58 protein-coding genes (2 of these 58 running past the window's edge) are annotated in these 54,477 nt (G+C 71.4%); 27 read left to right on the forward strand and 31 right to left on the reverse strand.

Features of this window, described 5'->3' with window-relative positions; translation table 11 throughout:
* Nucleotides 1-268 carry the 5' portion of a D-inositol-3-phosphate glycosyltransferase gene (gene mshA / locus ACIP5M_RS24365; protein ID WP_401200481.1) on the reverse strand. It extends 1,115 nt beyond the left edge of the window, so only the first 268 of its 1,383 coding nucleotides appear in the window; it begins with the start codon at nucleotides 266-268; its stop codon lies beyond the left edge, outside the window.
* A gap of 242 nt (nucleotides 269-510) precedes the next feature.
* Between mshA and ACIP5M_RS24370 the strand changes: the two genes are divergently transcribed.
* The 3 genes from ACIP5M_RS24370 to ACIP5M_RS24380 all read left to right on the forward strand — a co-directional run bounded on the left by ACIP5M_RS24370 (nucleotide 511) and on the right by ACIP5M_RS24380 (nucleotide 4,716).
* Nucleotides 511-1,332 carry a class I SAM-dependent methyltransferase gene (locus ACIP5M_RS24370; protein WP_401200484.1) on the forward strand — a complete coding sequence of 274 codons (822 nt, stop codon included), beginning with the start codon at nucleotides 511-513 and terminating at the stop codon, nucleotides 1,330-1,332.
* Between the two features lie 305 nt (nucleotides 1,333-1,637).
* Nucleotides 1,638-2,687, forward strand: a complete 1,050-nt coding sequence (locus ACIP5M_RS24375; RefSeq protein WP_401200487.1) for an NlpC/P60 family protein — start codon at nucleotides 1,638-1,640, stop codon at nucleotides 2,685-2,687.
* A 586-nt stretch (nucleotides 2,688-3,273) separates the two neighbouring features.
* Nucleotides 3,274-4,716 carry a PP2C family protein-serine/threonine phosphatase gene (locus ACIP5M_RS24380; RefSeq protein WP_401200490.1) on the forward strand — a complete coding sequence of 481 codons (1,443 nt, stop codon included), beginning with the start codon at nucleotides 3,274-3,276 and terminating at the stop codon, nucleotides 4,714-4,716.
* Nucleotides 4,717-4,755: 39 nt separating this feature from the next.
* On the opposite strand, the gene ACIP5M_RS24385 is transcribed toward ACIP5M_RS24380, so the two are convergent.
* From ACIP5M_RS24385 to ACIP5M_RS24410, 6 genes are all read right to left on the reverse strand, one after another.
* Complete coding sequence (locus tag ACIP5M_RS24385) at nucleotides 4,756-5,094, reverse strand: DUF2516 family protein (RefSeq protein WP_401200492.1); 339 nt, start codon at nucleotides 5,092-5,094, stop codon at nucleotides 4,756-4,758.
* Nucleotides 5,095-5,184: 90 nt separating this feature from the next.
* Nucleotides 5,185-5,781, reverse strand: coding sequence for a hypothetical protein (locus ACIP5M_RS24390; protein WP_401200494.1), 597 nt, complete (start codon nucleotides 5,779-5,781; stop codon nucleotides 5,185-5,187).
* A gap of 76 nt (nucleotides 5,782-5,857) precedes the next feature.
* Nucleotides 5,858-6,289 carry a helix-turn-helix domain-containing protein gene (locus ACIP5M_RS24395; RefSeq protein ID WP_401200497.1) on the reverse strand — a complete coding sequence of 144 codons (432 nt, stop codon included), beginning with the start codon at nucleotides 6,287-6,289 and terminating at the stop codon, nucleotides 5,858-5,860.
* A 91-nt stretch (nucleotides 6,290-6,380) separates the two neighbouring features.
* Entirely contained in the window at nucleotides 6,381-7,190 is an 810-nt protein-coding gene (locus ACIP5M_RS24400; RefSeq protein ID WP_401200499.1) for a putative protein N(5)-glutamine methyltransferase, read from the reverse strand.
* Between the two features lie 43 nt (nucleotides 7,191-7,233).
* On the reverse strand, nucleotides 7,234-8,478 hold the full coding sequence (locus ACIP5M_RS24405; RefSeq protein WP_401200502.1) for a GNAT family N-acetyltransferase: 1,245 nt from the start codon (nucleotides 8,476-8,478) through the stop codon (nucleotides 7,234-7,236).
* 89 nt (nucleotides 8,479-8,567) lie between these two features.
* The gene (locus tag ACIP5M_RS24410; protein ID WP_401200505.1) at nucleotides 8,568-9,143 is read right to left on the reverse strand and encodes an AmfC protein; all 576 of its coding nucleotides are present in this window, start codon (nucleotides 9,141-9,143) and stop codon (nucleotides 8,568-8,570) included.
* 136 nt (nucleotides 9,144-9,279) lie between these two features.
* Between ACIP5M_RS24410 and dtd the strand changes: the two genes are divergently transcribed.
* Nucleotides 9,280-9,705, forward strand: coding sequence for a D-aminoacyl-tRNA deacylase (dtd, locus tag ACIP5M_RS24415; RefSeq protein WP_401200508.1), 426 nt, complete (start codon nucleotides 9,280-9,282; stop codon nucleotides 9,703-9,705).
* An 8-nt stretch (nucleotides 9,706-9,713) separates the two neighbouring features.
* Here dtd and ACIP5M_RS24420 read toward each other — a convergent pair whose 3' ends face one another.
* The 13 genes from ACIP5M_RS24420 to ACIP5M_RS24480 form a co-directional block, all read right to left on the reverse strand.
* Nucleotides 9,714-10,682: a YgfZ/GcvT domain-containing protein gene (locus ACIP5M_RS24420; protein WP_401200511.1), complete on the reverse strand. Its 969-nt coding sequence runs from the start codon at nucleotides 10,680-10,682 to the stop codon at nucleotides 9,714-9,716.
* Nucleotides 10,683-10,703: 21 nt separating this feature from the next.
* Entirely contained in the window at nucleotides 10,704-11,159 is a 456-nt protein-coding gene (locus ACIP5M_RS24425) for a Fur family transcriptional regulator (protein ID WP_401200514.1), read from the reverse strand.
* Between the two features lie 73 nt (nucleotides 11,160-11,232).
* On the reverse strand, nucleotides 11,233-11,805 hold the full coding sequence (locus ACIP5M_RS24430) for an FABP family protein (RefSeq protein WP_401200516.1): 573 nt from the start codon (nucleotides 11,803-11,805) through the stop codon (nucleotides 11,233-11,235).
* A 258-nt stretch (nucleotides 11,806-12,063) separates the two neighbouring features.
* A complete protein-coding gene (locus ACIP5M_RS24435) occupies nucleotides 12,064-12,909 on the reverse strand; it encodes a hypothetical protein (RefSeq protein ID WP_401200518.1) in 846 nt (281 codons plus the stop codon).
* Nucleotides 12,906-13,748 carry a hypothetical protein gene (locus ACIP5M_RS24440; protein WP_401200520.1) on the reverse strand — a complete coding sequence of 281 codons (843 nt, stop codon included), beginning with the start codon at nucleotides 13,746-13,748 and terminating at the stop codon, nucleotides 12,906-12,908. The genes ACIP5M_RS24435 and ACIP5M_RS24440 overlap by 4 nt, the downstream gene beginning before the upstream one ends.
* Nucleotides 13,745-14,590 carry a hypothetical protein gene (locus ACIP5M_RS24445; protein WP_401200523.1) on the reverse strand — a complete coding sequence of 282 codons (846 nt, stop codon included), beginning with the start codon at nucleotides 14,588-14,590 and terminating at the stop codon, nucleotides 13,745-13,747. The genes ACIP5M_RS24440 and ACIP5M_RS24445 overlap by 4 nt, the downstream gene beginning before the upstream one ends.
* A gap of 113 nt (nucleotides 14,591-14,703) precedes the next feature.
* Nucleotides 14,704-14,967 carry a DUF3099 domain-containing protein gene (locus tag ACIP5M_RS24450; protein WP_401200526.1) on the reverse strand — a complete coding sequence of 88 codons (264 nt, stop codon included), beginning with the start codon at nucleotides 14,965-14,967 and terminating at the stop codon, nucleotides 14,704-14,706.
* A 167-nt stretch (nucleotides 14,968-15,134) separates the two neighbouring features.
* A complete protein-coding gene (locus ACIP5M_RS24455; RefSeq protein ID WP_030011783.1) occupies nucleotides 15,135-15,425 on the reverse strand; it encodes a DUF1416 domain-containing protein in 291 nt (96 codons plus the stop codon).
* Between the two features lie 57 nt (nucleotides 15,426-15,482).
* Nucleotides 15,483-16,328, reverse strand: coding sequence for a sulfurtransferase (locus ACIP5M_RS24460; protein WP_215016762.1), 846 nt, complete (start codon nucleotides 16,326-16,328; stop codon nucleotides 15,483-15,485).
* A gap of 195 nt (nucleotides 16,329-16,523) precedes the next feature.
* The gene (locus ACIP5M_RS24465) at nucleotides 16,524-16,613 is read right to left on the reverse strand and encodes an Ms5788A family Cys-rich leader peptide (protein ID WP_353962230.1); all 90 of its coding nucleotides are present in this window, start codon (nucleotides 16,611-16,613) and stop codon (nucleotides 16,524-16,526) included.
* Nucleotides 16,614-16,768: 155 nt separating this feature from the next.
* Nucleotides 16,769-17,485 (reverse strand): DUF2993 domain-containing protein, encoded by a 717-nt coding sequence (locus ACIP5M_RS24470; protein WP_401200529.1) that lies wholly within the window; start codon nucleotides 17,483-17,485, stop codon nucleotides 16,769-16,771.
* A 110-nt stretch (nucleotides 17,486-17,595) separates the two neighbouring features.
* Nucleotides 17,596-18,969, reverse strand: coding sequence for a hypothetical protein (locus tag ACIP5M_RS24475; protein WP_401200532.1), 1,374 nt, complete (start codon nucleotides 18,967-18,969; stop codon nucleotides 17,596-17,598).
* Between the two features lie 10 nt (nucleotides 18,970-18,979).
* Nucleotides 18,980-19,234 (reverse strand): MoaD/ThiS family protein, encoded by a 255-nt coding sequence (locus tag ACIP5M_RS24480; protein WP_401200534.1) that lies wholly within the window; start codon nucleotides 19,232-19,234, stop codon nucleotides 18,980-18,982.
* Nucleotides 19,235-19,707: 473 nt separating this feature from the next.
* Between ACIP5M_RS24480 and ACIP5M_RS24485 the strand changes: the two genes are divergently transcribed.
* The 5 genes from ACIP5M_RS24485 (at nucleotide 19,708) to ACIP5M_RS24505 (ending at nucleotide 25,138) form a co-directional block, all read left to right on the forward strand.
* Entirely contained in the window at nucleotides 19,708-20,499 is a 792-nt protein-coding gene (locus ACIP5M_RS24485) for a response regulator transcription factor (RefSeq protein WP_401200537.1), read from the forward strand.
* Between the two features lie 24 nt (nucleotides 20,500-20,523).
* Nucleotides 20,524-21,546 carry a LacI family DNA-binding transcriptional regulator gene (locus ACIP5M_RS24490; protein ID WP_401200540.1) on the forward strand — a complete coding sequence of 341 codons (1,023 nt, stop codon included), beginning with the start codon at nucleotides 20,524-20,526 and terminating at the stop codon, nucleotides 21,544-21,546.
* Between the two features lie 133 nt (nucleotides 21,547-21,679).
* Nucleotides 21,680-22,912 (forward strand): S1C family serine protease, encoded by a 1,233-nt coding sequence (locus tag ACIP5M_RS24495; protein WP_401200543.1) that lies wholly within the window; start codon nucleotides 21,680-21,682, stop codon nucleotides 22,910-22,912.
* A gap of 55 nt (nucleotides 22,913-22,967) precedes the next feature.
* Nucleotides 22,968-23,702: a response regulator transcription factor gene (locus tag ACIP5M_RS24500; protein ID WP_401200545.1), complete on the forward strand. Its 735-nt coding sequence runs from the start codon at nucleotides 22,968-22,970 to the stop codon at nucleotides 23,700-23,702.
* Entirely contained in the window at nucleotides 23,699-25,138 is a 1,440-nt protein-coding gene (locus ACIP5M_RS24505) for a sensor histidine kinase (RefSeq protein WP_401200548.1), read from the forward strand. Before ACIP5M_RS24500 ends, ACIP5M_RS24505 begins: the two co-directional genes overlap by 4 nt.
* Here the strand turns inward: ACIP5M_RS24505 and ACIP5M_RS24510 are convergent.
* Both ACIP5M_RS24510 and ACIP5M_RS24515 read right to left on the reverse strand, forming a co-directional pair.
* A complete protein-coding gene (locus ACIP5M_RS24510; protein WP_401200551.1) occupies nucleotides 25,118-26,071 on the reverse strand; it encodes a phosphatidylinositol-specific phospholipase C in 954 nt (317 codons plus the stop codon). The two genes, ACIP5M_RS24505 and ACIP5M_RS24510, sit on opposite strands and share 21 nt — an antisense overlap.
* A gap of 77 nt (nucleotides 26,072-26,148) precedes the next feature.
* Nucleotides 26,149-26,718 carry a TetR/AcrR family transcriptional regulator gene (locus ACIP5M_RS24515; RefSeq protein WP_401200554.1) on the reverse strand — a complete coding sequence of 190 codons (570 nt, stop codon included), beginning with the start codon at nucleotides 26,716-26,718 and terminating at the stop codon, nucleotides 26,149-26,151.
* A 117-nt stretch (nucleotides 26,719-26,835) separates the two neighbouring features.
* Here ACIP5M_RS24515 and ACIP5M_RS24520 point away from each other — a divergent pair, with 117 nt between their 5' ends.
* Nucleotides 26,836-27,639, forward strand: coding sequence for an alpha/beta fold hydrolase (locus tag ACIP5M_RS24520; RefSeq protein ID WP_401200557.1), 804 nt, complete (start codon nucleotides 26,836-26,838; stop codon nucleotides 27,637-27,639).
* A gap of 89 nt (nucleotides 27,640-27,728) precedes the next feature.
* Here the strand turns inward: ACIP5M_RS24520 and ACIP5M_RS24525 are convergent, their stop codons facing one another.
* Nucleotides 27,729-29,543: a bifunctional metallophosphatase/5'-nucleotidase gene (locus ACIP5M_RS24525; RefSeq protein ID WP_401200560.1), complete on the reverse strand. Its 1,815-nt coding sequence runs from the start codon at nucleotides 29,541-29,543 to the stop codon at nucleotides 27,729-27,731.
* A 168-nt stretch (nucleotides 29,544-29,711) separates the two neighbouring features.
* Between ACIP5M_RS24525 and mshD the strand changes: the two genes are divergently transcribed.
* From mshD to pstB, 7 genes are all read left to right on the forward strand, one after another.
* The gene (gene mshD, locus ACIP5M_RS24530) at nucleotides 29,712-30,638 is read left to right on the forward strand and encodes a mycothiol synthase (RefSeq protein ID WP_401200562.1); all 927 of its coding nucleotides are present in this window, start codon (nucleotides 29,712-29,714) and stop codon (nucleotides 30,636-30,638) included.
* 466 nt (nucleotides 30,639-31,104) lie between these two features.
* A complete protein-coding gene (locus tag ACIP5M_RS24535) occupies nucleotides 31,105-33,369 on the forward strand; it encodes an RNA degradosome polyphosphate kinase (RefSeq protein ID WP_401200563.1) in 2,265 nt (754 codons plus the stop codon).
* 4 nt (nucleotides 33,370-33,373) lie between these two features.
* Nucleotides 33,374-34,312 carry a CHAD domain-containing protein gene (locus ACIP5M_RS24540; protein WP_401200566.1) on the forward strand — a complete coding sequence of 313 codons (939 nt, stop codon included), beginning with the start codon at nucleotides 33,374-33,376 and terminating at the stop codon, nucleotides 34,310-34,312.
* 245 nt (nucleotides 34,313-34,557) lie between these two features.
* Nucleotides 34,558-35,694, forward strand: a complete 1,137-nt coding sequence (pstS, locus tag ACIP5M_RS24545) for a phosphate ABC transporter substrate-binding protein PstS (protein ID WP_401200568.1) — start codon at nucleotides 34,558-34,560, stop codon at nucleotides 35,692-35,694.
* Between the two features lie 129 nt (nucleotides 35,695-35,823).
* The gene (gene pstC / locus ACIP5M_RS24550) at nucleotides 35,824-36,813 is read left to right on the forward strand and encodes a phosphate ABC transporter permease subunit PstC (protein WP_401200571.1); all 990 of its coding nucleotides are present in this window, start codon (nucleotides 35,824-35,826) and stop codon (nucleotides 36,811-36,813) included.
* The gene (pstA, locus tag ACIP5M_RS24555; RefSeq protein WP_401200573.1) at nucleotides 36,813-37,895 is read left to right on the forward strand and encodes a phosphate ABC transporter permease PstA; all 1,083 of its coding nucleotides are present in this window, start codon (nucleotides 36,813-36,815) and stop codon (nucleotides 37,893-37,895) included. The genes pstC and pstA overlap by 1 nt, the downstream gene beginning before the upstream one ends.
* A gap of 29 nt (nucleotides 37,896-37,924) precedes the next feature.
* The gene (gene pstB, locus ACIP5M_RS24560) at nucleotides 37,925-38,701 is read left to right on the forward strand and encodes a phosphate ABC transporter ATP-binding protein PstB (RefSeq protein ID WP_401200575.1); all 777 of its coding nucleotides are present in this window, start codon (nucleotides 37,925-37,927) and stop codon (nucleotides 38,699-38,701) included.
* Between the two features lie 136 nt (nucleotides 38,702-38,837).
* Here the strand turns inward: pstB and ACIP5M_RS24565 are convergent, their stop codons facing one another.
* Both ACIP5M_RS24565 and ACIP5M_RS24570 read right to left on the reverse strand, forming a co-directional pair.
* A complete protein-coding gene (locus ACIP5M_RS24565; RefSeq protein ID WP_401200578.1) occupies nucleotides 38,838-39,836 on the reverse strand; it encodes an anion permease in 999 nt (332 codons plus the stop codon).
* A 5-nt stretch (nucleotides 39,837-39,841) separates the two neighbouring features.
* Entirely contained in the window at nucleotides 39,842-40,462 is a 621-nt protein-coding gene (locus ACIP5M_RS24570) for a DUF47 family protein (protein WP_362598496.1), read from the reverse strand.
* A 211-nt stretch (nucleotides 40,463-40,673) separates the two neighbouring features.
* Here ACIP5M_RS24570 and ACIP5M_RS24575 point away from each other — a divergent pair, with 211 nt between their 5' ends.
* Nucleotides 40,674-40,988: a metal-sensitive transcriptional regulator gene (locus ACIP5M_RS24575; RefSeq protein ID WP_401200581.1), complete on the forward strand. Its 315-nt coding sequence runs from the start codon at nucleotides 40,674-40,676 to the stop codon at nucleotides 40,986-40,988.
* Nucleotides 40,989-41,113: 125 nt separating this feature from the next.
* Here ACIP5M_RS24575 and ACIP5M_RS24580 read toward each other — a convergent pair whose 3' ends face one another.
* A complete protein-coding gene (locus ACIP5M_RS24580) occupies nucleotides 41,114-41,269 on the reverse strand; it encodes a hypothetical protein (RefSeq protein ID WP_401200659.1) in 156 nt (51 codons plus the stop codon).
* Nucleotides 41,270-41,414: 145 nt separating this feature from the next.
* On the reverse strand, nucleotides 41,415-42,200 hold the full coding sequence (locus tag ACIP5M_RS24585; protein WP_401200583.1) for a hypothetical protein: 786 nt from the start codon (nucleotides 42,198-42,200) through the stop codon (nucleotides 41,415-41,417).
* 180 nt (nucleotides 42,201-42,380) lie between these two features.
* On the opposite strand from ACIP5M_RS24585, the gene ACIP5M_RS24590 reads away from it, so the two are divergent.
* Nucleotides 42,381-42,596 carry a hypothetical protein gene (locus ACIP5M_RS24590; protein ID WP_401200586.1) on the forward strand — a complete coding sequence of 72 codons (216 nt, stop codon included), beginning with the start codon at nucleotides 42,381-42,383 and terminating at the stop codon, nucleotides 42,594-42,596.
* Between the two features lie 398 nt (nucleotides 42,597-42,994).
* On the opposite strand, the gene ACIP5M_RS24595 is transcribed toward ACIP5M_RS24590, so the two are convergent.
* The 4 genes from ACIP5M_RS24595 to ACIP5M_RS24610 form a co-directional block, all read right to left on the reverse strand.
* Nucleotides 42,995-43,723, reverse strand: a complete 729-nt coding sequence (locus ACIP5M_RS24595; RefSeq protein WP_401200589.1) for a phosphatase PAP2 family protein — start codon at nucleotides 43,721-43,723, stop codon at nucleotides 42,995-42,997.
* Between the two features lie 154 nt (nucleotides 43,724-43,877).
* On the reverse strand, nucleotides 43,878-44,885 hold the full coding sequence (locus ACIP5M_RS24600; RefSeq protein ID WP_401200655.1) for an NlpC/P60 family protein: 1,008 nt from the start codon (nucleotides 44,883-44,885) through the stop codon (nucleotides 43,878-43,880).
* 389 nt (nucleotides 44,886-45,274) lie between these two features.
* A complete protein-coding gene (locus tag ACIP5M_RS24605; protein WP_401200592.1) occupies nucleotides 45,275-46,069 on the reverse strand; it encodes a thioesterase family protein in 795 nt (264 codons plus the stop codon).
* Between the two features lie 85 nt (nucleotides 46,070-46,154).
* Entirely contained in the window at nucleotides 46,155-46,763 is a 609-nt protein-coding gene (locus ACIP5M_RS24610; protein WP_401200594.1) for a LysE family translocator, read from the reverse strand.
* Nucleotides 46,764-46,871: 108 nt separating this feature from the next.
* On the opposite strand from ACIP5M_RS24610, the gene ACIP5M_RS24615 reads away from it, so the two are divergent.
* The 8 genes from ACIP5M_RS24615 to ACIP5M_RS24650 all read left to right on the forward strand — a co-directional run.
* Nucleotides 46,872-47,351: a GNAT family N-acetyltransferase gene (locus ACIP5M_RS24615; protein ID WP_401200596.1), complete on the forward strand. Its 480-nt coding sequence runs from the start codon at nucleotides 46,872-46,874 to the stop codon at nucleotides 47,349-47,351.
* Between the two features lie 2 nt (nucleotides 47,352-47,353).
* Entirely contained in the window at nucleotides 47,354-48,193 is an 840-nt protein-coding gene (locus tag ACIP5M_RS24620) for a pentapeptide repeat-containing protein (RefSeq protein ID WP_401200599.1), read from the forward strand.
* A 310-nt stretch (nucleotides 48,194-48,503) separates the two neighbouring features.
* Nucleotides 48,504-48,812, forward strand: a complete 309-nt coding sequence (locus ACIP5M_RS24625) for a hypothetical protein (protein ID WP_008742356.1) — start codon at nucleotides 48,504-48,506, stop codon at nucleotides 48,810-48,812.
* A 97-nt stretch (nucleotides 48,813-48,909) separates the two neighbouring features.
* Complete coding sequence (locus ACIP5M_RS24630) at nucleotides 48,910-49,719, forward strand: hypothetical protein (protein ID WP_401200602.1); 810 nt, start codon at nucleotides 48,910-48,912, stop codon at nucleotides 49,717-49,719.
* A complete protein-coding gene (locus ACIP5M_RS24635; RefSeq protein ID WP_401200604.1) occupies nucleotides 49,709-51,037 on the forward strand; it encodes a hypothetical protein in 1,329 nt (442 codons plus the stop codon). Before ACIP5M_RS24630 ends, ACIP5M_RS24635 begins: the two co-directional genes overlap by 11 nt.
* Entirely contained in the window at nucleotides 51,034-52,596 is a 1,563-nt protein-coding gene (locus ACIP5M_RS24640; protein ID WP_401200607.1) for an SCO6880 family protein, read from the forward strand. Before ACIP5M_RS24635 ends, ACIP5M_RS24640 begins: the two co-directional genes overlap by 4 nt.
* A 19-nt stretch (nucleotides 52,597-52,615) precedes the next feature.
* The gene (locus ACIP5M_RS24645) at nucleotides 52,616-54,034 is read left to right on the forward strand and encodes an ATP-binding protein (RefSeq protein ID WP_401200610.1); all 1,419 of its coding nucleotides are present in this window, start codon (nucleotides 52,616-52,618) and stop codon (nucleotides 54,032-54,034) included.
* 2 nt (nucleotides 54,035-54,036) lie between these two features.
* A protein-coding gene (locus tag ACIP5M_RS24650; protein WP_401200613.1) for a type VI secretion protein crosses the window boundary here: on the forward strand, nucleotides 54,037-54,477 show its start. Its footprint extends 1,086 nt past the window's final position; the window shows 441 of its 1,527 coding nt (coding positions 1-441); it begins with the start codon at nucleotides 54,037-54,039; the stop codon falls past the right edge of the window.

Genomic DNA, 54,477 nt, shown 5'->3' on the forward strand with positions numbered 1-54,477 from the left:
TGGTGGCCCGGGTGAAGATCTCGACCTCGATGTTGATCGCGGCGAGGCGCTTGGCCAGCTCCACGATGTAGACGTTCATCCCCCCGGCGTCGCCGGTGCCGGGCTGGTGCAGCGGTGAGGTGTGCACGCTGAGCATGGCCACCCGGCGGGGCTTGCGGTGGTGGCCCACGGCCGGCAGGCGCAGCCGCGGCGGCTCGTGCCGGGTGGCGCGGGCGGCGGCGAGCCGGCCGCTGATGCTGCCGCCGAGGCGGGACACGTACTGGCTCAAGGGAGCAGTTCCTCTCGCTCGGACAAGCCGCTCGGACAGGGGCGCTGAGTGGGCGCGCCGTCGGGACGCCGGAACACCGTGGGCGGCGCGCGGACGCACGTACGGCATGCCGACAGGAGCGCGGTCGGCGCCCTGCAAGGAGTGCAACCCGGACGGCCGTCCCCCGCATTCCGGGGTGGCCGGTTTTCTCCTCGGTTTGCCGGATTTTTATCCGGGGCGCGCCCTCCGCTTACCCTCGGCTCATGGCCTCCCGCACCACCCCGACCCCGAGCCGCGCCTCCGTGCGCCCTGTGGGCTCGGTGACGCGCGGGACGACGAATCCGAACCGCCTGCGCCGCATGGACCGCTGGATCGCCGCCGCGCACGGGGCCGCGCTGCGGCGCGCGCAGGCACCGGTCGCGGTCGACCTGGGCTACGGGGCGGCCCCGTGGACGGCGGTCGAGCTGCTGGCGCGGCTGCGCGAGGCGGCTCCCCGGGTGCGGGTGGTCGGCATCGAGATCGAGCCGGCGCGGGTCGCGGGAGCGAAGCCGTACGAGTGCGACGGGCTGAGCTTCCGGCACGGCGGCTTCGAGGTGCCCCTGGAGGACGGCGTCCGGCCTGCGCTGATCCGCGCGGCGAACGTACTGCGCCAGTACGACGAGGAGCAGGTCGCGGAGGTGTGGGCGCGGCTGTGCGCGCGGCTGGCCCCGGACGGGCTGCTGGTGGAGGGGACCTGCGACGAGATCGGGCGGCGCCACGTGTGGGTGGCCCTGGGGCCGGAGGGCCCGCGCACGGTGACCTTCGCGACCCGGCTGGGCTCCCTGGAGCGGCCCTCGGACCTGGCGGAGCGGCTGCCGAAGGCGCTGATCCACCGCAACGTGCCGGGCGAGCCGGTGCACGCCTTCCTGCGGGACTTCGACCGCGCGTGGGCGGCCGCGGCGCCGTACGCCTCGTACGGGGCGCGGCAGCGCTGGATCCGCACGGCGCGGGCCCTGTCTGGCGACTGGCCGCTGGCGGACGGGCCGGGGCGGTGGCGGCAGGGGGAACTGACGGTGCGCTGGGAGGCGTTGCGCCCGTCGGGGTGAACGGGGCGCGGCGGGGAACCGGTTACGGGGGCGGCCCGTTGAGTCGTCAGGGGTGGGGCGGCGGGGGCCGGTGGGCTTCCTGGCGGGTGATCCGGTGGCGTCCGATGGGGCGGACAAGATCGGCAGAACATCCACAAGGGTGTCGGAATTCATCGACTCGTGGCACCATCCCGGAGGCGGAGACAAGTTACTGATGAATAGTCAGATCTGATGCAGAGTGCAGGGTCTGGCTGGGGAGGGCTGGGGGAACCATGGGGGCCGAGAGGCGACGGCGGGGTGCAAGTGCTCTCGTACTGCTGTGCGCGATGGCGATACTGACGGCACCCGGCCTTGCGACGGGCATCGCGCACGCGGCGCCGGGGGCGCCGGCGGCACCGGGCGCGCCTGCCGCGCCCGCCGCACCCGCGCCGGAGCCGGGCGCCAAGTCCCTGGAGCAGGTCCGCAAGGAGATAGAGGACCTCTACCGCCAGGCGGGCGCCGCCACCGACGCCTACAACCTCGCCGAGGCCGAGACGAAGGCCCAGTCGGAGAAGATCGTCGAGATCGCCAAGCTGATCGTCGCCGGCCAGGAGCGGATCACCGCCCTGAAGAGCCGGGCGGGCGCCGCCGCGCGCGCCCAGTACCGCTCGGGCGGACTGCCGGCGGGCGCCCAGCTGGCGCTGAGCGAGGATCCGGGCCGGTTCCTCGACGGGGCCGGCCGGTTGCGGCAGGGCGAGAAGGCCGCCTCGGACCTGCTGACCGAACTGGACCGCACCCAGAACGACTTGAAGCGGTACGCGCAGGACGCGAGCGCCCACTGGGCGACGCTGGAGGCCAATCGCGTCAAGCAGGAGGACGCGAAGAAGCAGATCGAGCAGAAGATCAAGACCGCGGAGGAGCTGGAGAACAAGCTGGAGGCCGAGGAGAAGGCCAGGCTGATCCAGCTGGAGCAGGAAGCGCAGTACAAGGCGCAGACGGCGTGGCTGTCGACGGGCGCGATGAAGGACGTCAACGGCACGGCGACGGCCGCCGGGAAGCGGGCCGTGCAGTACGCCACCGCGCAGATCGGCAAGCCGTACGTGTGGGGCGCCGCAGGCCCGGGGGCGTTCGACTGCTCCGGCCTGACCTCCCAGGCGTGGCTGGCGGCGGGTCGGCCCATCCCGCGCACGTCGCAGGAGCAGCTGCGGCTGCTGCCGAAGGTGGCGCTCAAGGACATGCGTCCGGGCGATCTGATCATCTACTTCGACGACGCGAGCCACGTCGGGATGTACGTGGGCGACGGCGCGATGGTCCACGCGCCGCGGCCGGGCCGGAACGTGACGATGGCGGGCGCGGGCTCGATGCCGATCAAGGCGGTGGTCCGCCCCGACGCGTAACCCCTGCGGGGTGGCCCCACCGTCCCCGTCGGGCTGCGCCGCTTCGGGGCGCCCCCGGGCGCGGGGGTGTCACGCCTTCGGGCTGCGCCGCTCGGGGTGGCTCCTCCGGGCCGGGGGCGCCGCGTGCCGTGGGGCGGCGCCGCTCGGGGTGCTTCCCGCGGCTGGGGATGCCCTTTGCCTTGCAGGGCCGGGGGTGCGGGTGCCTCGTGGGCGGGGGTGCGGGTTCAGGTGCGGCGCCGCTGCCGGGGCTCCGCCCCGGACCCCGCGCCTCAAACGCCGGCGAGGCTGAAGTCCTGGCGCGGAGCGCAGTTCCAGCCTGCCCCGCCCGCGCTTGAGGGCACGGGGGCAATTACAGCCCGCCCGGCGTTTGAGGGCGCGGGCGCGGAGCGGCCGTACGGGGGCGGGGTGCGGCCCGGGGGCGTGGGCCGGAGGGCACAGTCAGCCCCGCCGGCGATTGAGGCGCCGGGGAGGCGGAGGGTATGGGCGCCGGAGGCAACCAAAGGGGGGTGGCGGGCGTCTCGGTAGGCGGGACGGGAGTCGACCCCGCCGTGACGTTGGTCATCAGTAAGGCCGATTTTCCCCCGCGATGAGGGCATATGACGGAGGCCATGGCCCGGAACACCATTCCGCTTCCCGGTCCCGGACCGCTAGGGTCGCCCGGACGAGCGCACCCTCGGGGGGAGGGAAGGAACCGGAGACGATGCCCGTACCCGTACCGCGGCAGAGGGACACCCCGGCCACGGAGAGCGGTGAGGCCGTTCTGTACCCCGCCGCACCGCCTGCCACCGCACCGCCGACCTCGCCCACCCCGCCCCACACGACCCCGCTGACCCTCCTGGTCATCGAGGACGACCCCGCGGGGGGTCTGACCGTCCCCGAGATCCTCGACACCGACGGCCACCGCATCCGGCTCCGCACCGCCCGCAACCTCACCGAGGCCGAGCGGCTGCTCACCCCCGACGTGCACTGCATCCTGCTCGACCTGTCCCTCCCGGACACGAGCCCCCGTACGGCCACCGCCGCAACGCCCGCCGCCGCCACGGCCACCTCCGTGGACCAGCTCGCCAACCTCCACCAGGTCCTCCGGATCGCCCCGCGCCACGCCGTCCTCGTCCTGACCGCCGAGGCCGACGCCGAGCGCGCCGCCGAGGCCGTCCGGGTCGGCGCGCAGGACTTCCTCTTCCGCGACGAGCTGGACGGCCGCCTCCTCAGCCGCGCCATCCGCTACGCCGTGGAGAGAAAACGGGCCGACATCGCCCAGTACAAGCTTGCAGAATCGAAACTGCGGGCCCAGGAGAACGCCCGCCTGGAACGCGGACTGCTCCCCAACCCGCTCCTGGAGGGCTCCGACCTCCGCTTCGCCGCCCGCTACCGCCCCGGCCGCAGCCGGGCCCTGCTCGGCGGCGATTTCTACGACACCGTCCGCACCCCCGACGGCACCGTCCACGCCATGATCGGCGACGTCTGCGGTCACGGCCCCGACGAAGCCGCACTCGGCGTCGAGCTCCGCATCGCCTGGCGCGCCCTGACCCTGGCCGGCCTGTGCGGTGACGATCTGCTGTCCACGCTCCAGGAGGTCCTGGAGGTCGAGCGCCCCTGCGACGAGATCTTCGCGACGCTGTGCACGGTCGACATCTCCCCCGACGGCCGCCGCGCCGGGCTGTGCCTGGCCGGCCACCCGGCGCCGCTGATCTCCCGGCCGGGCCGCCCCGCGCAGCTGCTCCCGTACGAGAACAGCGGTCCGGCGCTCGGCCTGCTGCCCCGGGCCCGCTGGCCCCGCCGCCAGGTCGAGCTGGGCGGTACGTGGAGCCTGATGCTCTACACGGACGGCCTGATCGAGGGCCGGATCGGCGAGGGCAGGGAACGCCTCGGACAGGACGGCATGGTGGAGATGATCAACCGCCACCTCGACCGCGGCCTGAGCGGCGAGGGCCTGCTGGAGGCCTCCGTCACCGAGGCCCGCCGCCTCAACGGCGGCGAGCTCACGGACGACGTGGCCGTGGTCCTGCTCTCACGCTCCGAGGGCTGACTCGGAGGCTGGGCTCGGCTGGGCGGCGGAGGGACCGGGTCAGCGTCCGCCGTTGTACGGGCCGTACGGACCGTCGCTGCTGCTGCCACCGCGGCGCCGGCCGCCGCCCGTGACCTGCTTGAGGGCGGGGCGCACGTCGACGAAGAACACGATGGTCGCGACCAGGCCGGCGATCTGCAGGAAGAGCATGCCCAGGAAGGCGTCGACCAGGACGGTGATGCCGAGGATGACCAGCCAGAAGGTCTTGGTCTGCTTCTCGGCCGCCCGGTACGCGTCCTCGCGCGCCACCACCGCGAAGACGAAGGCCACGACGGCGAGCGCCAGCATGGCGAACCCGAGCAACGGGAGCACCCCGTTATCGAACCCGTTCATCAGCATCGCTTCGACCGCCTTCTCATCTGCCGGTTTTGTTCCACGCTACCGGGCCGGACCCCCAAAGGGTGCCCGGCCCGGCGGTGCTCATGCGGTTCAGCTCTCGTCGCCCGGCGTGGCGGCGACCTTCTTGGCGGGGCTCTTGCGCGCGGTGGTCTTCCTGGAGGCGGGCTTCTCCTCGGCACCGGCCTCGGAGTCGGCGGCGGCGACCCCGGCCTCGGATTCCGTCTTCGGCTCCGTCTCCGACTTGGGCTCGACCGCGACGGCGATCTCGACGATCTCCTCGGAGACCTCGCCGCGCCAGGCCCGCACGGCCTGCTCGCCGTGCTCGGCGACCTTGTCGTAGGTCTCCTTGGCGCGGACCGCGTACTCCGCGGCCACACCGACGCCGCGCAGCGCCAGGTCCTGCGCGGTCTCCCCGAGCTTCTTCGGGTCGATCGCGCCGAGCACCTCGGCAACCTTGGCGCTGACCGCCTCCTGCGCCTCCCTGGCCGCTTCCCTCGCCTTCTCCTGCACGACCTTCGGGTCGGTGTTCTTCACGGCCTCGATGCGCGCGGGGGCCTCGGCGCGCAGCTGCTCGATGAGCCCGGGCACCTTCTTGGCCTGCTGCACGGCCAGGTCGGCGGTGCCGGCGGCGAAGTAGAGCGGAGTGGGGTCGGTGAGGGTCTTCTTCAGGTCATCGGCGATGGCCATGTGCTGGTCCTCCCGGATCAAGTTCGTTTCGTCGTCTTCGGCGGCGTGTCGTCGGCGGGCGTGCCGGGTGCCGCGGTCACGCAGGTACGTCGGGTACCTCAGGTACGTCGGGTACCTCAGGTATGACGGGTATGACGGCCACGTCAGCTGCCTCAGGTGCGTCGAGTGCGTTCTCCTTGCGGAACGACTCGTAGATCTGGAGCAGCACCTGCTTCTGCCGCTCGTTGATGGACGGGTCGGCGAGGATGACGGCCCGCGTCTCCACCTCGTCCCGGTCCCGCTCATCCAGGATCCCGGCCTGCACGTACAGCGTCTCCGCGGAGATCCGCAGCGCCTTGGCCAGCTGCTGGAGGATGTCCGCGCTCGGCTTGCGCAGCCCGCGCTCGATCTGGCTCAGGTACGGATTCGACACCCCCGCCGCGTCGGCCAGCTGCCGCAGCGAGAGCTGGGCCTGCCGACGCTGCTCACGGAGGTACTCGCCGAGATTTCCGACGTTGAGCGATGCCATGACCCCATCCTGCCGGACCCCGCTAACTATTGCAAGCATCTGCTTGCAGCATCTCCCACCCGGGAGCGACGCCCGACTCCGGCAGCCGGGCCTACGAGCCCGCCGCGATCACCACCGTCGCGCAGAACTCCTCCGAGGTGGCCACCCGGGTCTCCAGGCCCCCCGCGTTCAGGGCCGCGGCCGTCGACGGGCACTGGCGGGCACTCGTCTCGATCAGCAGGTGTCCGCCCGGGGCCAGCCAGGGCAGGGCGCCCGCCGCGACCCGGCGGTGGAGGTCCAGCCCGTCCGGGCCGCCGTCCAGCGAGACGAGCGGCTCGTGGTCCCGGGCCTCCGACGGCATGAAGCCGATCTCCTCCGTCGGGACGTACGGGGCGTTGACCACCAGCACGTCCACCCGGCCCCGCAGGGAGTCGGGCAGCGGCCCGTACAGGTCGCCCTCCCACACGCTGCCGCCGTACGGGGCCACGTTGCGCCGCGCGTACACCAGCGCCGCCGGGTCGATGTCCGCCGCGTGCAGCTCCACCCCGCCCGCCACCCCCGCCGCAACCGCCGCGCCCAGGGCGCCGACCCCGCAGCACAGGTCCAGTACGACCGCCCCCGGCGGGGCCAGTGCCACCGCCTCCCGCACCAGGAACTCCGTACGCCGACGGGGTACGAAGGCCCCGGCTCCCACTTCCATGCGCAGTCCGCAGAACTCGGCCCAGCCCACCACGTGTTCCAGCGGCTCACCGCCGGCCCGGCGGGCCGCAAGTTCCGCCAGGTGGCCGTCGTCGCGCGCGGCCGCGGCGAGGAGTTCCGCCTCCTCCTCCGCGAAGACGCAGCCCGCGGCGCGCAGTTGCGCCGCGAGTGCGGCCAGGGTCGCCGTACGCGTCGTGGGCGTCGGATCGGCCGGAGTCGTCAAAAATCTCAGTCCTCGGTTCGGGAGGGGAGGAAACGGAAGGTCATCAGAACACGTCCGGGCACCACGGCCTGCGCGCGGTACGGAACACCGCGTCGGCCAGCGCGACCGCCCCCGGCCGCTCCTCCGCCACCCGGCCCAGCGCGGCCAGCCGCACCGCCGACTCGTCGCCGAGGTACACGGCGCCCAGCGCCGACACGTCCAGCCGCAGGTCGGCGGGCTCCTGCGTCCGCGCGCACGTGCCGCTTCCCGCGTCCAGCCGGTAGCGGCCGTCCGCCAGGCCCGCCGCGTCGGTCACCTCCAGCACGAGCACCCCGGGAACGGCGTACGTCCGCGCCCCCAAGGCCCGTACGACGTCCAGCAGCCGCACCCACAGGAAGTCCGCGGCGGCCAGCGGCCTGGCGGCCCGCGGGTCCGGGAGCAGCTGCGTGACGAGGTCGTCGGGGGCCCGGAAACCGGTGCGCACCTTCAGCACCCAGTCGATGGAGCACAGGAACCGCCACAGGGCGCCCTGCGCCTCGGGGGTGACCGCGATCAGGTCCTTGACCTGCACGGTGTTCAGCGGGAGCTTCGCGTCCGTCCAGTGGTCGTCGGAGACGTAGGTGGCCAGGCCGGCCACCTCGCCCGCCGCCGTCCGGTAGACGGCGTTGAACTTCTCCTTGTACGGACGGTGCGACATCTCCTCGAGGCCGGTCGTGAGGTTCCACCAGCGCTCGTCCCGGTTCACCGCCCCGTGGGTGACCGCCCGCAGCCGCTCGTGCAGCTCCGGGCCCACCCGGCGCACCTCGGCCACGTCCACCAGATCGATCCGCCCGCCGTCCACGGGCCCCGGCCGGCGCCGGTCCAGTCCGGTGCGCGGTACGTCGATCTCCCATTCCGAGACCGAGGCGGCGGGCCCGTACCCGTAGCGCCCGTAGATCGGGTACTCGGCGGAGATCAGCGTCGACAGCACGTCGCCGCGCGCCTGCGCCGCGGCGAGCTCGGCGGCCATCATCCGGGTCAGCAGGCCCTGGCGACGGTGGGTGGGCAGCACCGTGACGTTCGAGACGGCACTGGAGGGAACGGCCGCCCCGCCGGGCACGGTCAGCTCCTGCGGGAAGGAACGGAACGTCGCCACGCAGCGGCCGGTGTCGGAGTCGAAGGCACCCTGGAGGCGGGCGAGATCGCTGTACTTGGCCCGCTGGGCCACATCGGATGCGGTGGCCCGGCCCGGGGTCAGGAAGCCCGCGTTCAGGGATTCCAGCCACTCGGGGAGTTCGGATTCGGCGATCGGCCGGACGTCAGCACTCATAACGGGCCACGCTAATCGCCGGGTCCGGCCGAGTCCCGCGATTTTCGCCGCCGCAGGTGGCAGCGGGAAGTGGGACGGGACGGGGCTCCTCAGGCCAGCAGGTCGTCCACCTGCGCCTCGCCCTCCCGGTACCGCCGGGTGATCTCCGCGGTGCACTCGTCCACCGTGCGCTGCAACTGCTGCCGGCGCCGCGAGACCTGCTGCTCGTACCGGGTCAGCCGGCCCAGCCCGTCGTACAGTTCCGCGTCCGTGCGGGCGTCGAGGTCCGAGAGCTCCACGTCGGCCAGCATCTCCGCCGCCAGCAGCCGGTACTCCTCCCCGTGCGGGGTCCCGAGCGTGACGTGCCGGGCGGAGGCGCTCCTGCTGGAGGGCGCGTCGGCCAGGATCTCGGAGAGCCGGTCCACCACCGGCGCCTCCGGGTCGGTCCGCCGGGCGAGCTCGGCCCGCAGGATGTCGATGCGGCCCTGGAGCAGCCGGCGCACATAGCTCAGGTCGGCCTCGTCGCGCTGTGCGTCCCGGCGCAGCGCGCGCAGCTCGGGCAGCCCGAGGGTCCCGGCCGGCGGCGGCGTCCCCGGGGCGTCGGCGGTGCGCTGCGCGGGCGGTCGAACCGCGGCAGCTGCCATGGAAGCGGGCGAAGCAGGTACGGAGGTACCAGAAGTATTCATACGAACGAGTCCGTCCCCTCGACCGGTGCGGCGCAACCGCACCGCCTGCGTGCATCGTGCCACTGTCCGTGGTCCCGATGCAGTCTCACTCCACCCGATCGGCCCCGGACGGGTGCAGTCCTGGTACACAGGTGGTATGCGAGCAGTGGTGCAGAGGGTGGACGGCGCGAGCGTCGCCGTGGACGGCGAGACCGTGGGCGAGATCGTCGGCGAGGGACTGTGCGTGCTGGTGGGGGTGACCCACGACGACACACCGGAGAAGGCGGCGCTGCTGGCGCGCAAACTGTGGTCCGTGCGGATCCTGGAGGGCGAGAAGTCCTGCAGCGACACCGGTGCGCCGCTGTTGGTGATCTCCCAGTTCACGCTGTACGGGGACGCCCGCAAGGGCCGCCGGCCCACATGGAACGCGGCCGCGGGCGGGGCGGTCGCCGAGCCGCTGGTCGACGAGGTCGTGGCGCAGCTGCGCGAGCTGGGCGCGACGGTGGAGACGGGCCGGTTCGGCGCGGACATGCGGGTCTCGCTGACCAACCACGGCCCGTTCACCATCGTCATCGACATGTAGCCCGCCGGCTACGGGGCCACGACGACCTCCTGCGCGGCGGCCGTGTTCCCGGCCAGCAGCGGGGCGTCGACCGGGACGTTCCGCTTGACCAGCGCGAGGGCGATCGGGCCCAGTTCGTGGTGGCGTACGGCGGTGGTGACGAAGCCCAGCTGGCGGCCCTCCTCCCCGTCGGCGGCGAGCCGGACCGGGGCGCCGTGCGCCGGGAGGACCACGTCGGAGCCGTCCAGGTGCAGGAAGACCAGGCGGCGCGGGGGCTTGCCCAGGTTGTGGACGCGGGCCACGGTCTCCTGGCCCCGGTAGCAGCCCTTCTGGAGGTGGACGGCGGTGCCGAGCCAGCCCAGTTCGTGCGGGATGGTGCGGTGGTCGGTCTCCAGGCCGAGCCGCGGCCGGTGCGCCTCGACGCGCAGGGCCTCGTAGGCGAGCAGGCCGGCGGCCGGGCCGTGCGCGGCGGCGAAGGCCTCCAGTTCGGCGCGGGGCAGGAAGACGTCGCGGCCGTACGCGGTCTCCCGTACGACCAGCTCCTTGGCGACCTCGGCGATGGACCCGGCCGGCAGGTGCACGACCGCGAACTCCTCGGTGCGGTCGGCGACTTCGACCCGGTAGAAGAACTTCATCGACTCCAGGTAGGCGATCAACTCGCCCTGGGTGCCCGGCTCCACGTGCGCCCACGTGGTCTCGCCGTCGTCGACGAGGTAGAGCGCGTGCTCGATGTGGCCGTTCGCGGAGAGGATCAGCGCCTCGGTGGCCTGCCCGGGCGGCAGCTCGGTGACGTGCTGGGTGAGCAGCAGGTGCAGCCAGCTCAGCCGCTCCGGTCCGGTGACGGTGACGACTCCGCGGTGCGAGAGGTCGACGAAGCCGCGGCCGTCCGCGAGGGCGCGCTGTTCGCCGTACAGCTCTCCGTAGTGGGCGGCGACGCCCTCGTCACGGCCTTCGGCCTGCACGGCGCCGGGAAGATGGAGCAAAGGGCTGCTGGTCATGCCGCCAAGCCTACGACCCCGCTAGCCGGTGGCGTCAGCGTGCTTCGCGGCGCACTTCTTGCACAGCCCGAAGATCGCGAAGTGCTTCATGTCGGTCTCGAAGCCGAAGGTGGTACGGAGCTTCGCGGTGAACTCGGCGGCGATGTCCATGTCCGCCTCGATCACATCGGCGCAGTCGCGGCACACCAGGTGGATGTGGTGGTGCCGGTCGGCGAGGTGGTAGGTGGGGGCGCCGTGCCCGAGGTGGGCGTGCGAGACGAGCTTCAGCTCCTCCAGCAGCTCCAGCGTGCGGTAGACGGTGGAGATGTTGACGCCGGAGGCGGTCTTGCGGACTTCGGCGAGGATCTCGTCGGGGGTCGCGTGCTCCAAGGCGTCGACCGCTTCCAGCACGAGCTGGCGCTGCGGTGTCAGCCGGTATCCGCGCTGGCGCAGGTCGCTCTTCCAGTCCGCGGTTTCGCTGTCCTCGGTGCTCGCCACCCGGCCAGTGTACGGGCGGACGCGGGGTCACGGGCATGCCCGTGACCCCCCGTACCGGCTCGACGTCCTGGGGTCAGCGGAAGAAGGCGATGCCGTCGTCCGGCATGTCCGGAAGGTTGCGCGCCATCTCGGCGACCTCCTCCGGCGTGACGACCTTCTTCAGCTGGGCCGACATGTACGGGCGCAGCTCGACCTCAGGGGTGGCCTTCTCGCCGACCCACATCAGGTCGCTCTTGACGTAGCCGTAGAGCCGCTTGCCGCCGCTGTACGGGCCGGAGGCCCCGGTGCGGGCGACCGCGTCGGTGACCAGGTCGATCTGGGGCTTCTGGTCGGCGAGCTCCCCGTACCAGACCTCGACGACGCCCTGGTCGCGGACCATGACGATCTCGACGTTGCGGTCCTTGTCGATGCGCCAGTAGCCCGACTCGGATTCGAGCGGCCGCACCTTGTTGCCCTCGCTGTCGAGGACCCAGGTGCGGGAGGTGTACTCCAGGAAGTCCCGGCCGTCGTGGCTGAAGACGACCTCCTGGCCGAAGTTGCACTTCTCCTCACCCGGGAAGTCGAAGACGCCCGCGCCCTCCCAGTTTCCGAGGAGGAAGGCGAGGGGGACGAGGCCCGGGTTCAGGTCGGACGGGATCTGGATCATGTGTGGCTGCTCAGGCGATCTGTGGGGAGGGGTTCCGGGCGGTCGGCTGGGAGGATGCTCAGCGCTGACCCTGGTACAGCTTCTTGACGGCCAGGCCGGTGAAGGCGAGGACGCCGACGCAGACCAGGACCAGCAGGGAGGTGAAGACTGCCTCAAGCACGGGGTGCTCCTCGGATGTGTTCTGGGCGGTACGGGGCCGGTCCCCAAGCCTACTGGCCCGGCGACCGGCGCACTCTGTGAGGTCTGCCGTACCGCCGGTCAGCCGAGCAGCTGGCTCTGCAGGATCACGGCCTGGTGGAACGGGATGACGGGCGTGCCGCCCTTGCGGGACTGGATGATCACGGCCTCCACATCGCCCGCCTGGAGGCAGCCGAGGCGGGTCTGCTCGTCGCCGAACGGCTTGGGCTCTTCGTAGAGACTGGCGCCGCTGCTGCGGTCGCCCTGAAGCGCTTTGGTCTGGCTCCAGACGAGGTCGACCGAGAGGGAGGCGCCCCCGGTCAGGCGGGTACCGGTGTTGCAGCCGCCGAAGGTGTCGGCGAAGCCGGAGGAGTGGAAGCGCAGCAGGTAGACGTGGGTCCGGGTGCCGTCGGGCATGGTCCAGCCCGTACCGACGATCTTGCGGACCCCCTCCCAGTCGAGGGACTCCTTCAGCTTCGGCCGGCTCTCGGCCGCGTACTCCTCCAGGAACGCGTCGGTCGTCACCACCCCGTCCTTGTCGGCCTTGACCCCCTCGTCGGGCGTGGCGCCCTCCGGGGCCTTGAGGAGGAGACCGCGCAGGTCCGCGTAGTGCGTGCCGTCCTTGTTGTCCGCGCCCTTGGGAAGCGGGGCTCCCGCGGGCAGCTCGGGCGCGGCCTGCACGGGGTAGGTCCACCGTCCGTCGGGCAGGGTCGACAGGCCGGGGAGCTTCGTCCGTTCCGGCTGCATGACCCCGTAGGCGGTTCCGGCGCCCGCCGCGGCGAAGACGAGGACGGCGGCCGTCCAGCGCAGTGCGGCGAACAGCTTGCGGCTGTCCTTCGCCGCCGGAGCGGGTGCCGGGGACTGCGCCTCCTGCGGTGCGTCCAGCTCGATGGCGGATACCGCGCCGGTGGTGTTCTGCTCGGTCACACGGACTCCCCGGGGGACTTCAGGTGGTTCAGCTGCTTCTTGAACAGGTCGACCGAGGCGTCCACGGGGATGTGGTACCCGTACGTCCGGAACGTCACCAGGACGTCCCCCTCGACGGCCACGCAGTCGAGGGAGTCGAGCTTCGACTTCTCGTCCTTGTTCTCCCGTGCGTCCGCTACGTCGGACAGCACGCACTTGGCCTGCGGGAACCCGTCCACGGCGGGCGCCTGCCGCTTGCCGCCGATCTTCTGCAACAGGTCGAGGAGCTTCTTGTCGACTTCCGAAAGGGCTGCGACGGCCTGCGGATCGGCCTGGATCAGCTCGATCTCGGTGACCGCCCGGTCGGGGTTCGTGTAGAAGCTGCGGCCGGCCAGGCCCTTGAGCTTCAGCCCGGCCAGCGCCTTGTCCCGTTCGGCGCGCTCCTCACCGGACAGGCCCGAGCGTGCGTCCTTCATCGTCTGCAGGGCCCGTTCGCCCGACACGTAGAAGTCGTTGCCTTCGCCGTCCACGTCCGGGCCCGGCAGGTAGCGGGATTCCATCGGGAGCAGCTTCGCGACGAGGGGGTTGGGCGGCACCGTCGGGACCGGCTTCGACTCGTCCATCGGAGCGGGACCGGCCGGGAGCCAGTACCGCGTCGCGGAGGTCCGGTCGGCCGCGTCGAGCGCGGCCGCCGTCCAGAGGCCACCGCCGACCAGAACCGCCAGGCCGAGGCCCGCGGCGACCAGGGTCGTCGTCTTCCGGTTCATCCTGAGGTTCGTCTCGCGCGGCGCCCGGAGGGAGGCGAGGAGCTCCTGGCCGAGGTCCGGGTCGGTCCTGACCTCGTTCGTCCGTTCGCTCACAGCCGCTCCAACTGTCGCTTGGCGAGTTCGGTGATCTCCCGCTCGGAAAGGTCACCGCGGTTGTTGGCGATCACGACGTCCATGACGATGTTCCCTCGCCGGATGACGGCACGGCCCTGGCGCAGGGGGTGGTAGCCGGCCTTCTCCTTCATGTCGGAGAGCCAGGCGTGCCCGAAGTCGGCCGGCACGCCGGGCAGGCTGTAGCCGCTGTTGCCCGCGTGCTTCTCCTCGGACATGTAGTCCAGGGGGGCGCTCCCGTACTTCTCGGCCCCGGAGCGGTCCCGGAACTGCAGCAGCCGGATGTCCACGAACTCGTGTTCGCCGTCCTGCCAGTGCGCGGTGGCGATCCGCCGCACTCCGTGGCCGACCAGGTTGGGGAAGCCCCTGTTCGGCTCCTCGTAGTAGCGCGCCGCGAACTCGTCCGGCGACTCGTACCCGGACTCCACGTCCTTCGCCCCGCCCGGTGCCGGAAGGAGCTTTTCCAGCAGGTCCTCGTCCGACTTGTCCCAGCGGTTCGCGTTGATCGAACGGTCGCTGGTCGCGTCGTTCGCGGCGACCGGCGTCGGGCTCGCCGGCTTCTGCCGGGCCAGCGGCGGCAGCGGGGTCGGCTCGCGGTGGTACTGGACCGCGTAGCCGGTGACCGTGCCGGCGAGGACTCCCAGCACCGCCGCGCCCGCGATCAGGAGCGTCGTACGGCTCCGGCGGCGGGGTGCGGCATCGGAGGCGGGAGCGGCGTCGGCGTCGGGCGCCGTTCCGGCTTCCGGAGGCAGGTTCAGGGTGTCCGGTTCCGGCGCGGTCTCCCCCTCTTTCCGCTGCTCGGGAAGGGTTTGTTCGTGTTCCAAAAGAGTCCCCCACAGGACTGGAGGCACGGACTGGCTTGCCCGCGCGTACCCATGACCCGTTCCGGGGGGAAGCAGTTGTATGAATGCTTATTACATTCTTATCTCGCCGGACTTCAGTCCTCGGGACGCCGCTTTCCGTCCAGTTCGTCCCACCACTCGTCGGACTTCGGATCGCCCGAGGGGTCATCCCACCAGCGGTCGTCCGGGCCGCGCCGGTTGGCGATCATCGCGGCGACCGGCGGGATGACCATGGCGACCACGCACAGGGCCACGGCCGCTTCCACCGAGAACAGCCGCACGAAGGACCAGGCGGAGACGAAGAGGAAGAGGCATCCGCCCATCAGCAGGAAATAGGCGCGCCGGCGCCGGGCGTACATGCCTCCAGGGTAGGACCGGACCCCGCGGATGACAGCCCGTATGACAGCGCGTGTGACACCCGTACGACAGCAGAACGGCACGAAGGGCCGCACCCCGATCCAGTGGCGTCCAACCCCCGGGGGTGCGGCCCTTCGGCCGTTCGATCAGGCGATCACGCGGTCGGTGCTCAGACCGCGATCGCCACGTCCGTCACGCCGCCGGCCTCGGCGACCACGACGGCACGGTCCGCCTGGGCACCCGGGACGAGCGCCCGCAGCGTCCAGGAGCCGGTGGCGGCGTAGAAGCGGAACTGGCCGGTCGCCGAGGTCGGAACCTCGGCGGTGAACTCGCCGGTCGAGTCCAGCAGGCGGACGTAGCCGGACACCGGCTCACCGTCCTTGGTGATCTGACCCTGGATGGCGGTCTCACCGGGCTTGAGCGTCGCGAGGTCGGGCCCGCCGATCTGTGCTCCACACATGTTCTCTGTCCTGTCCTGGAGGGGTTCAGCTGCTACGGGGCGTCGCGTGCCCGGGGATTACTTGTTGGGGCCGAGCTCGATCGGCACGCCGACGAGCGAGCCGTACTCGGTCCAGGAGCCGTCGTAGTTCTTGACGTTCTCCTGGCCCAGGAGCTCGTGCAGCACGAACCACGTGAGCGCGGAGCGCTCACCGATGCGGCAGTAGGCGATGGTGTCCTTCGACAGGTCGACCTGCTCGGCCTGGTAGAGGGCGGTCAGCTCCTCGTCGGACTTGAAGGTGCCGTCGTCGTTGGCGTTCTTCGACCACGGGATGTTGCGGGCGCTCGGGATGTGACCCGGACGCTGCGACTGCTCCTGCGGGAGGTGCGCCGGGGCGAGCAGCTTGCCGCTGAACTCGTCGGGCGAGCGGACGTCGACCAGGTTCTTCGTGCCGATCGCGGCGACGGCGTCGTCACGGAAGGCGCGGATGGAGGTGTCCTGGGGCTTGGCCTTGTACTGGGTGGCCGGGCGGTTCGGGACGTCCTTGCCGTCGACCAGGTCGCGGGAGTCGAGCTCCCACTTCTTGCGGCCGCCGTCGAGCAGGCGGACGTCCTGGTGGCCGTAGAGCTTGAAGTACCAGTAGGCGTAGGACGCGAACCAGTTGTTGTTGCCGCCGTAGAGGACGACGGTGTCGTCGTTGGAGATGCCCTTGGCGGAGAGGAGCTTCTCGAAGCCCTCCTGGTCCACGAAGTCGCGGCGGACCGGGTCCTGGAGGTCCTGCTTCCAGTCGATCCGGACGGCGTTGGTGATGTGGTTCTTGTCGTAGGCGGACGTGTCCTCGTCCACCTCGACGATGACGACGTTGGCGTCGTTGAGGTGGGCCTCGACCCAGTCGGCGTCTACGAGGACGTCGCTGCGGCTCATGGTGTTCTCCTCCGGGGCAGTGTGCGGCGGGGCTGTGCTGGTCCAGCTGCTGGGCGCTGGTTGCTGCGGGGTGCTGCGTGCGTGCGTCCGGGTACGCTCACGGGTCCTGCGCGGGGAGGCGTCAGGATCAGGAGGCGGGTGCGGTCACGCGGGGAAAGGGCCGTCGTCCGGCTGATGGAGCGATGCGCTCACACGTCACATGGATCGACAGAGCATGGCGGCGACGCGACACAGGTCTACTGCCCGCCGCTTCGTGAGGTCCGCCTGCTGATGCTTCATAGGCATGGATCGTAGGGACGAATCGGCCGCCCTGTCACCGGCGTGTCATATGCCGAGACAGGATCGTCCGTATAGTGGGATCCGAGCGCCCTGAGCGGCCGCCGCGCCGCTCCCCGGAGCCCTCGTGCGGCCCGCCCTTCTGCGGACCGGACCGCGCCGTCTCACGATCCGGCCATCACCACGTTCGAGCCGTCGAGGGTGAGGTGTACGCCGCTCTCGTCCGAGGTCAGGGCGGAGAGGTGGAGCCCGGCCGGCAGCCCGCTGTCGAGGTTGCGGTCGAAGTCGGTCTTCCTGCGCACCAGCTTCTCGATCCCGGGGATGCCCTCGCCCGGCACCTCGTCGGCGCGCACGCGGACGATCCTGCCGCCCTTTCCGTCCTGCGCGTCCTCCAGCGTGATGGTGGACACGACGCTGCGCGTCAGCGTCTTGCCGAGCACGTCGACGCCCGCGGTCACCTTCACCTTGCCCGGCGCCCCGCCGTAGGAGAGGGTCGCGCCGGTCTGCGAGGCCGCGGTCAGGTCCGCGTACGTGATGAGGCCGGTGCCCGTGGCGCTCTTGGCGGTGCCGCGGCTGTAGTCCCCGTTCAGCTTCACTCCGCGGAAGCTCGCGTCGAGTTCGGAGAGCCGCGTCTTGCGGCCGTCCGCCATCACCTCGACGCCCCGGAGCCTGAGGTCGACGCGGTCGAGGTCGTGGCTGAGCGCCTGCGTCAGGAAGGGGAACCCGTGGATCTCCACCTCCGAGCTGCCGGCCAGCCCCTGCCGGGCCTGGATCCGGTCGGCCAGCCGGTTCTCGGCATAGCCGGCCGCCCAGCGGTCCACCCCGACGAAGAGCGCTCCCAGCACCACTCCGATGATCAGAACGACACGCAGGAAACGCACGTGCCCCCACCCCCTACTAATCGGTACCTGGCACCCAGTTGACCATGGACCGCCGTCAAGGGGCCGTCAGCCCGCCGCCGCCGACCGCCTCCGCCGGCCACCGGGCCGCCTCAGGCCACCACCCGGCCGATCAGGTACACGGCGGGGGCGGCCGCCGCCAGCGGCAGCGCCACACCGGCCGTCATGTGCACGAACTTCGACGGGTAGTCGTACGCCGCCACGCGCAGGCCGATCAGCGCGCACACCCCGGCGACGAGGCCGATCAGCGCCCCGCCCACGCCGACGCCGGTCAGCCCGCCGACGGCGATGCCCGCACCGGCGGCCGCGGCCAGCGACACGCCGACCGAGGCGGTGGGCGGCAGCGGGAGCGCCCGGGCGAAGACGGCGACGGCCACGGCGGCCGCGCCGACGGTGACGGCCCGCGGGTCCGCGGCCAGGAAGCCGGCGCAGACGATGGCCAGGGCCGCAGAGGCCACCGAGGCCATCAGGCCGTACATCCGCTCGTCGGGGTCGGCGTGGCTGCGCAGCTGGAGCACGAGGGTCAGCAGCACCCAGGCCCCGAGGGTTCCGATGATCGCGCCGGGACCGTACGACTCGTCCACCGCGAGCACGGCCACATCGGCGACGAGGGCTCCGGCGAAGGCGAGGGCGATGCCCTGACGGGCCGGCCACATGCCGTTGAGGCGGAACCAGCCGGCCGCGGTGAGCCCCTGGAGGGCGACCAGCGGCACGACGAGCGCGAGCTGCCCCAGCACCGCGGCCACGGCGAGCAGGATCCCGAGGGCGGCGGTCAGTATCGCCGACTGCGGGCCGGGGTCGATGATCGGCGACCGGCCCTCGGCGCGGGCCTGGGCCGGGTCGACGGCGCGCAGGGTGTTGCCGGCGAGGGTGGGCGGCGAGTACGCGGGCTCCTCCTCCTCGCCGGCGGGCGCGGGGGCCGCCGCCTGGGGCGGGAGGTAGGCGGTCTGCTCGGCCGGCGCCTCGTCACGGAACCAGCCGTCGGGAACCGCGGCCGGGGCCGGGGCCTCCGGAGCGGCGGCCTGCTCCTGGTACGGCGGCAGGTAGGCGGTCTGCTCGGCAGCCGGAGCCGGATGCGACCAGTCCGGGGCCGGGGCCGGGGCCGGGACCTCGTCACGGAACCAGCCCTCGGGAACCGCGGCCGGGGCCGGGGCCTCCGGAGCGGCGGCCTGCTCCTGGTACGGCGGCAGGTAGGCGGTCTGCTCGGCGGCCGGAGCCGGATGCGACCAGTCCGGGGCCGGAGCTTGCGCCGGAGGCGCCGGAGGCTGCGCCTCGTCCCGGAACCACCCCTCGGGCGCGACCGGCTGCCCCGGCACCCCGCCCAGCGGCGGCTGCACCGGCTGGTAGCCGGTGTCCCAGGTGTCGGCCTGCCAGGTCTGGGTCCCGTACGGGTCCTGGTGCTGGTTCTGCTGCTGTGGCTGCTGCTCGTACGGGTACTGCTGCTGCTGTTCCTCGGGCGTACTCATCGGCTCCCGCTCACCCGCCCGCGAACGGGGGGAGCACCTCTACGGTGCCCCCCTCGGTCAGCAGGACGGCATCGTGCGGGCGCTTGCCCACGGGTTCGTCGTTCACAAGGAAGGAGCAGCGCAGCAGGACCCGGCTCAGCTCCCCGGGGTGGCGTTCCCGCACGGCGTCGAGCGCCTCGGCCAGCGTGCGCGCCGAGTACGGCTCCTCCGCCGTCTCGGCCGCGGCCTTGGCCGCCGCCCAGTAGCGGATGGTTCCGGTTGCCACTGCAGCTCCTATCGTCGGCTCTCTACCGTCGGCCTCCATGATGACCCCTCCCACCCCCCACCCCCGTGTGCCTCCGCGCGCCCCGTGTGCGCCCGGGCGGCCCGGCCGTACCGCCCGGCGGGCCGCCGATCGCATGAAAACGGGGCATACGCTGGTCATGGGCGTGGCGGGAACCACAGAAGCCGGAGCGCAAGAGCCTCGGCCGCCGAAGGGCCGGTGGGCTATTCTGCTGGGCAGAGGATCCGGGCAACGTTGCCCCCGGGTCCTTTTGTGCTTTCAGCACGTTGAACGAACCGAGAACAGTGGTATCCATCCCGATCCCAGGGCGCGGGGACCGGACGGAGGCCACGCAGCACACGTACGAAGCAGAACCACGCATGTCCTCGACGGGACCGAGGAGGAACCGACGTGATGGACCAGCGAACCGTGCACGAGCACGACCTGCCGACCGGAACCGGGCGGGGTGGTCGGGCATGAGCTCTCTCCTGCTGCTGACCAACGCCCTGCAGCCGTCCACCGAGGTGCTGCCCGCCCTCGGCCTGCTGCTGCACAACGTCCGGGTGGCCCCCGCCGAGGGCCCGGCGCTCGTGGACACCCCGGGTGCCGACGTCATCCTCGTCGACGGGCGCCGCGACCTGCCGCAGGTGCGTTCGCTGTGCCAGCTGCTCCGGTCCACCGGGCCCGGCTGCCCGCTCCTCCTCGTCGTCACCGAAGGCGGTCTCGCGGCCGTCACCGCCGACTGGGGCATCGACGACGTCCTCCTCGACACCGCGGGCCCCGCGGAGGTCGAGGCCCGGCTGCGGCTGGCCACCGGCCGCCGGCAGCTCGGCGCGGACGACTCCCCGATGGAGATCCGCAACGGCGACCTGTCGGTCGACGAGGCCACGTACAGCGCGAAGCTGAAGGGCCGGGTCCTGGACCTGACCTTCAAGGAGTTCGAGCTGCTCAAATACCTCGCGCAGCACCCGGGCCGGGTCTTCACCCGCGCGCAGCTGCTGCAGGAGGTGTGGGGTTACGACTACTTCGGCGGCACCCGGACGGTGGACGTCCACGTACGGCGGCTGCGCGCCAAGCTCGGCCCCGAGCACGAGTCGCTGATCGGTACGGTCCGCAACGTCGGCTACCGCTTCGTCACGCCGGAGAAGGTCGAGCGGGCGGCGGCGGAAGCCGCGGCCCAGGCCGCCGCCCAGGCGGCGGAGGCCGTCACCCGGACGGCCGAAGAGCCTGTGATCGTCCACTCGGCAGGACGCCCTGCCCAGAGGTAGGTCACCCCGCGTAGACTTCCGCGCGTGGCCAAGGTGACGCGGGATGACGTAGCACGACTGGCGGGTACCTCTACCGCTGTCGTCTCGTACGTCATCAACAACGGACCCCGGCCGGTTGCCCCGGCCACGCGCGAGCGTGTCCTCGCCGCGATCAAGGAGCTGGGCTACCGCCCGGACCGGGTCGCCCAGGCGATGGCCTCACGGCGCACCGACCTCATAGGCATGATCGTCCCCGATGCCCGCCAGCCGTTCTTCGCGGAGATGGCCCACGCGGTCGAACAGGCCGCTGCCGAGCGCGGAAAGATGGTGCTGGTCGGGAACTCCGACTACCGCACCGAGCGCGAGGTCCACTATTTGCGGGCCTTCCTCGGCATGCGGGTCTCCGGTCTGATCCTGGTCAGCCAGGGCATGAGCGAGCAGGCCGCCTCGGAGATCGAGGCCTGGGACGCGCGGGTGGTCCTCCTCCACGAGCGCCCGGAGGCGATCGACGACGTCGCCGTCGTCACGGACGACGTCGGCGGCGCCCAGCTCGCCACCCGCCACCTGCTCGAACACGGGCACGAGTACGTCGCCTGCATCGGCGGAGTCGAGAACACCCCGTCCGTCGGCGACCCGGTCGCCGACCACGTCGAGGGCTGGCGCCGCGCCATGCAGGAGTCCGGCCGCTCGACCGAGGGCCGGCTCATCGAGGCCCCGTACAACCGCTACGACGCGTACACGGTCGCCCTGGAGGTCCTGGCCCGGCCGGACCGCCCGACGGCGATCTTCTGCGCCACGGACGACCAGGCCATCGGCGTGCTACGGGCCGCCCGTGAGCTGCGCATCGACGTACCCGGGGAACTGGCCGTGGCGGGCTTCGACGACGTCAAGGAAGCGGCCCTCACGGACCCGCCGCTGACCACGATCGCCTCGGACCGCCCGGCGATGGCCCGCGCGGCCGTGGACCTTGTCCTGGACGACGGCCTGCGCGTGGCGGGCTCCCGCCGCGAGCGCCTGAAGCAGTTCCCGTCGGCCCTGGTCGTCCGCCGCTCCTGCGGCTGCCGGTAGCCTCTGGCGGTCACCGGGCCACCCACCCGGGCCCGCTGATTGCCGCCTCGCTTATATCGGGCATACGCGGTTCTGTCGGGCTTCTCAGGTCGGACTCAGGAAGCTCTCATGATCGGCGGTCAGAGTCGTGACCATGACCGAGAGCTTCCGCCGCGAAGGCGAGTACCCCCAGGAGAACCGCCCGACCCAGCACGCGCCGTTCGGCGAGCAGTGGCAGCGGGGGCGGGACCGGCTGGCGCAGGACGCGGGGGCCGGGGCGTACCCTCCGCCGCCCTCGTACCCGCCCGCCGCACCCGGCTGGCACGAGGCGCACCAGCCTCCGGTCATCCGGGGCGAGACCGTCCCCGAAGCCCTCGGCGCCGACGGCGCGGACGGTACGGGCGGCGGCGGGACCCCGCACGGCCCGGCCCACGCGGCTGCCCCGGCCCCCCGGGCCGCGAGGCCGGTCGCGCTGCTCGCCGCCGTCGCACTCGCGGCGGCCGTGGTCGGCGGCGGCACCGCGGCGGCCGTCCAGCAGCTGATGGGCGGCCACGGCGCCAACGGGTCCGGCGGCGCCTTCAACGGCACCAACGTCTCGCAGTCCAGCAACGGCACCGTCTCCGGCGTGGCCGAGCAGAACAGCCCCTCGGTGGTCCGCATCGACACCCGTACCGGATCCGGCCAGGGCACCGGCTCCGGGATCGTGCTCACCGCCGACGGCGAGATCGTCACCAACAACCACGTCGTCTCGGGCGCCTCGGAGATCCAGGTGACGATGAGCGACGGCAAGAAGTACCCGGCCGAGATCCTCGGCACCGACCCCGACAAGGACCTGGCGCTCATCAAGCTGCAGGGCGCGAGCGGCCTGAAGGCGGCCAAGCTCGGCGACTCCGACGGCGTGAAGGTCGGCGACCAGGTCGTCGCCATCGGCTCCCCCGACCGCCTCACCGGCACCGTCACCAGCGGCATCGTCTCCGCCCTGAACCGCGAGGTGAACGTGGAGAAGCCGCAGACGCAGCAGTCCCCGCAGCGCGGCGGCGACGGCGGCTGGCCGTTCTCCTTCAACGGTCAGCAGTTCAACGGGAACACCGGCAACGACACCGCCTCCTACAAGGCCATCCAGACGGACGCCTCCCTCAACCCCGGCAACTCCGGCGGCGCCCTGTTCAACATGAACGGCGAGGTCGTGGGCATGCCCTCCGCGATCTACTCCCCCTCCAACGGCAATGCCGGCGCGGGCAGCGTCGGCCTCGGCTTCGCCATCCCGGTGAACACGATCAAGGCGGACCTGGACTCGCTGCGCAAGGGCGGCCCCGGCGGCAGCGGCTCCGGCAACAGCGACGGCCGCAGCAACGGCTACGGCACCGGCTACGGCACCTCGTTCTGACCGGCGGCCGTGCGACGCTGAAGGGAACGTCACGACCACCATGGAGGACCCGTCCATGCACCCCGCCGAAGGCGACCCGCAGCGCATCCTCGTCGTCGACGACGAGCCGGCCGTCCGTGAGGCCCTGCGCCGCAGCCTCGCCTTCGAGGGGTACGCCGTACAGACGGCGGTCGACGGGCTCGACGCCCTCGATAAGGCGGCCTCGTACGCCCCCGACCTGATCGTCCTGGACATCCAGATGCCCCGCATGGACGGCCTGACGGCGGCCCGGCGCCTGCGCTCGGCGGGCAATGTCGTCCCCGTCCTGATGCTCACCGCCCGCGACACCGTCGGCGACCGCGTCACCGGGCTGGACGCGGGCGCCGACGACTACCTCGTCAAGCCGTTCGAGCTGGACGAGCTCTTCGCCCGCGTCCGCGCGCTGCTGCGCCGCAGCTCCTACGCCACCCCGCGGACCGCCGGCGAGGGCCACGAGGACGCGCTGACCTTCGGCGACCTGCGCATGGACCTCGCCACCCGCGAGGTCACCCGGGCCGGGCGCACGGTGGAGCTGACCCGGACCGAGTTCACGCTGCTGGAGATGTTCATGGCGCACCCGCGCCAGGTCCTGACCCGCGAGCAGATCCTCAAGACCGTCTGGGGCTTCGACTTCGAGCCCAGCTCCAACTCCCTGGACGTGTACGTGATGTACCTGCGCCGCAAGACCGAGGCGGGCGGCGAGCCCCGCCTGGTCCACACCGTGCGCGGGGTGGGCTACGTCCTGCGCGCCGGCGAGAGCGGTCCCGAGTGAGCCCGACGGCCAGGTTCCGCGCACTGCCCCTGCGCTCCCGCCTGGCCCTGCTGGTCAGCGTCGCGGTCGCGGTCGCCGTCGCGGCCGTCGCCGCGGTGTCCTGGGTGATGGTGCGCACGCAGCTGCGTGATCAGCTCGACCGGTCGCTGATGGCGACCAATCCGTCCGCGCAGGTCCTGCGGACCCTGAGCGAGCCCTGCGTCGCCGCGCCGAGCCGGCCCGCCCAGGACATCGCGGGGAACCTCAACCCGACCGTCCAGATCGTCCTCGCCGACGGCAGCCACTGCTGGGTGAGCGGGCTGACCAACCTGCCGGTGAGCCCGGCGGACCAGCAGGTCGCGGAGGGGCGGCGGCCCAGCGCCCTGCACGACGCCACGGCCGCCGACGGCACCGGGATGCGCGTCTACACCTTCGCGGCGCGCACCCAGCCGAACGCCCCCGTCTTCGGCATCTCCGTCGCCAAGCCGCTCGCCGACATCGACAAGCCGCTGTCCACCCTGGCCTGGGTGCTGCTCCTGGTCTCCGGCATCGGCGTGGTCGGCGCCGGCGCGGCCGGGCTGTGGGTGGCCCGGACCGGGCTGCGGCCGGTCGACGAGCTGACGGGAGCCGTGGAGCACATCGCCCGGACCGAGGACCTCACCGTACGGATCCCGGACGAGGGCGACGACGAGATCGCCCGCCTGTCGCGGTCCTTCAACTCCATGACGGCCGCCCTCGCCTCCTCCCAGGAACGCCAGGCGCAGCTGATCGCCGACGCCGGGCACGAGCTGCGCACCCCGCTCACCTCGCTCCGTACGAACATCGAGCTGCTCGCGCGCAGCGAGGAGACCGGCCGGGCCATCCCGCCCGAGGACCGCAGGGAGCTGCTGGCTTCGGTCAAGGCGCAGATGACGGAACTCGCCGCGCTCATCGGGGACCTGCAGGAGCTGTCCCGCCCGGACGCCGTCTCCCCCGGCCCGCTCGGGGTGGTGGCCCTGCACGAGATCGCCGGAAGCGCGCTGTCCCGGGCCCGGCTGCGCGGCCCCGAGCTGGACTTCACCGCCGATCTGGCGCCCTGGTACGTACGGGGTGAGGCGGCCGCCCTCGAGCGGGCGGTGGTCAACGTGCTGGACAACGCGGTGAAGTTCAGCCCGCCCGGCGGCACCGTCGCGGTGTCGCTGCGGGCGGGCGAGCTGGCCGTACGGGACCACGGCCCGGGCATCGCGGCCGAGGAACTCCCGCACGTGTTCGAGCGGTTCTGGCGCTCGCCGTCGGCCCGCGCCCTGCCCGGCAGCGGCCTGGGCCTGTCCATCGTGGCCCGTACGGTACAGCGCGCGGGCGGCAGCGCCGAGCTGCGGGCGGCGGCCGACGGCGGCCCGGGGGCGGAGGCGGTGCTCCGCTTCCCGGGAGCGCCGACCCCGCCGCCCTCCGAGCCGTCAGTTGTGCCGGATCAGTGAGGCGACCAGGCCGGAGCGGGTGTTCGGGAAGTCCATGGGGACGATCCCGAGCCCGGTCCGGCCGGCCAGCTCCCCGCCGTCGACGAAGGCGTGCACCTGCGGGTTGAGCCGGTCGGAGTTCCAGCGCGGCGGCATGTACGCCGCGGTGCTGGTGTAGTTCACGAACAGCTTGCCGGGTTGCTGGACGGCCCGGCGGAACTGGTTCTCGATCTTGCCGCGCTTGGCGAAGGGCTCGGCGTTGTAGTCGTCCTGGATGTCGAAGAGGTTGCCGTCCCCGTAGCGCAGGCCGGGCAGCCCGGCGTTGTCGGCGAGCAGGACCACCTTGCCGCGGGCCTGCCCGAGGGTGGGCAGGGTGTCGGCTATCCGGAACAGCGGCCGCCAGCCCCGGTTGTCGAGGTAGTCGTCGAAGACGGCGCGGAAGGTCGCGTCGCTGTCCGTTGAGTACTCCTGCTTGACCCGCATCAGCACGGTTTCGGACGGGTGCGCGGCGAGGAAGTTCCAGCAGGCCACGAGGACGTCGCCGAACATCAGGTCCTGGAAGAAGGCCGCGTGGTGGATCGCGAAGGAGCCGCCGGTGACGCGGCAGCGCACGTCCAGGAACCGGATCCCCGATTCGAGCTGCTGGGCGATCGAGGTGTTCTGGCAGGCGACGTAGAGCCCGCCCTTGGTCGCGCCCGAGTCGTGGGTGCCGGGGATGGTCATCCGCTGGAGCGCGGTGGAGTCGGCCAGGCCGCCCATCCAGTCCTGCGTGCCGAGGGCCGTGGCGGAGGCGCGGCCGGCCGTACCGAGACCGGTGGCGGCCGCTGCCGCCAGCGCCGCCGCCCCGGTCAGGAACCCCCGGCGGCCCAACGCCGCACCCGCGCCCGTACCCGCTGCCGCGCCCGATGCCGTGCCCGTACTCGATGCCGTGCCCGTAGCCGATGCCACGCCCATGCCCGCCCCTTCGCCGACCCAGTGGTGGGACCGGATTATGGCGTGCGGAACGGGGCTTTACTACCCGTCGGTAGCGGTCAGCTTTCGAGCAACTCCACCATGGCGCGCAGCCCTTGGAGGAGTTCGCCGCCGGTCGGCGCCTGCTCCGGGTCGGTCAGGGTCTGCACCATCACCCCACTGAGCAGCGCGATGTGCAGCGATCCGAGCGCCCGTACGTCCTCCTCGGACACCTCGCTCTCGGGGACCCCGCGCAGTGTCGCGGCCACCATCCGCCGGTTGCGGCGCTGACCCTCGGCGAGGATCGCGAGCAGCTCCGGCGCCGACTGCGCGTGCACGAAGGCCTCGACGGAGGCCAGCCACAGCCAGCGCATCTCGCCGAAGTCGCGGATCTTGCGGTCCCAGGTGTCGGCGTACCGCTCCCCCGGCGTGTCACCCTCGCCCGCGAGGCGGCCGGAACCCGCGGCCCACTCCTCCATGGCGGCGAACAGCGCCTGGTTGAGCAGTGCCTCGCGCGATCCGAAGTGGTAGCCGATCGCGGCCATGCTCACCTTCGAGGCCGTGGCGATGTCGCGCACGGTCGTGCGCAGGTAGCCCTTCTCCTCAAGGCATCGGCGCGCTCCGGCCAGCAGATCCTCGCGATTTCCCATGCCGGGATGGTAGCCGCCGCACTCTTTTGCACACTTGCCCAAGACAAACGTATTGCGCAAGCGCCCAAGTCCTGTCAGGCTACTGCCCACCGGAAGGACCGCCGAACGGGAGACACCATGCGACACGAGCTGAAGATCGACGACCGCACCCTGTCCTACCTGGACTTCGGCGGCCCCGGCCGCCCGCTGCTCGCCCTGCACGGCGGGATGTCCGAGGGCGCCGCCTTCGCCGGGCTCGCCGAACACCTCGGCGACGAGTGGCGGATCATCGCCCCCGACCAGCGCGGCCACGGCGACTCCGACCGCGCCCCGCACTACCGCACCGAGGGGTTCGTCGCCGACGCCGTCGCCCTCCTCGACCACCTCGGCCTCGACGCCCCGGTCACCGTCCTCGGCTACTCGCTCGGCGGCCTCACCGCCGTGCACCTCGCGGCCGAACACCCGGACCGGGTCGCCGCCCTGGTCAACGCGGACTCCTCCATCGAGGTCCCGCTCGCGGGAGCACCCGAGGCCGGGCGGGCCCCCGCCGGGTTCGAGTTCCTGGACGCCATGCGCTACACCGCACCCACCCGCGAGGAGCTCCTGGAGGCGGCCGGCCCGATCGGCTCGCAGTTCGTCGCCCCCGCCCTGCGCCCGCTGGCGGACGGCACCGGCTGGCGGCTCCCCTTCCACCCGCAGGACATGCTCGACGCCATCGCCGGGGCCCGCGGCGACCACTGGGAGGCCTGGCTCGCCGGCCGGTGCCCGGCCGCGCTGATCCACGCCACCCGCAGCGCGGCCCTCCCCCAGGCCACCGCCGACGCGATGGTGACCCGGCGCCCGGGGACCTCGTACATCCCCCTGGACGGGGACCACTTCGTCCCCTTCACGCAGCCGGACGCCTTCCACACGGCCGTCGGGAAGTTCCTCGCCGGACTGTGACGCCGCCGCCCGCGCCACGGGGGTGCGCGGGAACGGCAGAGGGGGGGGCGGGCCGTCGGGCCCGCCGCCCCCTCGGGGGTCTCGCCGTCCTACTTGACGACGGTGATGCGGTCCGCCGCCGGCGGCGCGATCGGGGTCGCGGCCGTCGACTTGCCCAGGTAGGCGTTGAAGCAGTCCAGGTCGGACGCGCCGACCAGCTTGTTCTTGTGCTCCTTCAGGACGGTGAAGCCGTCACCGCCGCCCGCGAGGAACTCGTTCATCGCGACCCGGTAGGTCTTGGCGGGGTCGATCGCCGCGCCGTTCAGCTTCACCGAGTCCACGACGATGCGGTCGGCACCCGTCTTCGTCATGTCGAGGGTGTAGGTGAACCCCTTCGACACCTGGAGGATCTTCGGGCTCGGGCCGTTGACCGTACCGCTGACCTGCTGCTGGAGCGCGGTGATCAGCTGCGCGCCGGTCAGGTCCACGACGTTCATCATGTTGTTGAACGGCTGGACCGTGTAGGACTCGCCGTAGGTCACGACTCCGTCGCCCTCGGCGCCCGCCGCCTTGTAGGCCAGGTCGGCACGGATGCCGCCCGGGTTCATGATGGCCAGCTGCGCACCGCCCTTGTCGGCCGGGGCCAGGGCCTCCAGTTGCGCGTCGGCGATCAGGTCGCCCAGCGGCTTCTCCGGCGACTCCGAGCCGCGGCCCGGGATGTCCGCCGAGATGAAGCCCATCGGACGGCTCGCGACCGGCGCGGCGAGGGCGTTCCAGCGGGTGATCAGCTCGGTCATGTCCGGGGCCTTGGGCTGGTCCCGGGTGACGACCTTGTTGACCGGCTTCGGCGCGGAGAGCGCGGTGCGGACGATGTCCTTGGTCTGGCGGTCGTAGGTCAGCGTGGTGTCCGTGAACAGGCGGCCGTAGGAGGCGGCCGAGGTCACCATGCGCGGGTTGCCCGCCGGGTCCGGGATGTTGCAGGCGTACGCCTGGTGCGTGTGGCCGGTCACCAGCGCGTCGACCTTCGGGTCCACGTTCTTGGCGATGTCCACGATCGCGCCCGAGATGCCGGCGCCGGCGCCCGGGACGTCGCAGTCGTAGTTGTACGCGCCGCTCGCGGGCAGGCCGCCCTCGTGGATCAGCGCGACGATCGACTTCACGCCCTGCTTGTTCAGCTCGGCCGCGTACTTGTTGATCGTCTCAACCTCGTCGCCGAACTTCAGGCCCTTGACGCCCTCGGCGGTGACGACGTCCGGAGTGCCCTCCAGGGTGACGCCGATGAAGCCGATCTTCACGTCGCCCTTCTTCCAGATGAAGGTGGGCGACATCATCGGACGCTTGGTCTTCTCGTCCGTCACGTTCGCCGCGAGGTACTGGAACTCGGAGCCCGTGAACTCCTTGCCGTACTCGAAACAGCCGTCGACCGGGTGGCAGCCGCCGTACTGCATGCGGCGCAGCTCGGCCCGGCCCTCGTCGAACTCGTGGTTGCCGACGCTGGTGACGTCCAGGTCGAGCTTGTTCAGCGCCTCGATGCTCGGCTCGTCGTGGAAGAGCCCCGACAGCATCGGGCTGCCGCCGATCATGTCACCGGCTGCGGCGGTGACGGAGTACTCGTGGCCCTTGCGGGCCTCGCGCAGGCTGGTCGCGAGGTACTCGACCCCGCCCGCGGGTATGGCTTTGGTGGTGCCGTCGGCCTGACGTTCGGTCACGTTGCCGGAGGAGCCCTGCGGGGGCTCCAGGGTGCCGTGGAAGTCGTTGAACGACAGCATCTGCACATCGACGGTCCGGCTCTTGGCCGCACCGCCACCACTCGCGGCTCCGGCCGGAAGTGCGGCGGCGACGACCGCGCCGGCACCGGCGGTGACGGCAATGGCGGTGAGGGTCAACCGGCGGGCTCGGCGGTGCCGTTGTGGCGTCGCTGACATTTAATCCCCTTTGTGGACAGCGATACTGCTTGGGAGGTCCGCCGAAGCCTATGGTCAACGCGCGTAGCACGACAGGGGGGAGCGGGTATCGAGCTGGTTACGTGCAGAAGACGGACCGACCCCGCGCCCGCCCCCGCGGGCCGCCCGTGACGGTCGTAGGCTCTTGGCATGACTGACGCAGCAGCGGCCCTGGAGCCGGGACGGCAGATTCAGACCCTCGACGAGCTGACGGAGGAACAGGCCGACTCCGTCCTCGCCCTGATCGAGGAAGCGGCGCGCACCGACGGCACCACCGCCGTCTCCGAGCAGGGACGGCTCCAGCTGCGCGGCGGGCCGCGCGAGGGCATCCGGCACTTCCTGCTCACCGAGGGCGGCCGGCTCGCCGGATACGGGCAACTGGAGGACACCGATCCGGTGGAGGCCCCGGCCGCCGAACTGGTCATCCACCCGGCGATGCGCGGACGCGGCCACGGGCGGGCGCTGGGCACGACCCTGCTGGCCGCCTCCGGCAAGCGGATCCGGGTGTGGGCACACGGGGGCAAATCGGCCGCCCGGCACCTCGCGCAGGTCCTGGGCCTGACCCTGTTCCGCGAACTGCGCCAGCTCCGCAGGCCCCTGACCGAGGGGGACCCGCTCCCCGAACCGCTGCTCCCCTCCGGTGTGACGATCCGCACGTTCGTCCCCGGCGCGGACGACGCGGCCTGGCTCGCGGCGAACGCGGCCGCCTTCGCCCACCACCCCGAGCAGGGGGCGCTGACCCAGCGCGACCTCAACGACCGGATCGCGCAGCCGTGGTTCGACCCGAAGGGCTTCTTCCTCGCGGAGCGGGAGGGCGAGCTGGTCGGCTTCCACTGGACCAAGGTCCACCGGGAGGAGCAGCTGGGCGAGGTCTACGTGCTGGGCGTCCGCCCGGGCGCCCAGGGCGGCGGCCTCGGCAAGGCCCTCACGGCCATCGGTCTGCGCCACCTGGCGGAGACCGGGGTCCCGACGGCGATGCTCTACGTCGACGCCGACAACCCGGCGGCCCTCGCGGTCTACGAGGGCCTCGGCTTCACCACCCACGAGGTGGACCTGATGTACCGCACCGAAAGCTGACACGCCCCCCAGGACGCCAGGGCCCCGCCCCGCACCCCCGCGCCTCGAACGCCGGCAACATCCAGCCCCGCCGGCGTTTGAGGCGCGGGGGTGCGGGGGCAGCGCCCCCGAAACGGCGCCGCACCCGGCAACGAAGCGGGGCCCACCCCAGCCCCGCCGGCGATTGAGGCGCGGGGCTCCGGGGCAGCGCCCCCGGAACGGTGCCGCACCCGGCAACGAAGCGGGGCCCACCCCAGCCCCGCCGGCGATTGAGGCGCGGGGCTCCGGGGCAGCGCCCCAGGTCGGCAGCGGGTGCCCGCGGCGGCGGAGTCGTGCGCGAGGCAGAGACGGGAAGCCATGCGCCATTCACCAGGCATTAACACGCGCTTGCGACTCTCCCCCCATGCAGCCCCGGCCGCCCCGCCTCCGCCTGACGGCAAACACTTCCGACGCGCCTGTCCTCCCCCGCGCGCGGAAGAATGGAGTCATGAGCCACCAGCCCAGCGCCGGCCCCACCGAGGTCCCCGCCCAGCACCCGTCTCACACCCCGGCCCACGCGGCAGCGAACGGCACGAGCACGCCCTCCGCACGCCTCGGGTCCATCTCCGCGCACCGCCCCCACATCGACCTCGACCCCGACCTCGACGCCGATCTGGACGCCTACGAGGACAAGGACGGCGGCGAGCTCCCGCCCGGTCGTTTCCTCGACCGGGAGCGCAGCTGGCTCGCCTTCAACGAGCGCGTCCTGGAGCTCGCCGAGGACCCCACCACGCCCCTCCTCGAGCGCGCCAACTTCCTGGCGATCTTCGCGAGCAACCTCGACGAGTTCTTCATGGTCCGCGTGGCCGGCCTCAAACGGCGTATCGCGACCGGTGTCGCCACCCGTTCGGCCTCGGGCATGCAGCCCCGCGAGGTGCTCGACCTCATCTGGACGCGCTCGCGCGAGCTCATGGCCCGCCACGCCGCCTGCTTCCAGCAGGACATCTCCCCGGCGCTCGCCGAGGAGGGCGTGCACCTCATCCGGTGGCCCGACCTCACCGAGAAGGAGCAGGCCCGCCTCTTCACGCTGTTCCGGAACCAGATCTTCCCGGTGCTGACCCCGCTGGCCGTGGACCCCGCGCACCCCTTCCCGTACATCTCGGGCCTCTCCCTCAACCTGGCCGTCGTCGTCCGCAACCCCGCCAGCGGCCACCGCCACTTCGCCCGCGTCAAGGTCCCGCCCCTCCTGTCCCGCTTCCTGGAGGCCTCCCCGCAGCGCTACGTCCCGCTGGAGGACGTCATCGCCGCGCACCTGGAGGAGCTGTTCCCGGGCATGGAGGTGCTGGCGCACCACATGTTCCGCGTGACCCGCAACGAGGACCTCGAGGTGGAGGAGGACGACGCCGAGAACCTCCTCCAGGCGCTGGAGAAGGAGCTCATGCGGCGCCGCTTCGGCCCGCCCGTCCGCCTGGAGGTCGAGGAGTCCATCGACCCCGGCGTCCTGGACCTGCTCGTCCAGGAGCTGAAGGTCAACTCCTCCGAGGTGTACCCGCTGCCGGGCCCGCTGGACCTGACCGCCCTCTTCGGGATCGCCTCCCTGGACATCCCGGAGCTGAAGTTCCCGAAGTTCGTCGCCGGCACCCACCGGGACCTCGCCGAGGTCGAGTCCGCCCACGCGCCCGACATCTTCGCCGCCCTGCGCGAGCGCGACGTCCTGCTGCACCACCCGTACGACTCCTTCTCCACCTCGGTGCAGGCCTTCCTGGAGCAGGCCGCCGCCGACCCGGACGTCCTCGCGATCAAGCAGACGCTCTACCGCACCTCCGGTGACTCCCCGATCGTGGACGCCCTGATCGACGCCGCCGAATCCGGCAAGCAGGTCCTCGTACTCGTCGAGATCAAGGCCCGCTTCGACGAGCAGGCCAACATCAAGTGGGCGCGCAAGCTGGAGGAGTCCGGCTGTCACGTCGTCTACGGGCTCGTCGGCCTCAAGACCCACTGCAAGCTGTCGCTCGTCGTGCGCCAGGAGGGCGACCAGCTGCGCCGCTACGCGCACGTCGGCACCGGCAACTACCACCCCAAGACGGCCCGTCTCTACGAGGACCTCGGCCTGCTCACCGCCGACCCGCAGGTCGGCGCGGACCTCTCGGACCTCTTCAACCGGCTGTCCGGCTACTCGCGCCGCGAGACCTACCGCCGCCTGATGGTGGCGCCGCGCTCGCTGCGCGACGGCCTGATAGCGCGCATCGACAAGGAGGCCGACCACCACCGTGCCGGCCGCCCCGCCTCCGTGCGCCTGAAGATGAACTCGATCGTCGACGAGGCCCTCATCGACTCGCTCTACCGGGCCTCCCAGGCGGGAGTCCCCGTCGACATCTGGGTCCGCGGGATCTGCGCGGTGCGCCCCGGGGTCCCCGGGCTCTCGGAGAACATCCGGGTCCGCTCGATCCTCGGCCGCTTCCTCGAACACTCCCGGGTCTTCGCCTTCGGTAACGGCGGCGAGCCCGAGGTGTGGATCGGCAGCGCCGACATGATGCACCGCAACCTCGACCGCCGTATCGAGGCACTGGTCAGGGTCGCCGACCCGGCCCACCGCGCGGCCCTGGACCGGATGCTGGAAACCGGGATGTCCGACCTCACCTCCTCCTGGCACCTGGGCCCGGACGGCGAATGGACCCGGCACAGCACGGACGCGGACGGCCAGCCGCTGCGGCACGTACAGGAGATGCTCATAGACGCCCGGAGGCGCCGGCGTGGCTCAGCCAAACCATGACCCGATGGCACGGGGGAACGCGGGTGACGTGCTCGGCGCGTACCTGCGTTCCCAGGCCACCGCTTTCCTGCGCGCGCTGCGCCTGCACGCCGAGAACGCGGGGAGCGGGGCCGATGCCGCGGAAGGAACCGACGCGGCGCGCAGCCTGCGGGGGGCTGCGCGCCGCATCAGCGGATCCCTGGGCACCTTCCGGGCGGTGACCGAGTCCTCCTGGGCGGACGGGCTGCGCACCGAGCTGGTGTGGCTGTCCTCGACCCTGGCCGACGAGCACGCCCACGCCGCCCGGCTGGTGCGGCTGCTGGACGCGCTGCACCGGCTGTCGGGGGCGGCGGAGGTCCCCGCGCCGCGCGCCGGCGCCGGCGCGCTCACCGTGGGCTCGGCCCGGGCGGGCGCGCTGCTGGAGCGCCGGCTGACCCTGGCGCGGACCCGCGCCCACTCGGCGACGCTGCAGGCCCTGGGCTCCGCCCGTTTCCACGCGGTGGCCGACGCGGTGGCGGTGCTGGCCTCGGAGGTTCCGCTGGACGCGGTCGCGGCCCGGGGGCGGGTCGCGGAGGTCCTCGTACCGCTGGCAGAGGTGGCCGAAACCCGCCTGTCGGCCGCGGTCGCCGCCCTGCCGGCCGCCGGGCACGAGCACCCGTACAACGCGGACCACGACGGGCTCTGGCACGAAGTACGCCGCCTCCTGCGGATCCACCGGTACGCCCGGGAGGCGCTGGGCGAGGACGTGACCCGGCTGCGCATCGCCGGTGAGGCCCTGGACCGCCACCGGGACGCCTCCGAGGCCGCGGCGGCCTCGGCGACCGCCGCCCGGACCCCCCGCATCGCGCCCGCCACGGCGTACGCCCTGGGGGTGCTGCACGCCGACCAGCGCCACGAGGCCGAGGCCGCTCGCCTCGCCTTCCGGCACGTCTGGCTTCCCGAGCCGGCGGTCACGGCGGGATAACGGCCGGGTAACGGGTGGTGACGCCCGTGTGCGCACCCGTTCGACCGCACCGGGTCGTCCGCCACGGTTCACCGTCCGTTCACTCTCCCCGGTCGGCCGCTTCACCTGTTCTGCCTAATTTCAGTCGTGCACGGAGCGCGTCGCCGGACGTAACGAGCGGCTCCCCGGGCAAAGGAACGTAGTCCTCTTCGCACGCCGCCCCGATACAGAAAGCGGCCGGCGGCTTCTGGAAGGAACACCCGAAAGTGAAGCTTCAGCGCAAGAACATGCTTCGTGCCTCCGCCCTCGGGGCGCTCGTCGTGTCCGGCGCCCTGGTCCTCACGGCGTGCGGCTCGGACGACAACACCAAGGGTTCCGACGGCACCACGAAGCCGTCCGCTGCCGCCGCGGGCGACATCAAGTGCGATGACGCCAAGGGCAAGCTCCTGGCCTCGGGCTCTTCCGCGCAGAAGAACGCGGTCGAGCTGTGGGTGAAGAACTACATGGCCGCCTGCTCCGGCGTCGAGGTGAACTACAAGTCCTCCTCCTCCGGTGAGGGCATCGTCGCCTTCAACCAGGGCACCGTCGGTTTCGCCGGCTCCGACTCGGCGCTGAAGCCGGAGCAGGTCGAGGAGTCGAAGAAGATCTGCACCGGTGGCCAGGGCATCAACCTGCCGATGGTCGGCGGCCCCGTCGCCCTCGGCTTCAACATCGCCGGCGTGGACAAGCTGAACCTCGACGCCGCCACCGTCGCCAACATCTTCAACGACAAGATCAAGAAGTGGGACGACGAGGCGATCAAGAAGCTGAACCCCGGCGTCACGCTCCCCTCCACCGCCATCCAGGCCTTCCACCGCTCCGACGACTCGGGCACCACCGAGAACGTCACCAAGTACCTCAAGGCCGCCGCTCCCGACGCCTGGCCGCTCGAGCCCGCGAAGAAGTGGGCCGCCCCCGGTGGCCAGGCCGCCTCCGGCTCCGCCGGTGTCGCCGCCCAGGTCAAGCAGGTCGACGGTGCGATCGGCTACTTCGAGCTCTCCTTCGCCGCCTCGCAGGGCATCAAGACGGTCGACCTGAACACGGGCGCCGCCGCCCCGGTCAAGGCCACCGGTGAGAACGCCTCCAAGGCCATCGCCGCCGCCAAGATCGCCGGCACCGGCTCCGACCTGGCCCTGAAGCTCGACTACACCACCAGGGCCGAGGGCGCCTACCCGCTGGTCCTGGTCACCTACGAGGTCGTCTGCGACAAGGGCAACAAGGCCGAGACGCTCCCGACCGTCAAGTCCTTCCTGAACTACGCCGCCTCGGACGCGGGCCAGAAGGTCCTCCTGGACAACGGCTACGCGCCCATCCCCGCCGAGATCAACGCCAAGGTCCGCGAAACCATCAAGTCGCTGGGCTGATCCCGGCCCCCGGGTGCCGGCCGCCCCCGTCCGGGCAGCCGACACCCCGGGGGACCCCTCCCCTTCACCCAGGGGACATCCGGTGCACCGCCGCCAGGGGGCTCGCCCCCCACACAGACCGGAAAGACCATGGCTTCCACCACACCCACCCAGACAGACACGGCTCCGCCCGTCTCCAAGAGCGGAAGGTCCACCGGCCGCGCCGGTGACAAGATCTTCGCCGGGCTCTCCAAGGGATCCGGCATCCTGCTCCTGGTGATCATGGCGTCGATCGCCGTCTTCCTCACCTACCGGGCCTCGATCGCCCTGTCGGAGAACGAGGGGAACTTCCTCACCACCTTCGACTGGAACGCGTCGGCCAACCCCCCTGTCTTCGGCATCGCCGTCCTCCTCTTCGGCACCGTCGTCAGCTCGGTCATCGCGATGGCCATCGCGGTTCCGATCGCCGTCGGCATCGCCCTGTTCATCTCGCACTACGCGCCGCGCAAGCTGGCCGCCCCCCTCGCCTACGTGGTCGACCTGCTGGCCGCCGTGCCGTCGATCATCTACGGCATCTGGGGCGCCCTCTTCCTCGTCCCGCAGCTGAACGGCCTGAACCTCTGGCTCGACGAGTACCTGGGCTGGACCTACGTCTTCGAGAAGACCCAGGTCGGCGTCGCCCGCTCGCTCTTCACCGTCGGCATCCTCCTCGCGATCATGATCCTGCCGATCGTGACCAGCGTCAGCCGCGAGGTCTTCCTCCAGGTCCCGCGCATGAACGAGGAGGCCGCCCTGGCCCTCGGCGCGACCCGCTGGGAGGTCATCCGGATGTCGGTGCTGCCCTTCGGCCGCTCCGGTGTCATCTCCGCCTCGATGCTCGGCCTGGGCCGCGCACTCGGCGAGACCATGGCCGTCGCGACCGTCCTCTCCCCGAGCTTCCTGATCTCGTTGCACGTCCTCAACCCGGGCGGCGGCACCTTCGCGCAGAACATCGCCGCGAAGTTCGACGAGGCCAACGAGTTCGGCCGGGACGCGCTGATCGCCTCCGGTCTGGTCCTCTTCCTGCTCACCCTGCTGGTCAACGGTGCAGCTCGGCTGATCATCGCGCGCCGCAAGGACTTCTCGGGGGCGAACGCCTGATGAGCCACGCACTCCAGGACCAGCGCCCCACCCGGGCCCCCCGGTCCACCGCCCCCTCCGGCCTGACCCGGGGCGGACTGCCCCGTTGGGCCCCGGCGGGCATCGCGGTCCTCTCGGTCGCCCTCGGCAGCGGCATCGGCCTCGCCTTCGACCTCCACAGCAGGATCCAGTGGGGTCTGATCGCGGCCCTTCTGTTCGTCGGCATCACGTACACCGCCAGCGCGGTCGTCGAGAACCGCCGCCAGGCCAAGGACCGCGTCGCGACCTCCGTCGTATGGGTCTGCTTCGTCCTCGCGGTCGTCCCGCTGCTCTCGCTGATGTGGACCACGGTCAGCCGCGGCATCAAGCTCCTCGACGGGAACTTCCTCAGCCACTCCATGAACGGAGTGACCAGCTTCGACCAGGGCGGAGGCGTCTACCACGCGCTGCTCGGCACGATCGAGCAGGTCGGCCTGGCCACCGCGATCGCGGCCCCCATCGGCCTGCTGACCGCCGTCTACCTGGTCGAGTACGGCCGGGGCTCGCTCGCCAAGGCCGTCACCTTCTTCGTCGACGTCATGACCGGCATCCCCTCCATCGTCGCGGGCCTGTTCATCCTGACGACCTGGAACCTGATGCTCGGCTTCGGCCCCTCCGGCTTCGCCGGCGCCATGGCCCTGTCGATCCTGATGATGCCCGTCGTGGTCCGCTCCACCGAGGAGATGCTCAAGCTCGTCCCGAACGAGCTGCGCGAGGCCGCGCTGGCCCTCGGTGTGCCGAAGTGGCGCATGATCCTCAAGGTCGTGCTCCCGACCGCTATCGGCGGTATCTCCACCGGTGTCATGCTGGCAGTGGCCCGTATCGCCGGTGAGACCGCGCCGATCATGCTGCTGGTCTTCGGCTCCCAGCTGATCAACGGAAACCCCTTCGAAGGCGCCCAGTCCTCGCTCCCCCTCTACATCTGGGAGCAGTACAAGGTCGGCAGTGAAGCCTCCTACGACCGGGCATGGGCCGCAGCGCTCGTCCTGATCGCCTTCGTCATGATCCTCAATCTGGTGGCCCGCGGCATCGCCCGCTGGAAGGCTCCCAAGACCGGTCGCTGACGCGACTCACGAAAGCGAAGTGACCCCTCATGGCAAAGCGAATCGACGTCAGCGGACTGTCCGCCTTCTACGGCAGCCACAAGGCCATCGATGACATCTCGATGACCGTGGAGCCCCGCTCCGTGACCGCCTTCATCGGTCCCTCCGGCTGCGGCAAGTCCACCTTCCTGCGCACCCTGAACCGCATGCACGAGGTCACCCCCGGCGGCCGCGTCGAGGGCAAGGTGCTGCTGGACGACGAGAACCTGTACGGGCCCGGCGTGGACCCGGTCGCGGTCCGCCGCACCGTCGGCATGGTCTTCCAGCGCCCGAACCCCTTCCCCACCATGTCGATCTTCGACAACGTGGCGGCGGGCCTGCGCCTGAACGGCTCCTACAAGAAGTCCGAGCTCACCGACATAGTGGAGCGGTCCCTTCAGGGCGCCAACCTCTGGAACGAGGTCAAGGACCGCCTGAACAAGCCGGGCTCCGGCCTCTCGGGCGGCCAGCAGCAGCGCCTGTGCATCGCCCGCGCCATCGCGGTCGAGCCCCAGGTCCTGCTGATGGACGAGCCCTGTTCGGCGCTCGACCCGATCTCCACCCTCGCCATCGAGGACCTGATCGGCGAGCTGAAGGAGCGCTTCACGATCGTCATCGTGACGCACAACATGCAGCAGGCGGCCCGCGTCTCGGACCGCACCGCCTTCTTCAACCTCGCCGCCGTCGGCCAGCCGGGCAAGCTGGTCGAGATCGACGACACGGACCGGATCTTCTCCAACCCGTCCGTCCAGGCCACCGAGGACTACATCTCCGGCCGCTTCGGCTAGACCGCGGGATGTGCGGAACGTCCTGCGGTGCTGCATGGCGGTGCCACCGCAAGGCGAAAGAAAGAAAGGGCCGGCTCCCCCTGGGTGGGGGGAGCCGGCCCTCTATCTTCCACCGACCGGCTTATGCGGCCATCGGCTATCCGACGGCGAGGTTCACGAGCCAGAAGCTGACGGCGGCCACCGCTGCCGCGGCCGGCATGGTGATGAACCAGCCGAGGATGATGTTCTTGGCGACACCCCAGCGGACGGCGTTCACCCGCTTCGTCGCCCCCACACCCATGATCGCCGAGGTGATGACGTGGGTGGTGGAGATCGGCGCCTGGTAGAGGTAGGACGCGGTGTACATGATCGACGCGCCCGTCGTCTCGGCGGCGAAGCCCTGCGGCGGGTCGAGCTCGATGATCTTGCGGCCGAGCGTACGCATGATGCGCCAGCCACCGGCGTACGTGCCCAGCGAGAGCATCACCGCGCAGGCGACCTTGACCCAGACCGGGATCGGGTCACCGGACTCCTGGACATCGGCGATGACCAGGGCCATCACCACGATGCCCATGGTCTTCTGCGCGTCCTGGAGGCCGTGGCCGAGGGCCATGGCGGCCGCCGAGACGGTCTGGGCGATCCGGAAGCCGCGCTTGGCCTTGTGCGGGTTGGACCTGCGGAAGATCCACATGATCGCGACCATCACCAGGTACCCGACGACCAGGCCGACGAGGGGTGACAGGAACATCGGGATGACGACCTTCTCCAGCACCCCGTGCCAGATGACGCCGATCCCGCCCGCCAGCGCCGCTCCCACCATGCCGCCGAACAGCGCGTGCGAGGAGGAGGAGGGCAGGCCGAAGTACCAGGTGATCAGGTTCCAGACGATCGCCCCGACCAGCGCGGCGAAGAGGATCCACATCCCCTTGTCGCCGTGCGGGGTCTCGATGAGGCCCTTGCTGACCGTCTTGGCGACCCCGCTGCCCAGGAAGGCACCGGCCAGGTTCATCACGGCGGCCATCGCCAGGGCGGCGCGCGGGGTCAGCGCCCGCGTCGAGACGGAGGTCGCGATCGCGTTCGCGGAGTCGTGAAAACCATTCGTATAGGTAAAGCCGAGCGCGACACCGATGGTCACGACCAGAGCGAAGGTGTCCACGAGGTTCAGGACTCCTTGACCGCGATGGTCTCCACCGTGTTCGCAACGTGCTCGAACGCGTCGGCCGCCTCTTCGAGCACGTCGACGATCTGCTTGAGCTTCAGCACCTCGATGGCGTCGTACTTGCCGTTGAAGAGCTGCGCGAGCAGCTTGCGGTGGATCTGGTCGGCCTGGTTCTCGAGACGGTTGACCTCGATCCAGTACTCGGTGAGGTTGTCCATCGTCCGCAGGTGGGGCATGGCCTCGGCGGTCAGCTCGGCCGCCCGCGCCAGCACCTCGATCTGCTGCTCGACGCCCTTGGGGAGCTCCTCCACGTTGTAGAGGACGACCAGGTCGACCGCCTCCTCCATGAAGTCCATGATGTCGTCGAGCGACGAGGCCAGGTTGTAGATGTCCTCGCGGTCGAACGGCGTGATGAAGGAGGAGTTCAGCTGGTGGAAGATCGCGTGGGTCGCGTCGTCCCCCGCGTGCTCCGCCGCCCGCATCCGCTCCGCGATCTCGGCCCGGGCGGAGGTGTCCGCTCCGAGCAGTTCCATCAGGAGCTTGGAGCCCGTGACGATGTTGTCCGCGGATGCGGCGAACATGTCGTAGAAGCTCGTCTCCCTGGGGGTCAGACGAAATCGCACGTGAGGTCCTCGGGGTGCATTGGATTCGGTCAGGCTGATGCTAGGCGCATCCCCCGGCCACGGCTAACCGGCGGTTCCCCAGTGTCCTCCATCAGGCAGAGTGAGCACCACGGACCCCTGGCCCCGCGACCGCGGCCCGGTATCCTATACCCATGAGGGGTATACCCCGGATATACCCCTCTCATCCGGACCACGGACCACGGGAGGACGCATGACGACCATCGAGACGGAAGACGCCGGAGCCGTCCACGGCTACCACCACCAGAAGGACGAGCACCTCAAGCGGCTGCGCCGGATCGAGGGCCAGATCCGCGGCCTCCAGCGGCTCGTCGACGAGGACGTCTACTGCATCGACATACTCACGCAGGTCTCGGCGAGCACGAAGGCCCTCCAGTCCTTCGCGCTCCAGCTCCTGGAGGAACACCTCCGCCACTGCGTGGCCGACGCGGCCGTCAAGGGCGGCACCGAAATCGACGCGAAGGTGGAAGAGGCCACGAAGGCCATCGCCCGTCTGCTCCGTACCTGACTGCTCCCTGGCCGAGTGCTCCGCAGCCGAGTGCTCCGTACCTGACGCGCCCGGTCCGGGGCGGCTTGGGCCCCGCAGGCGTTTGGGGCCCCGGGGTTCGGGGCAGAGCCCAGGGACACGGCGGGTCAGCCGCCCGCCAGCCCCAGCAGCACCTCGTCGATCCGGTCCAGACTCAGCCGTTCCTCGTCCGCCGCCGAGGCGGCGATGATCAGCTCACCGCACAGCTCGATCTCGGCGAGCGCCACGTGGTCCTGCACCGTCGTACCGCCAGCGGGAGTCACGCGTGTCACCTCAATCAGCCGTCCTCGTCATCGGCACTCGCTCCCAGCGTAGGGAGCCCGCGGCTCACCGCACATGACACGGATGGACCATTTCCGGATACCGCCCCATGGCCCGTTCGCGCCGTCCGCCCCCGCCCACGGCCCCCTAATCGGCGATCTTCCCCGCGTAAATATCCGCACTTGCGGGCAATACGACCGTCACCGGCGTCCCGAACCCGTACAGCAGCGTGGTCGAGGAGACATCGATCACGCCATTGTTGACGTACGTGAACCGGTGCCTGACCTTCCGCAGCCGCCCCTCCTCGTCCAGGTAGACGTCGAACGGCACGGTGTCCTTGCTGAACCCTTTCGCCGCCGCCTCCAGCGCCCCCCGCACCTCCGGCGACGCGCTCCCCGCCGCCCGCCCGATGTCGGTGGTCCCCCGGTAGTGCCGCACCTTGGTGCCCGCCACCTCGGTCTCGCCGACGTAGGTGACCTCCTGCGCGCCCCGCAGCAGCTCCGCCGCGACCAGCGGATCGGTGGCCCCGCCCGTGACCAGGTTCCCGTCGGCCAGCGTCGTCGTGTCGACCCGGACCCACTTGTCGTCCGGGACGCCGGAGCCCCGGTTCTTCATGTAGAGCGCGCCCGGCACGAGCAGCTCGGTGATGGGCCGGTGCTCGGCCTTGCCCTTCACATCGGCCGGGAGCATCACCAGCAGCTGGCCCATGCGGTTCTTGAAGTCGACCCCGCCCTCGCCCCGGATGGTGACCCTGGTGCCGCCCGTGGCCATCTCCATGGCCGTACGGGCCTGCGCGCTGCCCGTCTTCGCCAGCGCGTCGGCAGCCCCGCGGACCACCGCCGCCGGGTCCACGGGGGGCTTGTCGTCGCTGCCGCCGGCGCCCGCGCAGCCGCCGGCCGCCGCAACCGCCAGGGTGACCCCGGCAGCGAGCATCACCTCACCCGCACGCCCGCGCCGCCGCCTGTGCTGGTGATCCACCATCTCCTGCCAACCCCCAACGCGAGACCGCTGTTTGCCCGAGGCCCCCACCCGCTCCGTTTAACGAGGTCCGGGGTTTCCCGTCACGGGCCACGCACCTCCCCGGCCCGGCCCCGGCCCGGGTACCGTGGTGCCGTGGAACCGCACACGAAAGCGACCCTGGCCCCTCCGCTTGCCTCGGTGCCCCTCCAGCGTCCGCAGCCACAGCCGCAGCCGCCCGCCGGGCACACCACCTCCACCGCCGAACGCGGATCGTTCTGCCTGGCCGTCTGCACCTGCGGCTGGACCGGTCCGGCCCGTCGCTCCCGCGACCTGGCCCGCAAGGACGCCGCCCGGCACACCGTGGGATAGCCGTCCCGTCCGTCGCCCGCCCGACCTCGTCCGTCCGACCTCGCCCCGTCCACCTCGCCCGTCCGACCTCATCCGTTCGGACGGCCCGGCTGGCCTGGGCCGTCCGGAGCGGGTGCCCTTGACTCATGTCAGGACCCGCAGCCCGCCGCGCGGCCCGTCTCCGTGCCCTGCTCACCCCCTCGACACCGGCCTGCGCACCGGCCTCCACCCCTGCCGCCGCCGGTGGCCGGCGCGAACCGTGACGCCGCGGCCCCGCCCGACGGCGGTGCGCCTGTGCTTCGGGGCGGCGCTGCTGTGCCTGCTGGCGGCAGTCCTGGTCGCCGTATGGGAGTCGTACGCGAGCCCGTGAGCCCGCGAGCCCGTAAGCCGTAAGCCGTAAGCCCGTGAGCCGTGCGGCCTCAGGCGGCGAGGTCGCTCTCCTGCGTGAGCTGCCCCGCCGGCGGGTTCTGCGGCTGCGCCAGGCCGACCGCCCGGGGCAGCGCCCGCCCCTTGGCCCGCACCAGCCGGCCCACCCGCGGGGAGCCGGCCACCGCCCGCACCACCGGGTTCAGCAACGCCATGGCGAGCGGCGCGAGGATGAGAACGACGGCGGTGCCGAGCGCGAAGCCGCCGATCACATCGGTGGGGTAGTGGACACCCGCGTACACGCGGCACAGCCCTTCGGCGAGCGCCAGCCCGATGCCGATGAGACCGAACTTCCGGTTGGCCACGAACAGCCCCACACCCAGGGCCATCGCGAGGGTGGCGTGGTCGCTGACGAAGGAGAACGGCGACTTCGCGAGGCCGATGCCGGGGCCGGGGTCGAGTACCTGCAGGCCCTCGTGCTGCATGAACGGCCGCTGCCGCCCGACGAATTCGCGCAGCGGCGCGTTGACGAGCAGCGCCAGTCCGGCGCCGAGCGGGGCCCACACGAGCGCGGCGAAGGTCTCGGCAGCCGTGGCCTCGTCCTGCCGGCGGGCACCGCGCCAGCACCACAGGACCAGAAGCACCAACGCCAGCAGGATCCCGTACTCACCGGCCAGACTCACGGCGCGATCCAGCCCGCCCGGCGCCTGCCGGGCAAGTCCGTTGAGCTCGTACAGCAGGCTGACATCCAGGTTCGGCCCACCGGTCGTGAGTCCAGCCATGGTGATGCGGCCCCTTGCCCTTGCCGTGGTTCCCCTGTGTCCATGGAACGCCCGTTCTGGCAACTACGTTCCACTCTCCACCGAATGATCACGGCAACGTTATCGAAGAGTGACTCATCGTCGCAGCTCAGGGCCTTTGCTTCACGGAGAGTTGCTACGGAGCCGGGCGCGCCGCGGCGCGCTCCGGAAGGGCCTCCGCGCCGTCCTTCGTCACGCGGGTGGCGCCGAAGTAGTCGGGCGTGTCGATCTTGTCGAAACGGATCACGGCACCGGTGTACGGGGCGTTGATCATGTAGCCGCCACCGACGTACAGGCCGACGTGCCGGATCTCCCGAGAATTCGTCAGATCATCGGAGAAGAACACCAGGTCGCCGGGGAGCAGTTGGTCACGCGAAGGATGCGCCCCCGCGTTGTACTGGTCGTTCGCGACACGCGGCAGTTCCACTCCCACCGTCTCGTACGCCGCCTTGGTCAGCCCCGAGCAGTCGAACCGCCCGTCCTGATCGGGCGTTCCGTTTCCGCCCCACAAGTACGGTGTCCCGAGCTGCTTCTGGGCGAAGTAGATGGCTCCGGCGGCCTGTTGTGAGGGCGCCACTCGCCCCACGGGCTTGGCGAAGCTCTTCGCCAGTGTGGTAATCGTCTTCACATACCCCTGGGTCTCCTTGTACGGCGGCACGCCCCCGTACTTGATGACCGCGTAGGCCCCCGCGTTGTAGGCGGCCAGCATGTTCGACGCCGGATCGCCCGGCACGCTCGCCACGTCCTTGGCCAGCTCGCAGTCGTACGAAGCCGCGGAGGGGATCGCGTCGTTCGGATCCCAGATGTCCCGGTCCCCGTCACCGTCCCCGTCGATGCCGTGGCCCGCCCAGGTACCCGGGATGAACTGCGCGATACCGCGCGCGTCCGCCGGACTGACGGCACTCGGGTTCCACCCGCTCTCCGAATACAACTGGGCGGCGAGCAGCGCGGGGTTGATGGCCGGGCAGAGGTTGCCCCACCTCTCCACCAGCGCCTGGTACTTGGCCGGGACCGCACCCTTGGCGAGCCCCACGGCCCGCCCGCCGGCACCGGCTCCGACCAGCCCCGCGGCGGCCGAGTACGTCCCCACCACGAGCAGCACGACGAAGGTCAGACACAGCCCGACCCCGATCCCCCCGGCCATCCAGAATCTGCGCACCCGTCAACCCTCCCCCATCCCCGGGCCATTCTGCCGCGACTGCCCCGTGTCGCCGGTCGTACTAGCCCACTTGCTCCAAGCCGACCCCCCCACCCCATCCTCAACCCCCCACGAAACCCCGTCCAGCCCCACCGGGTGCACATCAAGCCTCGCCCGGGGCAAACTCAGTCTCGCCGTGGGGAAATCAACAAGCGGGGGCAAATGCAGCCTCGCCGGCGTTTGAGGCGCGGGGCCCGGGGCAGAGCCCCGATCCTGAACCCGCACACGCCCACCCAGCCGAGGCAAACCCAGCCCCGCCGGCGATTGAGGCGCAGGGCCCGGGGCAGAGCCCCGAATCTCAGCCCGGCCACGCCTGAGGGCAAAGGCCGACGCCCCTACCTCGGCGCAACGAACAAACTCTGCGCACTCCGCCCAATCGGCCCCTTCTCATCGTGCAACCGCGCATCCGCCAGCCCGATCCCGCCCCCCTCCACACTCGTCCGCGCCTCCACACACGCCCACTCCCCCACCGGATGCCGGTGCAGATGCACGGTGAGGTCCCCGTTGATGAACACGTACCGCTGGAAGTCCATCACCGAGCTGATCCCGTTCCCCGAGTCGGCAGCGATCAGCACCCGGTCCAGCGCCCTGGTCTCCTCCCCCGCCACCAGCGGCACCCTCATCCGCATCCAGCAGGTCCCCGGCCCCAGCTCGACGAACGCCCCGTCCGTGAACCGCGTCTCCATCGCCGTGTGGTAGCCGGTCTCCCACGGCACCGGGAAGAACGGCGTCACCGGCACCTCCCCCGGCGGCGGCAACTGCGGCCCCGGCACCACGGCCGGCACCGCCCCCTCGGCCACCCGGATCCGCAGCGCCCGCGCGAGCATCACGGGCGCGGCCGCGCCCTCGGGAGTCAGGGCCGCCTCGACCACCTCCGTACTGCGTCCGGCCCGCACCACCGAGGTGGTGATCTCCAGCGCCCCGATCGGCACCGGCCGCAGGATCTCGTACGTGATCCGGGCGACCCGCATGTCCCCGCGCGCCTCCGCCCGCTCCTCGACCGCCCTCCCGAGCAACGCCGCAGGCGGCCCGGCGTGCTGCGACCCCGGGTCCCACGGCCCGCGCGTGTACTCGGTGGCGTGGAACCGCCCGGCATCAACCCGTTCGAAGAACCCCTCGACAGCGCTCATGCCTCGCACGCTACCCACAGGTAACCTCCGGCACCAGCCCCGCACCGGCCCCGCGCCAGCTCCGCACCGGCCCCGCGCCCACCCCTCAGCGGGCGAAGCCCAGCCCCACCCCCAGACCCACCAGCACCGACCCGATGGCCCGGTTCAGCGCCTTCTGCGCCTTCAGCATCCGCTCCCGCAGGCGCGAGTCGGAGAAGAACAGCGCCACCGCCGCGAACCACCCCAGGTGCGCACCCGACATGAACAGCCCGTAGCCCGCCTGCTGCCACGCCGGCGTCTGCGGATCGACCACCTGCGTAAAGGTCGACACGACGAACAGCGTCGTCTTCGGATTGAGGACATTGGTCAAGAACCCCGAGCGCATCGCCCCGAGCCGCGTCAGCTCCGGCTTCGACTCCAGGTCGACGGTCACCTCGGCCCGCGCCCGGAAGGTCCGTATCCCGATCCACACCAGATACGCCGCGCCCGCCAGCTTGATCGCGGTGAACAGGGCGGTGGACGAGGCGATCAGCAGACCGACCCCGAGCATCGTGTACGAGACGTGGACCAGCACCCCGGCCGCGACCCCGGCGGCGGCGAACAGCCCGGTCGGCCGCCCGTAGAGGTAGCTGTTGCGGACCACCATGGCGAAATCGGCGCCCGGGCTGATCACGGCGAGAAGGGTAATGACACCAACGGCGATCACTTCAGTCATAGAGGCATGCTGACCGCCCCACCTCCGACGATCAACCCTCCAACCCCCGCCACCCACCACCCACTTGAGACGATGAACCACGTCACCCGGTGTCCCCATACTGAAGGCATGATCTCCCTGCGTCCCTTCCGCCCTGCCCTCGACGCCCCCTCCCTGCGCACGTGGGTGACCAGCCGCGCCGAGCTCATGACCTGGGCCGGCCCCTCCTTCTCCTGGCCCCTGGACGACGCCCAGCTCACCGCCTACGCCGCCGAGCCCGGTCGCCACACCTGGACCGCCGTCACCCCCACCGGCGACCCGGTCGGACACGTCTCCCTCGCCGGCACCCGCCTCGGCCGCGTACTCATCGCCCCGCAGGCCCGCGGCCGCGGCCGCGGCGAGGCCCTCGTCTCACTCGCCGTCTCCCGCGCGTTCGACGAGCTGGGGCTCCCCGAGATCACTCTCGGCGTCTGGGCCCACAACGCGGCGGCGATCCGCATCTACGAGAAGCTCGGCTTCCGCACCCAGCAGGTGATCAAAGACGTCGAGGAGGTCGACGGCGTACGCTGGACCGCCCACCAGATGAGGCTCGCCCGCCCCCACCAGTGACAATGAACAACGTGCCGAGTACCCCTGCCCCCGCCCCCGCCCCCCTGCCCGTCCTGCAAGCCGACTGCGCGAACTGCTTCGCCCTGTGCTGCGTGGCCCTCCCCTTCGCCAAGTCCACCGACTTCGCCGTGAACAAGCCCGCCGGCACCCCCTGCAAGAACCTCCAGCAGGACTTCCGCTGCGGCATCCACACCCGCCTGCGCGACAAGGGCTTCCAGGGCTGCACGGTCTTCGACTGCTTCGGCGCGGGCCAGCAGGTCTCCCAGGTCACCTTCGGCGGCCAGGACTGGCGCACCCACCCCGGCACGGCCCGCCGGATGTACGACGTCTTCCCGGTGATGCGCCAGCTGCACGAGCTGCTCTTCTACGTGTCCGAGGCACTGACCCTCCCGGCCGCCGCCCCGGTCCACCGGGACCTGCGCCGCGCGCTCACGCAAACCACCGAGTGGACGCACGCCGACGCGGACGCCCTCACCACCCTGAACGTCGACGCCCTCCGCGGAGAGATCAACACCCTCCTCCTCAAGACCAGCGAACTCGTACGGGCCAAGGTGCCGGGCCGCAAGAAGAACCACCGCGGCGCGGACCTGATCGCCGCCCGCCTGACCGGCGCGGACCTCCGGGGCGCGAACCTCCGCGGCGCCTGCCTGATCGCCGCCGACCTGACCGGCGCCGACCTGCGCACCGCCGACCTGATCGGCGCGGACCTGCGCGACACCAACCTCCGGGGCGCCGACCTCCGCCACGCCCTCTTCCTCACGCAGGCCCAACTCAACGCCGCACAGGGTGACCCGGCCACCCGCATCCCCCCGGCCCTCACCCGCCCCGCCCACTGGTCCTGAGCCCGCCCTACCCCCGGCGACACGCCCGTCCACTACGCCGAACGGCGGCCCCGCTCCGCGCCCCCCGCACGCCGAGACGACAATCATTGCCCGGCGTCACCCCCCGTGATACACAGAGTGACCATACGTTCTTCCGCCTCCACACCACCCCCGCCCAGGTCAGAGCGCGCGGGCGGGGCGCGGCCCGGGAGAACGGGTAAAGAGACCCGTCAAGTCGACGACGGCGGCGGTTTCATCAGCGAAGATAGTGAGCGACCCCTGCCGTCGGGCACGGGCTTCCGGAACTACCCATACAGGGGCGGTGAGTTACATGATCCTGGCAGCCGAAAAGGGCGACATCACCACCATCATCGGCGGAATCGCCCCGAACTGGGGGCCGTTCGGCAGTCTCGGCAACGAAGCGAAGGTCATGATCGAGGTGGTCATGGCCGTGGCGATCCTCCTCTGCCTCGGCATCGCCATCTGGGGGGCGGCCAAGCAGCGCATCGGCGCGACCGCCCTGCGCGACACGTTCAGCGCGGAACAGGGCAAGGGCCTGATCGTGGCCGGCCTCACGGGCGTCTTCATCATCGGCTCCCTGGGCACCCTCTTCACCATCGTCTACGGAATGGCCGTCTAGCCGGGCCACCGCGGCCGTACCTGATGAGGAATCACCACACCGCGCCTGCGCGGGAACCAGCGCTACCGTCGTACGACGCGGAGGGGGCCGAAACGGAATGAGCAACGACGACGAGTACGGCGGCACGGGCCAGACCCGTACCCGCCTCCCGGAGCCCCCGGCGGACCCGTACGGCCCCACCCGCCGCACCCCCCGCGCCTCCCGCAGCCTCATCACGGTGGTCGGCGTGGTGGTCCTCCTGATCGCCGCCATCGCGTTCGCGAACCAGGGCCCGGACACCCCCTCCACCCCCCAGACGGACAACGCTCCGCAGACCTCTGCCACGGCGGCCACGGGCACATCCCCCGTGACGGGCAAGAACGGCGTCATTCCCAAGGGCTTCGCCCATGACGAACAGGGCGCCCAGTCGGCGGCCGCCAACTACGCCGTCGCGCTCGGCTCTGACGGCATGTTCGACGCCACCCGCAGACGGGCCATCGTCCAGGCCGTCTACCTGCCCGACGTGGCCGCGGCGCGCCAGAACGACATCGACAAGGTCTATGCGGATCAGGATTTCCTGGCCCGGATCGGCCTTGATGCCGGAGCCAAGGCGCCCAAGGGCATGACCTTCATCTCCCGTGTCAACCCCGTGGGTACGAAGGTCGAGAAGTTCGGCGGTGACAGCGCCACCGTCTCCGTCTGGTACTCGGCGCTGTTCGGCCTCGCGGGCGAGGGATCGAAGAACCCGGTAGCCGAGGGCTGGTACACGAACACGTTCGAGCTCCGCTGGCTCAACGGCGACTGGCGGGTCTCCGACTTCACGCAGAAGGACGGCCCCGCTCCGGTGGGCCGGGACCAGACCGCCGCCTCGGCGGAGGAGATGGCCGCCGCGGTAGCCCAGTTCGGGGGACTCACCTATGCACGCTGACCGTCGAGGCTTGTCCCTGGCCGCCACCCTGGCCGCCCTGCAGACGTTCGGCGTCCTCCTCGCCACCCGCGCGGTGGCTGCCCCCACCCCGACCCCCTCCGCGCCGCCGGGTGCCACGCCCAGTCCGCAGGCCAGCAACAACCCCTGCGACCTGATCCGCGGCCCTGCCAAGGACTACTGCGAGCGCGGCGAATCCGGCGGAGCCCCCACCCGCGGCCTGGCCCCCACCGACCCCGCCGACGCCCTCAACCCCCTGGCCTCCCTCGCCAAGGGCTGCGCCGACGCCGCCGCCTGGATCGTCGGCAAGCTCAGCGAAGCGGTCAAGGGCTCCGCGAACGTCGACTTCACCAACCCCGCCTTCCTCAAGCAGTACTCCGTCGTCTTCGCCGCCTCCACCATCCTCACCCTCGTCCTCTGGCTCTTCGCCGTCGCCAAGCGAGCCGTCCGCGGCGTCCCCCTCACCACCGCTCTCTCCGAAGCCATCGGCTTCCTCTGGCTCACCGTCCTCGCCTCCGCCTTCACCCCCCTCATCCTCTACACCGTCGTGTCCGCCACCGACGGCGTCACCGAGGTCATCGCCTCAGCCACCGGCGGCCAGACCGACGTCTTCTTCGGCTCCTTCTCCGAAGCCCTCAAGAAGGGCGACGACATCGGCGGCGGCCCGATCATGCTGATCGTCGTCGCGCTCGTCACCGTCCTCGCCGCCGGCATCCTCTTCCTCGAGCTCTTCATCCGCGCCGCCCTCCTCTACGTCGGCGCACTCCTCGGCGTCGTCGTCTACTCAGGCCTCGTCGACCGCAACCTCTGGGGCCACGTCCGCCGCTGGGCGGGCATCATGATCGCGGTCATCCTCGTGAAGCCGGTCATCGTCATCGTCCTCGGCCTCGCCGGAGCCCTCGCCGGCGAGAACGGCCCCAACGCCTTCTCCGCCGTCGTCACCGGCCTCGCCATCATCCTCCTGGCGATCTTCGCCTCCGCGATGATCTACCGCTTCGTGCCCGGCTTCGGCGACGAGATCGCCTCCGCCCGCTCCAACCGCAGCAAGGCCACCGACGGCTCCCAGGCAGCCGCCGTCATCAGCTCCCCCGCCTCCCTCGTCTCTCAGGGCATCAAGACCCACAGCAGCCGCGGCGGCGGCTCCCACCGCGCGAGCGGCGGAGCCGGAGCCGGCGGCAACGCCAACCAGATCTCCGGAGGCGTGGCCGCCCACAGCAGCCGCACCCCCGGCGGCGGAGCCGGCGGCGGAACTGTCCCCTCCGCCGCTCCCCCGCCCCGCACGAGTTCGAGTACGAGGAACACAGGAGGTGACGGGCGTTGACGACCCAGTCCCACCAGCTGCACCCGGTCGCGCCCCGCCGCACGTATCTCATCGGCCGCGCCCGGCCGAACGCGATCGTCGGCAAGAACCGCGAGACCGGCGAGATCGCCCTGATCATCACGGGGGCGTTCTTCGGCATGATGAGCGGGCTGCTCGTCCCCGACCTCACCCTGCGCATCGTCAGCCTCGCCGGCTTCCCCATGCTCGCGCTCGCCGCCGTGTACGTCCCGTACAAGGGCCGCACCTTTTACCGCTGGTTCGAGATCAACCGCAGCTACAAGCGCACCCTGCGCCGCGGCACCACCTACCGCTCCACCGCCATGGAAGCCGGCACCCGCGCCGCCGACGGCCGCGAGGTCGAGGTCGGCCCGCCCCCCGGCATCGGCCGCATCAACTGGCTCGCCGCCCCCTTCGGCCCCGACGAGATCGCCGTCCTCCTCCACGCGGACCGCCGCACCGTCACCGCCGCCATCGAGATCGAGGGCCCCGGCGTCGGCCTGCGCGACAGCGAGGACCAGGAAGCCCTCGTCGACCGCTTCGGCACCCTCCTCAAGCACGTGGCCAACGGCGACGGCTTCGTCACCCGCCTGCAGATGCTCGCCCGTACGCTGCCCGCCGACCCCGACGCGCACGCCAAGGACGTGGCCCAGCGCGGCGACACCCAGGCCCCCGCCTGGCTGCGCGACTCGTACGACCAGCTCCAGTCGATGGTGTCCACCTCCTCCGAACAGCACCGCGCCTACCTCGTCGCCTGCATGCACTACACCCGCGACCTGGCCGCCGAGGCCCACACCATCGCCCGCGCCTCCACCTCCCACAAGGGCCGCAAGCTCAACCGCGACGCCGGCCTCGCCATCGTCATGGCCCGCGAGCTCACCGACATCTGCGCCCGCCTCGCCGAAGCCGACATCCGCGTCCGCCAGCCGCTGGGACAGGGCCGCCTGGCCTCCCTCGTGCACTCCATGTACGACCCGGACCACCCCATCGACCACATCCAGGCCATGACCAAGCGCAACGCCTGGCCCGCCGAACTCGACGCCGTCGAACCCACCTACCTCCAGGCCAAGACCCGCGAGTCCTCCACCCGCGCTCCCTGGTGCCACGCCACCGCCTGGGTGAAGGAGTGGCCGATGACCCCCGTCGGCGTCAACTTCCTCGCCCCGCTCCTCGTCCACACCCCCGACGTCATCCGCACCGTCGCCGTCACCATGGACCTGGAGCCCACCGAGGTGGCCATCGAGCGCATGCTCACGGAGAAGACCAACGACGAGGCCGACGCCTCCCGCGCCGCCAAGATGAACCGCACCGTCGACCCCCGCGACATCGCCGCCCACGGCCGGCTCGACCAGAGGGGTGAAGATCTCGCCAGTGGTGCGGCAGGAGTCAACCTGGTCGGGTACATCACGGTGTCCTCGCGTTCGCCCGAAGCCCTCGCCCGCGACAAGCGCACCATCCGCGCCTCGGCCGGCAAGTCCTACCTGAAGCTGGAATGGTGCGACCGCGAGCACCACCGCGCCTTCGTCAACACCTTGCCGTTCGCCACCGGCATCCGACGCTAGCTGGAGGGAAGTGCCGCCCATGCGAGATCCCATGTCCGCCCTGACGGACGCCTTCACCAGCTTCCTCTTCGGCAAAGTCGAGACCACGCGCCTGCCCGTACGCACCTCCACCGGGCAGGCGCAGGCCGTCTACCTGCCCACCGCCGCCCCCGGACTCGGCGACTCCGGCGTCATCATCGGCCGCGAGGTCTACAGCGGCAAGGGCTACATCTACGACCCCTTCCAGCTGTACGGACAACAGCTCCCGGCCCCGCACTGGCTGGTCCTCGGCGAATCCGGCAACGGCAAGTCCGCCCTCGAGAAGACCTACGTCCTGCGCCAGCTCCGCTTCAAGGACCGCCAGGTCGTCGTCCTCGACGCCCAGGGCGAAGACGGCGTCGGCGAGTGGAACCTCATCGCCCAGCAGCTGGGGATAACCCCCATCCGCCTGGACCCCATCGCCGCCAACGACGACGGGATCCGCCTCAACCCCCTCGACCCGTCGATCACCACCACCGGGCAGCTCGCGCTGCTCCGGACCATCATCGAAGTCGCCATGGGCCACGGCCTCGACGAACGCGCCGGCTTCGCCCTCAAGGTCGCCCACGCCTACGTCGTCGACGCCATCCAGGACCGCCAGCCCGTCCTCACCGACATCGTCGAGCAACTGCGCCACCCCGAGGCCGAATCCGCGCTCGCCATGAACGTCGACATAGACGATGTCCGGGCCTGGGGCCTCGACGTCGCACTCGTCCTCGACCGCCTCGTCGACGGCGACCTCCGCGGCATGTTCGACGGCCCCACCACCGTCGGCATCGACCTCGACGCCCCCCTCATCGTCTTCGACCTCTCCCACATCGACCGCAATTCCATCGCCATGCCGATCCTCATGGCGATCGTCGGCGTCTGGCTGGAGCACACCTGGATCCGGCCCGACCGCAAGAAGCGCATCTTCCTCGTCGAAGAGGCCTGGCACATCATCAACAGCCCGTTCGTGGCCCAGCTGTTCCAGCGCCTGCTGAAGTTCGGCCGCCGCCTCGGCCTGTCCTTCGTCGCCGTCGTCCACCACCTCTCCGACGTCGTCGACGGAGCCGCCGCCCGCGAGGCCGCGGCCATCCTCAAGATGGCCTCCACCAGAACCATCTACGCCCAAAAGGCGGACGAGGCCCGCGCGACGGGCCGCGTCCTCGGCCTCCCCCGCTGGGCCGTGGAGATCATCCCGACCCTCACCCCGGGCATCGCGGTCTGGGACGTCAACGGCAACGTCCAGGTGGTCAAACACCTGATCACCGAAGCCGAACGCCCCCTGGTCTTCACCGACCGCGCCATGACCGAGTCCTCCACCCCCACCCGCCTCCACGACGACATGCTGGCCGCCGAACTGGAGGCGGAGGAGAGGGCCCTGGCCATCGAACGCCGCCGCGGCAGCGGCGGCCCGTCCGCGACCACGGTGGCCTGACCATGCACGACGTACGACGTACGCAGCCCCCCGCCCGGGGCGGCATCCCGGACGGGCTACTGGTCGCCCTCCTGGCCTTCCTCCTCGGCCTCGCCGTCCTCACCTGGTCGGCCACGGGCCTGGCCGCCCTCTTCTCCAAGGGCGCCTGGCCCGCCACCGTCACCTTCACCCGCACCCCGGGAGCCGTGCGCGCCCTGATAGCGCAACCGCACGATGTCGCGGGCGCCTGGCCGGACACCGACCCGGCCGCGCTCCCCGGCTGGGGCCTGTTCTGGGGGCTGTTCATCAGCCAGCTGCTGGTGCTGTTCGTCCTCACCGTCTTCGCCATCGGCGTGATCGCCCGCACCAAGTCCCGCCGCGCCCTGGCCCGCCAGACCGCCCTCGAAGCCGCACCTACGCACTCAGCGGAGGCCCATTCAGCCTCGCCGGCGTTCGAGGCGCGG

Source organism: Streptomyces sp. NPDC088762 (genome assembly GCF_044750905.1).
Lineage (GTDB): Bacteria > Actinomycetota > Actinomycetes > Streptomycetales > Streptomycetaceae > Streptomyces.

What these genes read in the sequence shown, in the direction of transcription:
- ACIP5M_RS24370 (WP_401200484.1), top strand. Translation starts at nt 511, where the DNA reads ATGGCCTCCCGCACCACCCCGACCCCGAGCCGCGCCTCCGTGCGCCCT.
- ACIP5M_RS24375 (WP_401200487.1), top strand. Translation starts at nt 1,638, where the DNA reads ATGGCGATACTGACGGCACCCGGCCTTGCGACGGGCATCGCGCACGCG.
- ACIP5M_RS24380 (WP_401200490.1), top strand. Translation starts at nt 3,274, where the DNA reads ATGAGGGCATATGACGGAGGCCATGGCCCGGAACACCATTCCGCTTCC.
- ACIP5M_RS24385 (WP_401200492.1), bottom strand. Translation starts at nt 5,094, where the DNA reads ATGCTGATGAACGGGTTCGATAACGGGGTGCTCCCGTTGCTCGGGTTC.
- ACIP5M_RS24390 (WP_401200494.1), bottom strand. Translation starts at nt 5,781, where the DNA reads ATGGCCATCGCCGATGACCTGAAGAAGACCCTCACCGACCCCACTCCG.
- ACIP5M_RS24395 (WP_401200497.1), bottom strand. Translation starts at nt 6,289, where the DNA reads ATGGCATCGCTCAACGTCGGAAATCTCGGCGAGTACCTCCGTGAGCAG.
- ACIP5M_RS24405 (WP_401200502.1), bottom strand. Translation starts at nt 8,478, where the DNA reads ATGAGTGCTGACGTCCGGCCGATCGCCGAATCCGAACTCCCCGAGTGG.
- ACIP5M_RS24410 (WP_401200505.1), bottom strand. Translation starts at nt 9,143, where the DNA reads ATGAATACTTCTGGTACCTCCGTACCTGCTTCGCCCGCTTCCATGGCA.
- dtd (WP_401200508.1), top strand. Translation starts at nt 9,280, where the DNA reads ATGCGAGCAGTGGTGCAGAGGGTGGACGGCGCGAGCGTCGCCGTGGAC.
- ACIP5M_RS24420 (WP_401200511.1), bottom strand. Translation starts at nt 10,682, where the DNA reads ATGACCAGCAGCCCTTTGCTCCATCTTCCCGGCGCCGTGCAGGCCGAA.
- ACIP5M_RS24430 (WP_401200516.1), bottom strand. Translation starts at nt 11,805, where the DNA reads ATGATCCAGATCCCGTCCGACCTGAACCCGGGCCTCGTCCCCCTCGCC.
- ACIP5M_RS24450 (WP_401200526.1), bottom strand. Translation starts at nt 14,967, where the DNA reads ATGTACGCCCGGCGCCGGCGCGCCTATTTCCTGCTGATGGGCGGATGC.
- ACIP5M_RS24455 (WP_030011783.1), bottom strand. Translation starts at nt 15,425, where the DNA reads ATGTGTGGAGCACAGATCGGCGGGCCCGACCTCGCGACGCTCAAGCCC.
- ACIP5M_RS24460 (WP_215016762.1), bottom strand. Translation starts at nt 16,328, where the DNA reads ATGAGCCGCAGCGACGTCCTCGTAGACGCCGACTGGGTCGAGGCCCAC.
- ACIP5M_RS24465 (WP_353962230.1), bottom strand. Translation starts at nt 16,613, where the DNA reads ATGCCTATGAAGCATCAGCAGGCGGACCTCACGAAGCGGCGGGCAGTA.
- ACIP5M_RS24475 (WP_401200532.1), bottom strand. Translation starts at nt 18,969, where the DNA reads ATGAGTACGCCCGAGGAACAGCAGCAGCAGTACCCGTACGAGCAGCAG.
- ACIP5M_RS24485 (WP_401200537.1), top strand. Translation starts at nt 19,708, where the DNA reads ATGAGCTCTCTCCTGCTGCTGACCAACGCCCTGCAGCCGTCCACCGAG.
- ACIP5M_RS24495 (WP_401200543.1), top strand. Translation starts at nt 21,680, where the DNA reads ATGACCGAGAGCTTCCGCCGCGAAGGCGAGTACCCCCAGGAGAACCGC.
- ACIP5M_RS24500 (WP_401200545.1), top strand. Translation starts at nt 22,968, where the DNA reads ATGCACCCCGCCGAAGGCGACCCGCAGCGCATCCTCGTCGTCGACGAC.
- ACIP5M_RS24510 (WP_401200551.1), bottom strand. Translation starts at nt 26,071, where the DNA reads ATGGGCGTGGCATCGGCTACGGGCACGGCATCGAGTACGGGCACGGCA.
- ACIP5M_RS24515 (WP_401200554.1), bottom strand. Translation starts at nt 26,718, where the DNA reads ATGGGAAATCGCGAGGATCTGCTGGCCGGAGCGCGCCGATGCCTTGAG.
- ACIP5M_RS24520 (WP_401200557.1), top strand. Translation starts at nt 26,836, where the DNA reads ATGCGACACGAGCTGAAGATCGACGACCGCACCCTGTCCTACCTGGAC.
- ACIP5M_RS24525 (WP_401200560.1), bottom strand. Translation starts at nt 29,543, where the DNA reads ATGTCAGCGACGCCACAACGGCACCGCCGAGCCCGCCGGTTGACCCTC.
- mshD (WP_401200562.1), top strand. Translation starts at nt 29,712, where the DNA reads ATGACTGACGCAGCAGCGGCCCTGGAGCCGGGACGGCAGATTCAGACC.
- ACIP5M_RS24535 (WP_401200563.1), top strand. Translation starts at nt 31,105, where the DNA reads ATGAGCCACCAGCCCAGCGCCGGCCCCACCGAGGTCCCCGCCCAGCAC.
- ACIP5M_RS24540 (WP_401200566.1), top strand. Translation starts at nt 33,374, where the DNA reads ATGGCACGGGGGAACGCGGGTGACGTGCTCGGCGCGTACCTGCGTTCC.
- pstC (WP_401200571.1), top strand. Translation starts at nt 35,824, where the DNA reads ATGGCTTCCACCACACCCACCCAGACAGACACGGCTCCGCCCGTCTCC.
- pstA (WP_401200573.1), top strand. Translation starts at nt 36,813, where the DNA reads ATGAGCCACGCACTCCAGGACCAGCGCCCCACCCGGGCCCCCCGGTCC.
- pstB (WP_401200575.1), top strand. Translation starts at nt 37,925, where the DNA reads ATGGCAAAGCGAATCGACGTCAGCGGACTGTCCGCCTTCTACGGCAGC.
- ACIP5M_RS24575 (WP_401200581.1), top strand. Translation starts at nt 40,674, where the DNA reads ATGACGACCATCGAGACGGAAGACGCCGGAGCCGTCCACGGCTACCAC.
- ACIP5M_RS24585 (WP_401200583.1), bottom strand. Translation starts at nt 42,200, where the DNA reads ATGCTCGCTGCCGGGGTCACCCTGGCGGTTGCGGCGGCCGGCGGCTGC.
- ACIP5M_RS24595 (WP_401200589.1), bottom strand. Translation starts at nt 43,723, where the DNA reads ATGGCTGGACTCACGACCGGTGGGCCGAACCTGGATGTCAGCCTGCTG.
- ACIP5M_RS24600 (WP_401200655.1), bottom strand. Translation starts at nt 44,885, where the DNA reads ATGGCCGGGGGGATCGGGGTCGGGCTGTGTCTGACCTTCGTCGTGCTG.
- ACIP5M_RS24605 (WP_401200592.1), bottom strand. Translation starts at nt 46,069, where the DNA reads ATGAGCGCTGTCGAGGGGTTCTTCGAACGGGTTGATGCCGGGCGGTTC.
- ACIP5M_RS24610 (WP_401200594.1), bottom strand. Translation starts at nt 46,763, where the DNA reads ATGACTGAAGTGATCGCCGTTGGTGTCATTACCCTTCTCGCCGTGATC.
- ACIP5M_RS24615 (WP_401200596.1), top strand. Translation starts at nt 46,872, where the DNA reads ATGATCTCCCTGCGTCCCTTCCGCCCTGCCCTCGACGCCCCCTCCCTG.
- ACIP5M_RS24620 (WP_401200599.1), top strand. Translation starts at nt 47,354, where the DNA reads ATGAACAACGTGCCGAGTACCCCTGCCCCCGCCCCCGCCCCCCTGCCC.
- ACIP5M_RS24625 (WP_008742356.1), top strand. Translation starts at nt 48,504, where the DNA reads ATGATCCTGGCAGCCGAAAAGGGCGACATCACCACCATCATCGGCGGA.
- ACIP5M_RS24630 (WP_401200602.1), top strand. Translation starts at nt 48,910, where the DNA reads ATGAGCAACGACGACGAGTACGGCGGCACGGGCCAGACCCGTACCCGC.
- ACIP5M_RS24635 (WP_401200604.1), top strand. Translation starts at nt 49,709, where the DNA reads ATGCACGCTGACCGTCGAGGCTTGTCCCTGGCCGCCACCCTGGCCGCC.
- ACIP5M_RS24645 (WP_401200610.1), top strand. Translation starts at nt 52,616, where the DNA reads ATGCGAGATCCCATGTCCGCCCTGACGGACGCCTTCACCAGCTTCCTC.